Here is a 53,303-nt window from a genome sequence, read left to right on the forward strand (position 1 = left end):
CACCCGCTACGGCGACACCCGCTACGGCGACACCCGCTACGGCGACACCCGCTACGGCGACGCGCGGTATCCGGCGGCCGAGCCCGGTCGGCGCGGCCCGGCCGGCCACTCGACGAGCTCCTTCTCCACCGTTGCGGACTTCTCCACCACCGGACGCTCCACCACTGCGGACTTTGCCGCGACCGGGAACTCGCCCGCTGCCGCGGACCGGCCCACGCATGGCTCCTCTACCACCCGGCACAGCCGCCGTCGCCTGACGTCCACCGCGCTCGACGACGTCTTCGACGACCCCTACCACGGCGAACGCGGCCGGGACCGACTCGGCGTGCACCTCGTCTGGGAACTGATCCTGCTGCTGGCGGTCGGTGGGATCGGCTATCTCCTCTACCAGGTCGACCCGGGCCTCACCAGCGCCGGCACCCGCGATCCGCTGCTGGTCTACGCGACCGGGCTCGGCCTGTTCGCGCTCGCCGCCGGGATCACGCTGCGCGCCGGGGCGCCGAACCTGGCCATCGGACCGGTGGCGGTGGCCGCCGCGCTGCACTTCGCCGAGAACGGCGACAACGGCGTGGTGCCGGTGCTGGTCACCGGCACCATCTGGGCGGTGGTGCTCGGCGCGGGGACGGCGCTGCTGGTCACCGGCCTGCAGGTGTCCGGTTGGGCGGGCAGTCTGGTCGCCGCCTGCGTGGCGGTCGTCTTCATCCAGCAGCGGTCCGGCCCGGTCGACCTGCAGGGTGCCTTCGACCCGACCGGCCAGGCGTTCGTGCTCTTCGGCGGCTTCGTCGTGCTGGCGTTGCTCGGTGGATCCCTCGGCACGATCAAGTCGATCCGGCGGGGGGTCGGGCGGTTCCGCCCGGTTGCCGATCCGGCCGATCGGCGGGGCGGCGTCGCCGCGCTGGTCACCAGCGGTGCGCTGATCCTGTCGATGGTCTTCGCGGTGGTCGGCGGGGTGCTGCTGGCCGCCGTCGGCAACGGCCCGGTCAGCCCGTCGGTGGGGCTGGAGTGGACGGCGGTGGCGATCGGTGCGGCGCTGCTCGGCGGGACCAGCGTATTCGGCCGCCGGGGCGGTGTCTTCGGGTCCGTGTTGGCGGTGATCGGCCTGACCCTCTTCATCAGGTACGCAGAGCTGCGCGACCTCGACATCGCGCTGTACGCCACCGGTGCCGTCGCGGTGGTGGTCGGGCTGGCGGTGACCCGTCTGGTGGAGACGTTCGGCCGGCCACGGTCGACGTCGGTCGACGACGCCGACGAGGCCCAGGAAGCCGAGCAGACCGCAGGCGAGTCGACTGGTGAACCCGAGCCGGTCTACTACGACGGTCAGCTGGCGGACTGGTCGGAGCCGGCCCGGGCCGAGGCCGGGTGGCCATCCGACCCGCCAACCGGCGGCCAGCAGTCCTGGTCGGCCTCCCTGCCCGCCCAGCCGGCGCCGGCCCGGGACCGCTGGGACACCAGCGACAACTGGGACACCAGCGACAACTGGGGCGCCGACGGCCACTGGGGCACCGAGAGTCGCTGACCCACGCCGGCTCGCCTGGCCTGCCGCCGGCCTGCCTGACCCGCCGACAAGCCCGCTAGCTGCCGAGCCAGCGACGGGCCGGCGGGTTAGGCTCGCGGGCATGACCGAATCGCCGGCCGCGAACCACGCCACGCCGACCTTCGAGGAGCTCGATCAGCTCTCCACCGAGCAGTTGCGGGAGCAGGCGTTCGAGCTGGCCCGGCAGCGTAAGGACCTGGGCTTCTTCTGGTCGATAACTCAGCGGCTGTCCCGGGCCGACGACGCCAGTGAGCTGGACGGCGCGCCGAACTCGATCGGCCCGACCGTCGAGGACGCGGTGGCGCTGTGGCGGGAGTTCACCGGCCACGAGTACGGCGAGTCGGAGCCGTTGCTACGGGCAGCGTTCATCGACTACCTGCTAAGGCCCGGGCAGCGGAGCTGACGCAGGTCAGCCGGCATCGGGTCAGCTGGCGTCGAGGATCCGGCGTCGGCTCACCACGCCGATCGGCTGGTCGGCGTCGTCGACCACCCGGGCGTGCTCCGCGCCGGTGACCAGCAACCGGGCCAGCGCGTCGTAGAGCGAGGTACCCAAAGCGAGGGTGGGCAGCCCGGCCGGAACCGGGTCCGCCGGTTCGTCGTCGAGCAGTTCGCGGCTCACCGGGGTGACCGCGAGCCGGCGGATCGCCCGGTCGGCGCCGACGAACTCGGTCACGAACGGGGTCGCCGGCCCGCCGAGTAGTTCGGCCGGTGCCGCGTACTGCTCCAGCCGGCCGCCTTCGGACAGTACGGCGATCCGGTCGCCCAGCCGTACCGCCTCGTCCAGGTCGTGGGTGACCAGCACGATTGTCTTGCGTACCTCGGCCTGCAGCCGGAGGAACTCCTCCTGCAGCCGGCCGCGGGCGATCGGGTCGACCGCGGAGAACGGCTCGTCCATCAGCAGAACGACCGGGTCGGCGGCAAGCGCCCGGGCGACGCCGACCCGCTGGCGTTGTCCGCCGGACAGTTCGTGCGGGTAGCGCTTGCCGTACCGGCCCGGTTCCAGCCCGACCAGGTCGAGTAGTTCGTCGGCGCGGCGCCGGATCCGGTCCCGCTGCCAGCCGAGCAGCCGGGGGACCGTGCCGACGTTGGCCCGGATGGTCTGGTGCGGGAAGAGCCCCACGTGCTGGATCACGTACCCGATCCGGCGGCGCAGCAGTACCGGGTCGACCTGGGTGACGTCCTCGTCGCCGAGCATGATCCGCCCGGTGGTCGGCTCGATCAGCCTGTTGATCATCCGGAGCACGGTGGACTTGCCGCAGCCGGACGGGCCGATCAGCACCACCAACTGGCCGGCGGGGATCTCCAGGGAGAGGCTCTGTACGGCGCGTGTCCCGTCCGGGAACCGCTTGCCGATGTCGGTCAAGGTGATCGCTGCCGCGCCGTCGGCGTCGGTGTCCCGCACGGTACCGTCCACCTGTGTCCTTCCACCTGCTCGCCGGCCGGGCTGACCCGGGTAACCCGTGGTTCTCCGGTCAGTACATCCAGGACAACTGGTCGACGATCGTCGCCGCGTTGACCGAACATGTCGCCCTGACGGTACAGGCGGTGCTGATCGCCGCGCTGCTGGCGGTGCCGCTGGCGGTGGTCGCGTACTGGTTCCGGTCGCTGACCGGGCCGATCCTCGCCCTCACCGGCGTGCTCTACACCATCCCGTCGCTGGCGCTGCTCGCCTTCGTCGCACCCTACGTGGGTGCGACAAATCCCGCGTCGGTGCTGATCGCCCTGGTGCTGTACGCGTTGCTGCTGGTCGTGCGCAACTCGCTGGCCGGGCTGAGTCAGGTGCCGGCGGCGACCATCGAGGCGGCCGACGGGATGGGGTACGGCCGGTTCGGTCGGCTGCTGCGCATCGAACTGCCGTTGGCACTGCCCGGCATCATGACCGGCTTGCGGCTGGCCACGGTCTCCACGGTCGCGCTGGTCACCATCGGCTCGCTGATCGGCTACGGCGGCCTCGGTGATCTGATCTTCAGTGGCTTCCGGAACAACTTCTACAAGGCCCAGATCCTCACCGGTACGCTGCTGAGCGTGGCGCTGGCCCTGCTGCTCGACCTGCTCCTGGCGGGTGCCGGTCGGCTGCTGACGCCCTGGGCCCGGCGGGTCGCCCCGTGAGCCGGCGGACCGTGGCGGCGAACCCGATCGAGCAGGCGGTGACCTGGCTCAACGACCCGCTCAACTGGACCAACCCGGGTGGGGTGCTGGACCGCCTCGGTGAGCACCTGACCATCTCGGCCGCCGCGGTCGCGGTCGGCTGCCTGGTGGCCTGGCCGGTCGGACTGTGGCTCGGGCACATCGGCCGGGGCGGCGGCCTGGTGGTGCTGGTGTCGAACCTGACCCTGGCGGTGCCGACCATCGCCCTGCTGTCCATTCTGCCGTTGACCTTCCTGGGGTTCGGTAAGCCGCCGGTGATCCTGGCGTTGGCGGTGTTCGCCGTACCGCCGCTGCTGGCCAACGCGTTCACCGGGATCCGGCAGGTCGATCCGCAGGTGCGGGAGGCAGCTCGGGGGATGGGGCTGTCCGGCTGGCAGGTGCTGCGCCGGGTCGAGTTGCCGCTCGCGGTGCCGTACCTGGCGGCCGGGTTCCGGACCGCGGCGGTGCAGGTGGTGGCGACGGCGGCGCTGGCGGCGTTCGTCAACGGCGGAGGTCTCGGGCAGATCATCAGCGCGGGCTTCGGGTTGGGCATCTCGATCGGCGGCGGCCAGATCCTCGCCGGCGGTCTGTTGGTGGCGACCCTGGCGCTGATCACCGAAGGGCTGCTGGCGGTGCTCGAACGGGCGTTCACTCCGCGGCCGCTGCGCCGGCCCGGCCGGCGGGCGAACGAGCAGGCCAGCGCGGTCGGTTCGGGTTGAGCGCGTCGCTTTCCGTTTGGGCCGGATGACGATCCGGTGACAACCGATCTTCATCTGTTGTCGGACCCTACGTTGAGGATGTTCGGTAGAGGGAACGGGTGACGGCATGCCGGCACGGGCCGGGGCCCCGTCGCGGCTGCCGTGCTGCCCGCAGCACGCTCGCGCGGGCATGTGCCGCGCCCGTCGGACACGCGGCCGGCCCGATGGGGTCGCGCCGGGACACAGGAGGCGGGCAATCATGCATGCACGGACACGTATCGCCCTGAGCGCGGTCGGCGCGCTCACCGCGGCGGGGTTCCTCGCCGCATGTGGCGAGGCGGGGTCTTCCGGCACCGAGGCGCCGGATGCCGGCGCGTCCGGTGCTGGCTGCGCACCGGTAGCCGGAGACCAGCTAGTGGTGCTGACTGACGACAAAAAGCTGCAGAACACCGACAACATCGTGCCGGCGGTCAACGCCGACGCGGCATCGCCGCAGGTCGTCGCCGCCCTGAACAGGGTGTCGGCCGCGTTGGACACCGAGAAGCTGATCGGGCTCAACCGGGCGGTCGACGTCGACCGGCAGACGCCGCAGGCCGCGGCCGAGGAGTTCGCCGCCGCCGAGGCCCTGACCGACGGTATCGAGACCGGACCGGGCGGTGAGTTGATCGTCGGCGCGGCCAACTTCAGTGAGAGCGAGACCCTGGGCGAGTTGTACCGGATCGTGCTGACGGCGGCGGGTTACGACGTCACCGTGCAGCAGATCGGCAACCGTGAGCTGTACGAGCCGGCGCTGGAGACCGGGGAGATTCAGGTGGTGCCGGAGTACGCGGCCACCATGGCGGACTTCATCAACAACAAGGTCGCGGGGGAGAACGCCCCAGCGATCTCGTCGCCGGACCTGGACGAGACGATGACCGGGCTCCGCGAGGTCGGCGAGCAGGTCGGCATCGTCTTCGGCGAGCCGTCCGCGGCACAGGACCAGAACGCGTTCGCGGTGACCAGTGCCTTCGCCGACGAGTACGGCGTTCGTACGCTTTCCGACCTGGCGGAGAAATGCTCCGGTACGGCGACCGTCCTGGGCGGTCCGCCGGAGTGCCCGCAGCGTCCCAAGTGCCAGGAAGGGCTGGTCGAGGTGTACGACTTCCGGGCCGGCGAGTTCAGCTCCCTCGACGCCGGTGGGCCGCAGACCAAGACCGCGTTGACCACCGGCGAGATCAGTGTGGGTCTGGTGTTCTCGTCGGACGGGGCGTTGGCGACCGGCTGATTTTCCTGGCCGGCGCGGGCTTTCGCCGGCCACCCGGGCTGTGGAGCCTACCTTCTCGGACAGCAGGCGGTACCCGTTCCGTTGATCTGTAGTTGTCGGTAGGCTCCACAGCCATGTCCGCTCCCGAGGCCGAAGAGGAGCCGCGCCGCACGGTTCCGCTCAAGTGGCTTACCTGGGGTGGCCTGGGCCTGGCGCCGCTGGCTGCGCTTTTGCTGTTACTCGGCGACGGCGACGGCTCGTTGCGACTGGCGATGGTGATCGCTATCGCGTCGGTGGTGTTGATCGGATTGTCAATCACCTTGCGTGGCGGTGTGGAAACTATGCGCGCCGACATGGAGGATGCGCTCGTCGAGGAAATGGATGTGCTCCGCGAGGACGTGCGCAACGACATTTCCACCGCCGTCCGGGCGACGCACCGCGCCTTCGGCGAAAAGATGCAGGTGGTTCAGGACGACGTCGAGGCGCTTAGTGGCCAGCTGGACGTGGTCCGTGCCGAGATCGCCCGCAGTGAACCGGCCCGGGAAAAGCCGGGCGGTGACCGCGCCGGCTACGACCGGTTCGATCAGGCTGCTCCGGCGTCCGCCGTACCGGCGGCAGTGCCGGCCTCCGGCCCGACCGGGGCTGCTGGCTACGGCGGCCAGTACGGCTCCGGCAGCCAGTACTCATCCGGCGGCCAGGCCGGTCGCGCCTCGGTCCCGGCGGTCAGCGGCACCGTACTGCCCCGCCAGCAGGGGCCGAACGGCGTCGTTCGGCAGCCGGAGACCGTCCAGGTGAGCACCCGGCACGTTGTCGACCCACGGGCCGACGACGAACCCGCCGGCACGGTGTACGGCGGGACCCGGTACGGCGGCCGGGGCGGCGAGTCCATTGACGGTGAGTGGTCCGCACCGGCGACCCGTGGGCGGCGTTCCGCCGAGCCGGACGAGGAGTCGTGGGCCGAACGTCGGCTGCGCGACCAGCCGGAGGAGCGCTGGTCGTGGAGCGGCGGCCGGGACGACAGCGGCGAGCAACGGTACGGCGACCGACCCGTCGACCGGTGGGACGTCGGGCGGGCCGACGGCTTCAGCACCGGGTCGCCGGCCGAGCGGTGGCAGCCGGCCCGCGACGACGACTACCCGCCGGCCCGGTCCGGAGTCGGTGCCCGTAACGGCCGGTACCCGCAGGACCGGGGTGACCTGCCGGGGCCGGGCGGTGACCGGGTTGCGGACGAGCCGCCGTGGCGGGACGCCCGGTGGGACCAGCGGATGGCCGACCCGCCGCCGGACGGCCCGGGGATCAGCGGGACCGGCCGGCGTGCGGCGCTGCCGGCGTTGCCGGCCGGCAGCGGCGCCGAGTCGCCTCCAGCCTGGTCGTCGCCGGCCCGCGATCCACTCGACGACGAGCCGGTCCGGCGCAGTCGCCGGTACCGGGACGACGAGGACGACGTCGGTCGGCGGTTCCGCGACGAGGAACCGCCCCGCCGGTACCGGGACGACGAACCGGCGGATCCGGGCCGGCGCTACCGCGACGACGCGTCCGGCCGGCGCTACCGCGACGACGAACCGCCCCGCCGGTACGCGGAGGAGGGCACCGCCGGCCGCCGGTACCGCGACTACGACGACGAGCCGGGCCGCCGGTACCGCGACTACGACGACGGTGCCCCGGGCCGGCGCTACCGGGACCCGGACGACGGTGGCCGGCGGTACCGTGACGACGACGGCCGCGGCCGCTACCGTGACGACGTCGACTTCCCCGACGACCGCCGCTGGCGGTAGGCCGGCGTCACTTGTCGATGTCGCCGACCACGAAGAACATCGAACCGAGGATTGCCACCAGATCCGGCACCAGGCTGCCGGGGATCAGCGTCGCCAACGCCTGCACGTTGGCGTAGGAGGCAGTCCGCAGCTTGAGCCGCCACGGGGTCTTCTCCCCCCGGGAGACGAGGTAGTAGCCGTTGACCCCGAGCGGGTTCTCGGTCCACGCGTAGGTGTGGCCCTCGGGTGCCTTGACCACCTTCGGCAACCGTACGTTGACCGGCCCGCTCAGCTGGTCGACCCGGTCCAGACAGCGGCGGGCCAGGTCGAGTGAGGCGTACACCTGGTCGAGCAGCACCTCGAACCGGGCGTGGCAGTCGCCGGCCCGGCGGGTGACCACCGGCACGTCCAGCTCGCCGTAGGCGAGGTACGGCTCGTCGCGACGCAGGTCCAGGTCCAGCCCGCTGGCCCGGGCGACCGGTCCGGAGGCGCCGAACGCCGCGGCCGTCGCCGCGTCGAGCACCCCGACCCCGACCGTACGGGCGAGGAAGATCTCGTTGCGCCGAATCAGCCGGTCCAGGTCGGGCATCCGGGCCTCGACCTGGCCGATCGCCTCCCGGGCCCGGCGGGTCCAGCCGGCCGGCACCTCCTCCTTGAGGCCGCCCACCCGGTTGAACATGTAGTGCATCCGTCCGCCGGAGACCTCCTCCAGCACGGCCTGCAGCGTCTCCCGCTCCCGGAACGAGTAGAACACCGGGGTGAGCGCGCCGATCTCCAGTGGATACGAGCCGAGGAACATCAAGTGGTTGAGCACCCGGTTCAGTTCGGCCAGCGCGGTCCGCAGCCAGGTGGCCCGCTCCGGCACCTCGATGCCCATCATCCGTTCAACGGCGAGCGCCACACCCAGCTCGTTGGCGAACGCGGACAGCCAGTCGTGCCGGTTGGCCAGCATGATGATCTGCCGGTAGTCGCGGACCTCGAACAGTTTCTCGGCGCCACGGTGCATGTAGCCGATCACCGGCTCGCAGGAGACCACCCGCTCGCCGTCGAGGACCAGCTTGAGCCGGAGTACGCCGTGCGTGGACGGGTGCTGCGGGCCGATGTTGAGCACCATGTCGGCGGTGTCCAGCCCGGCGCCGGTGCCGACGGTCAGCTGGCGGAGTCCGTCGGCCGACCCGGCCGGGGGCAGCGAACCGGTGTCGGTGTCCATGCCGGCCATCGTCGCACGCCGGCTCCCCGCCGCGCGGTCAGCGGCGGCGCCGGGCCTGCCCTCCTGCCGGGCCTGCCCTCCCGCCGGGCCTGCCCTCCTGCCGGGCCTGCCCTCCTGCCGGGCCTGCCACCTCAGACGGGACTCGGTTGTCAGGCCAGCAGGGATTCGACATCGACGGCCAGCCCGACGGGTTGGACCAGCCACCAGTGCCCGCCCAGCCCATCCGGGTCGGTGAGTTCAGCGGCGGTGCCGGCGGCGGCCAGCGCGGCCACGTAGCCACGCGGGTCGGTGCCGGCCAGGGCCAGCGGCGGTCGGCGGCCGTGCACCCCGAGTCGGTGCAGCGCGTCCCGTTGCTGGCACAGCAGGTGGCCGGCCCCGCCAGCGGCCGCCGATCCGGCGGCGGCGACCGCGTCGATCGCCACGTGGGCGGTGAGGTCGCAGGAGCCGTCGGGGACCGGGGCCACCGTACGGCCGGCCCGGAAACCGGCCAGGGTGCCGGTGACCGGGCGGTCGGCGTACCGGTGGCCGTAGTCGACCGCCACGGCGACGCCCCGGCGCAGGGTCCGTACCGCCGCGGCCCAGGCCTCGTCGCGGGGTCGACCGATCTCAGCCTGCGCCCCGTCCGGCAGCGGCGGCCACCAGCGGGCCAGCCAGGCGGAGTCGGCGGCTCCGAGTTCCCCGCCGGGGTGCTGCCGGCCGGTTGCCGGGTCGACCAGCAGACAGCGGAGCCGGTCACCGTCGCGAACGGCCAGATCGAGCGGTACGTTGTCCAGCCACTCGGTGGCGACGAGCAGCCCGGTGGTTCGCGTCGGCGGTGCGGCCCGCCATTGGACCGGTTCGGGCAGGCCGGCCGGCCGGGGTGCCGGGTCGACGCCGGTCAACCGGATCCGGTCGGCGAGCGTTCCGGGCGTGTCTGCGAAGGCGCCCGGCAGGTCGGTGAGTAGCCGGTGCACGGCGCCGAGCAGCTCACCGCCGCCGGCTCCGACGTCGACCAGGTCGACCGGGTCCGGGTGGCCGAGCAGGCGGTCGACCTGACCCAGCAGCCGCAGCACCGCCCGGGCGAACGGCGTACCGGTCTGCGCGCTGGTCGAGAAGTGCGCTGCGGGCACCGGGGTGCTGCCGGTCACATAGAAGCCCTCCGGCCCGTACAGCGCGGTGGAGATGGCGTCCCGCCAGGTCAGCACCGGGCCACCCTAGACCAGCGGGTGAAGGTTTTCACACACCGTTGTTTCCGGCCCGTTGCCCCGGCGCATACTGGCATCGACCGGTACCCCCGTTTCGAGGACTGGATCACATCATGAGCGCATCGGCGCGCCCGACGACGGTGGAGGTTCCCGCCGCCCGGGTGACCGGCCCTGCTGTCGGGGTCGTGGGCGCCGGTCGGGTCGGCGCGGTGCTCGCCGCCGCCCTGACCGCCGCCGGCCATCGAATCACCGCGGTCTCCGGCGCCAGCACGGCCAGCCGGGACCGGATCCGTCGGCTGCTGCCCGGCGTCGAGCCCCGGCCGGCGGCCGACGTCGCCGACGCCGCCGAGCTGCTGATCCTCGCGGTGCCCGACGACGTGCTGCCGACCGTGGTGACCGACCTGGTGACGGCCGGCGCGCTGCGGTCCGGCCAGGTCGTGGCACACACCTCGGGGTCGCACGGTCTCGCCGTGCTGGCCCCGGCTGCGGCGACCGGCGCCGCCCCGCTGGCGATGCACCCGGCGATGACCTTCACCGGCGAGCGCGGTGACCTGGACCGGCTGCCGGGGATCAGCTACGGGGTGACCGCCGTCCGGCCGCTGCGGCCGTTGGCCACCCGCCTGGTGGCGGCGCTGGGCGGCACCGTCGAGTGGGTCGCCGAGACGGACCGGGTGCTCTACCACGCCGCCCTGGCACACGGCGCGAACCATCTGGTCACCCTGGTCAACGAGGCCGGCGACCGGCTGCGCGACGCCGGGGTCACCGACCCTGCCCGGGTGCTCGCGCCGCTGCTGCGCGCCGCCCTGGACAACGCCCTGGCGCACGGCGACGCCGCGCTGACCGGGCCGGTGTCGCGCGGCGACGCCGGCACCGTGGCCCGGCACCTGGACCGGCTGGCCGAGACCGCTGCGGAGAGCCTGCCCAGCTATCTGGCGTTGGCCCGGCGTACCGCCGACCGGGCGATCGCCGCCGGCCGGCTGCCGGCCGCCGCCGCGGTGCCGCTGCTCGACGTGCTGGCCGGTCGGGAGCCGGCCGCCACGTCGGGCCGACGTCGGGAGCGGGTCCGATGAGTGCGATGAGCCAGGCCTCGGCCGCGCCGACCACCCCGACCGCGCCGGCCGGGCTGCAGGTCGTCTGGACCCGCGCCGAACTCGCCGCGCTGCGCGCCGGCTGGTCCGGCTCGGTGGCGGTGGTGATGACGATGGGCGCCCTGCACGACGGGCACGCCGCCCTGCTGCGTGCGGCGGCGGCCCGCGCCGACCAGGTGATCGCCACGATCTTCGTCAACCCGCTGCAGTTCGGGCCGACCGAGGACTTCGACCGGTACCCCCGCACCATCGACGACGACCTGGAGGTGTGCCGGCGGGCCGGGGTCCGGGCGGTCTTCGCGCCGGGCCGGGCCGAGGTCTACCCGGACGGTGCGCCGCAGGTTCGGGTCAACCCCGGGCCGGTGGGGGAGATTCTGGAGGGGGCGAGCCGCCCGGGCTTCTTCCACGGCGTGCTCACCGTGGTGCTGAAGCTGCTCCAGATCACCCGACCCGACCTGGCCTTCTTCGGTGAGAAGGACTACCAGCAGCTCACCCTGGTCCGGCGGATGGTGCGCGACCTGGATCTGCCGGTGACCATCGTCGGCGTGCCGACCGTCCGTGAGCCGGACGGGCTGGCCCGGTCCAGCCGCAACCGTTACCTGTCGCCCCGGCAGCGGCAGGTGGCGCTGGGGCTGGCCGGCGCACTGCGGGCCGGCGCGGCGGCGGCCGCCGCGGGCGCTTTGGCCGACGAGGTGCTGGCCGCCGGCCGGGCCGCCTTCGACCGGCACACCGGCGGTGTCGCCGAGCTCGACTACCTGGCGCTGACCGACCCCGAGCTGGGGCCGGCGGTGCCCGGTCCGGCCCGGCTGCTGATCGCCGCCCGGGTCGGTGACACCCGGTTGATCGACAACGCCCCGGTGGAGCTGACCGGCTCCCGATCGGAAGGATCCTGATGCTGCGCACCATGCTCAAGTCCAAGATCCACCGGGCCACGGTGACCCAGGCCGATCTGCACTACGTCGGTTCGGTCACCGTCGACGCCGACCTGCTGGACGCCGCCGACCTGCTGCCCGGAGAGCAGGTGGCGATCGTCGACGTGACAAACGGTGCCCGGCTGGAGACGTACGTCATCGAGGGGGCCCGGGGTAGCGGGGTGATCGGCATCAACGGGGCGGCAGCCCACCTGGTGCATCCCGGCGATCTGGTGATCCTGATCGCGTACGGGCAGTTCACCGACGCCGAGGCCCGCGTATACCAGCCCCGGGTGGTGCACGTCGACGCCGCCAACCGGGTGATCCAGCTCGACGCCGACCCGGCCGGGGCACCCGCCGGGGTGGTCGGCGACCCGGTCCGCGGCGACACCGCCGTCGACTGGCCGGTGGTCGCCGGCAGGCCTTAGCGTGGTGATGGTTGCCGGTAGGCCTTAGCGTGGTAGTGCCGCCACGGCGGGGCGGACCGACGCCCCGGCCGGGTGGGCAGCCGTCGACCGGAAGTCGGGCGGTGACCGTACGGTCACCCGAAGGCGTCGTATGCTCGGCGGTCCGGACCGCCTGCCAGCCAGCCCGTGGGAGGGACTCGATGCGCCGATGGACCGCCGCTGTCGCGGTCGGTGGAGCGCTTGCGCTCGGCCTGACCGGGTGTGGCCTGCCCGCCGGGGTGGACGGTGAGCTGACCAACAGCTGGCAGCCGATTCCCGAACCGAGCCCGTTCGTGCCGCCGGCCGAGGTCTGCCACCCGGGGGACTTCGCCGAGACCGCCTACCTGTCGTCGTACAGCCCGGTCGACTGCGCGGCCCCGCACCGGGTGGAGACGGTCCACGTCGGCACGTTCGGCGCCGAGGCGGCGGAGGCGACCGCGCCGCCGGCGCAGGGTTCGCCCGAAATCCGCGTCGCGTACGCCGAGTGCGACTCCGCGACCAGCGAGTTCGTCGGTGCCGACTGGCGGCTCGGCCGGCTCTGGGTGGGGGTGGCGGTGCCGTCCCCGGCAGCCTGGGAAGGCGGCGCCCGCTGGTTCCGCTGCGACGTCACCGAGGTGACCGACGTCGAGGACAACGGCGGTACGGCGTCGCGCACCGCGAGCCTGCGGGACGCGCTGGCCGAGCCGTCGCCGCTGCACCTGACCTGCTACGCGGTCCGCAACGACGACAACGGCGCGATCGACACCATGCCGGCCGCGGAGTGCGACGAGCCGCACAACGCAGAGTTCGCCGGGGTCTGGCAGGCACCGGACATCGAGTATCCGACCCAGGACCGGGACTGGGCCCAGTTCCACACCGAGTGCCGCAAGGTGATCGGCCGGTACGCGGACGTACCGCTCGACGGCAACCTGCAGTTCCGGACCGGGGTGATCTCGCTGCCGGGCGGTGCCGCCGAGTGGGCGGCCGGCAACCGGGGCGTCCGCTGCTACCTGTGGCTCGACGAACGCAACGTCGAGCGGTCACTCAAGGACGCCGGCACCGAGGGCCTGCCCATCCAGTACGAGTAGTGACCGACCTCATGTCGGCCGCCGCCTGGCGCCCACCCGGGTGCACCGGCACACATCCGTCCGCCCCGGCTGCCCGCCACCGGGGCCGACGCGGTTGACTCTGCCCATGCGACTGCGTATCCCGGACCTGCCCGAGCTGCCCGGCCGGCTCGCCGCGCCGGACCCCGGCTGGGTGGAGACCACTGACGTGGTGGTCGTCGGCTCCGGTATCGCCGGTCTGACTGCCGCGCTCTATCTGCGGGAAGCCGGGCTGCACGTCACCGTCGTGACGAAGGTCAACATCGACGACGGGTCGACCCGGTGGGCGCAGGGCGGGATCGCCGCTGTGCTGGACCCGCTGGACACCCCGGCCGCGCACGCACAGGACACCGAGACGGCCGGCGTGGGGCTCTGCGACCCGGATGCGGTCCGGGTGCTGGTCGAGGAGGGACCGGCCAGGATCCGGGAGCTGATCCGGGTCGGCGCCGAGTTCGACCGGGACGCCGACGGTGTGCTGCTGCTCACCCGGGAGGGCGGTCACCGGGCCAACCGGATCGTGCATGCCGGCGGTGACGCCACCGGCGCCGAGGTGCAGCGGGCGTTGCACGCTGCGGTCCGTCGGGACCCGTGGATCCGGCTGGTCGAGCACGCCCTGGTGGTCGACCTGCTGCGCGCCGCGCCGGCCGCCGACGGGGAGCCGGCCCGGGCCTGCGGGGTCACGCTGCACGTGCTCGGCGAGGGCTCCCCGGACGGGGTGGGCGCGATCGTGGCCCGCGCCGTGGTGCTGGCCACCGGCGGGATGGGGCAGATCTTCGCCACCACCACCAATCCGGCGGTCTCCACCGGCGACGGGGTGGCGCTGGCGCTGCGGGCCGGCGCGGCAGTGGCCGACCTGGAGTTCGTCCAGTTCCATCCGACGGCCCTGGTGGTGCCGGGCGCCGCCGGCGGCAGCGGCCAGCAGCCGCTGGTGTCCGAGGCGCTGCGCGGCGAGGGCGCGCTGCTGCTCGACCCAGACGGCAAGCGGTTCATGCTCGGCCGGCACGAGCTCGCCGAGCTGGCACCGCGCGACGTGGTCGCCAAGGGCATCCACCGGGTGATGTCGGCGGTCGACGTCGACCACGTGCAGCTCGATGCCCGACATCTGGGCGGCGAGTTCCTGGCCCGGCGCTTCCCGACGATCGTGGCCTCCTGCCGGGCCATCGGGATCGACCCCGCCGAGGAGCTGATCCCGGTGGCACCGGCCGCCCACTACGCGTCCGGCGGCGTCCGCACCGATCTGCACGGCCGCACCACCATTCCCGGCCTGTACGCCTGCGGCGAGGTGGCCTGCACCGGGGTGCACGGCGCCAACCGGCTGGCCAGCAACTCGCTGCTGGAGGGCCTGGTCTTCGCCCGGCGGATCGCCCGGGACATCACCCGCGACCCGCCGCCGCAGCTGGAGCCGGCCGGCGCCGGCCGGGTGGCTGACCAGGCCGACGGCTGGTTGCTGCCGGAGCAGGCCCGGCAGCCGCTGCAACGGGCGATGAGCCGGGGCGCCGGGGTGCTACGTTCCGCCGCGACGCTCGACGGCACCGCCGCCGAGCTGCGCCGGCTCGCCGGTGGCCGGGGCACGCCGGGCACCGCCGGATGGGAGGCGACTAACCTGGTCACCGTCGCCACCGCGTTGGTGGCGGCGGCGTACGCCCGGCAGGAGACCCGGGGTTGTCACTGGCGTGACGATTTCCCGTCGGCGGCCGAGAGTTGGCTGGGGCATCTCATCAGCGCGCTCGGCCCGGTCGGGCAGCCCACTCTCACCTGGGAGCCGTCATGCGTAGCGAGGTGACCGTCGCCGCGTCGCGGGCCTGCGGTCTGGACCCGGACGTTGTCCACCGGGTGGTGGCCACCGCGTTGGCCGAGGATCTCGGCCCGGACCGGCTGGACGTGACGTCGGCGGCCATCATCGACCCGGGGCAGTTCGGCACGGCCGAACTGGTGGCCCGCTCCGCCGGGGTGGTGGCCGGTCTGCCGCTGGTCGCCGCCGTGTTCGACGCGGTGCCGTCGGCAGGCACGCCGGTCGAGGTGCGGCTGCACCGCTGCGACGGTGACCGGGTACCGGCCGGTACGGTGCTGGCCACGTTGACCGGCCCGGTCCGTACCCTGCTCACCGGCGAGCGGACCGCGCTCAACCTGATCAGCCGGCTCTCCGGGGTGGCCACCCACACCCGGGCCTGGGCGGACGCCCTCGCCGGGTCGAAGGCGACCGTGCTGGACACCCGCAAGACCACCCCCGGGCTGCGGCTGCTGGAGAAGTACGCGGTCCGGGTCGGCGGTGGTGGCAACAAGCGGATGGGTCTGTACGACGTGGCGATGGTCAAGGACAACCACAAGCTGGCCGCTGGCGGGGTGGGCGCCGCGTACCGCCGGGTGCGCGAGGCCTTTCCCGGCGTACCGGTGGAGGTCGAGGTGACCACATTGGCCGAAGCGGTCGAGGCGGTCGAGGCCGGGGCGTCGTTCCTGCTCTGCGACAACATGTCGCCGGAGCTGCTGTGCGCGGTCGTCGCCGAGGTGGGTGACCGGGTCGAGGTGGAGGCCACCGGCGGGTTGACCCTGGCCAATGCGGTCCGGTACGCGCGAACCGGGGTGGACTACCTGTCGGTCGGGGCGTTGACCCACTCTTCGCCGATCATGGACATCGCGTTGGATCTGCGACCGGCCGGTGCTGGCGCGTCGGCCGGTGCCGGCCGACGCGCCGGTTGACCGTCGAGGGGACGACATGCTGCTGTGCATCGACATCGGTAACACCAATACGGTGCTGGCCACGTTCAACGGGGACAAGCTGGTGCACTCGTGGCGGATCAAGACCGACGCCCGGTCGACCGCCGATGAGCTCGGCCTGATGTTCCGCGGGCTGCTCGCCGGGGACTCGGTGGAGCTCACCGGGGTGGCTGCCTGCTCGACCGTACCGGCGGCGTTGCGTTCGTTGCGGACGATGCTCGGCCGCTACTACGGCGACATTCCCAGCGTGATCGTGGAGCCGGGGGTGCGGACCGGGGTGCAGTTGGCGATCGACAACCCCAAGGAGGTCGGCTCGGACCGGGTGGTCAATACGCTCGCCGCGCACACCTTGTATGGTGGCCCGTCGATTGTCGTCGACTTCGGCACTACCACCAACTTCGACGTGATCAGCGCCCGGGGTGAGTTCCTCGGCGGGGCGTTCGCTCCCGGCATCGAGATATCCTTCGACGCGTTGTCGGCCCGCGCCGCCCAGCTGCGCAAGGTCGAGCCGACCCGGCCCCGGTCGGTGATTGGTAAGAACACCGTAGAGTGCCTGCAGTCCGGCATGTACTTCGGTTTCGCCGGCCAGGTGGACCGCATCGTGGAGCGGATGGCGGCAGAGTTGGGGCAGCTCAGCGCGGTTATCGCGACGGGTGGACTGGCCCCGGTGGTGATCGGTGAGTGTCGCACCATCACCCACCACGAACCGATGATCACCCTTATCGGCCTGCGGATGGTGTACGAGCGGAACACCTGATCCCCGTCGCGGCCTTGTCAGCTGCGTCACAGAACCTTGGTTGAGTACGCTCGTGGCCGGACCGTGACCACGAGGTCGCACCGTTGTCCGTACCCCCTGTGTTGAGGATGCCCACCGTGACCGAGCACGTGACCGTACCCGACAATTCCGCAGCGGATCTGCCCGAGCAGATGCGGGTGCGCCGGGAGAAGCGGGACCGGCTGCTGGCCCAGGGCACGGAGCCCTATCCGGTCGGGTTCCCCCGGACCACCTCGCTGGCGCAGCTGCGGGAGCGCTTCGGCGACCTGCCGACCGACACCGCCACCGGCGAGCAGGCGGCGGTCACCGGCCGGGTGATCTTCGTCCGGAACACCGGCAAGCTCTGTTTTGCCACTCTGCGTGAGGGTGACGGGACCGAGTTGCAGGTAATGCTGTCCCGGGACCGGGTCGGTGCCGAGCGGCTGGAGGACTGGAAGCGGCTGGTCGACATCGGCGACCACGTGGGGGTGGCCGGCGAGGTGATCACCAGCCGCCGGGGTGAGCTCTCGGTGCTCGCCGATTCGTGGCAGATCACCGCCAAGGCGCTGCGTCCGCTGCCGGTGGCGCACCGGCCGTTGAGCGAGGAGGCCCGGGTCCGGCAGCGGTACGTCGACCTGATCGTCCGCCCGGAGGCGCGCCGGACCGTGCGGACCCGGGCGACAGTGCTGCGTACCCTGCGCGACTCGTTCCACCAGCGGGGCTTCACCGAGGTGGAGACGCCGATGCTGCAGGTGCTCCATGGCGGCGCGGCGGCCCGGCCGTTCGTTACGCACAGCAACGCTCTTGATGTTGATCTGTATCTGCGAATCGCTCCTGAGCTATTCCTCAAGCGCTGTGTGGTCGGCGGCATCGACCGGGTGTTCGAAATCAACCGCAACTTCCGCAATGAGGGGGTTGACTCCTCGCACTCGCCCGAGTTCGCCATGTTGGAGACCTACGAGGCGTACGGGGACTACGACACCATGGCGCGGCTGACCCAGGATCTGGTCCAGGAGTGCGCGAGTGCGATCAGTGGGTCACATGTGGTCACCCATGCCGACGGGTCGGAGTTTGACCTTGGCGGCCAGTGGCGTACGGTGACTCTGTACGGAGTGTTGTCGGAAGCTCTCGGTGAGGAAGTCACTGTACGGACCGACCGAGCGCAGTTGCTGCGTTACGCCGAGAAGTTCGATGTAGCTGTGGACCCGAAGTGGGGTCTGGGCAAGCTGGCGGAGGAACTCTTCGAGGAATTGGTCGTGCCGACTCTGCTCCAGCCGACCTTCGTGCGGGACTACCCGGTGGAGACCAGCCCGCTGACCCGGGCGCACCGCGCCGAGCCGGAGCTGGCCGAGAAGTGGGACCTCTACGTGCGCGGGGTCGAGCTGGCGACCGCGTACAGCGAGTTGGTCGACCCGGTGGTGCAGCGGGAGCGGCTGGTGGCTCAGGCGCGGCTGGCCGCCGGCGGTGACCCGGAGGCGATGCGCCTCGACGAGGACTTCCTCCGGGCCATGGAGTACGGAATGCCGCCGGTCGGGGGCATGGGAATGGGAATCGACCGGTTGCTCATGGCCCTGACCGGCCTGGGTATTCGCGAAACCATCCTCTTCCCTCTGGTCCGTCCAGAGTAGTCGGCCAGATTTTTTCGGGGAGTTTGCGCGTCCTATTGACGGCTGGCGCATCTTTCGGGCTATTGTGCTCTTGATTGCGGGAGAACGTGCTCGGAAGGACAACGGCCTGTGGCCAAGCAGATCATTCACAAGCTGGTCGACGATCTGGACGGCGGAGACGCCGACGAGACCGTCAAGTTCGCCCTCGACGGCGTCCAGTACGAGATCGACCTCTCGGAGAAGAACGCGGACAAATTGCGGCAGGTTTTCGCTCCGTACGTGGCTGCTGGTACCAAGATCGGCCGCGGTGGCGTGGTCGTAGGTGGTCGGGCCGCGCGGGGTCGGGGCGGTGCCGCCGCCGACCGTGAGCAGAACCGGGCGATCCGGGCCTGGGCGAAGAAGGAAGGCAAGGAGATCTCCGACCGCGGGCGCATCCCGCAGGAGATCGTGGACGAGTACCACGCCAAAGCCGGGCGCTGATCGTCCCAGGTGTGCCGCTGCCGACCAGCCCTCGTCGGCCGGTCGGAGCCAGTGACACGAGGTACGGATGTCCCATCCGTACCTCGTGTACCTTTTTGAGCGAGTTTGGCGGTTGCGGCACAATCCTGCGGCGATACTGCCCTAGCCAGAGCGTGGCAGGTTGTCCACAGTCTGTGCGCCGGTTGTCCACAAGCCTGTGGACAACCGGTCGGGCGGTGGCGGTACGGACGGCGCGTCCCGGTGAGCCGACGCCGCGCCCGGTCACCGGACCGAGCGGATTTCGCTCACCGCGTAGCGCCGAAGCCTCGGGGAACAGCCAGCGACCCGGCACAGTTGGGGTAAACGTTGCGGATCGCCCCTGCTCCGGCCCGACACGGCAGGAGCGGAGTCGGCCCACGGCGATAGAGTGATGGCACGAGCTTCCGCCTGGAGGCTCGTGCGCTGGCCCGCCAAGACCACTGGCGCACGGCACGTGAGGAGCACGAGGGCATGTTCGAGCGGTTCACCGACCGAGCGCGACGGGTTGTCGTCCTGGCTCAGGAAGAAGCCCGGATGCTCAACCACAACTACATCGGCACGGAGCACATCCTGCTCGGCCTCATCCACGAGGGTGAGGGCGTGGCGGCGAAGGCCCTGGAGAGCCTGGGCATCTCGCTGGAAGGTGTGCGTCAACAGGTCGAGGAGATCATCGGCCAGGGTCAGCAGGCGCCGAGCGGGCACATCCCGTTCACGCCGCGGGCCAAGAAGGTGTTGGAGCTGTCGCTGCGGGAGGCGCTGCAGCTCGGCCACAACTACATCGGCACGGAGCACATCCTGCTCGGCCTGATCCGCGAGGGCGAGGGCGTCGCCGCCCAGGTGCTGGTCAAGCTCGGCGCCGACCTCAACCGGGTCCGCCAGCAGGTCATCCAGCTGCTGTCGGGCTACCAGGGCAAGGAGCCGGCGGCGGCGGGCGCGGCGGCGGGCGAGGCCGCCCCGTCGACCAGCCTGGTGCTGGACCAGTTCGGTCGTAACCTGACCCAGGCGGCCCGGGAGGGCAAGCTCGACCCGGTGATCGGCCGGGAGAAGGAGATCGAGCGGGTGATGCAGGTGCTCTCCCGCCGTACCAAGAACAACCCGGTGCTGATCGGTGAGCCCGGGGTCGGCAAGACGGCTGTGGTGGAGGGCCTGTCTCAAAAGATCATCAAGGGCGAGGTGCCCGAGACGCTGAAGGACAAGCAGCTCTACACCCTCGACCTCGGTGCGCTGGTCGCCGGCTCCCGCTACCGCGGTGACTTCGAGGAGCGTCTGAAGAAGGTGCTCAAGGAGATCCGCACCCGGGGCGACATCATCCTGTTCATCGACGAGATTCACACCCTGGTCGGCGCTGGCGCGGCCGAGGGCGCGATCGACGCGGCGAGTATCCTCAAGCCGATGCTGGCCCGCGGTGAGCTGCAGACCATCGGGGCGACCACCCTCGACGAGTACCGCAAGCACCTGGAGAAGGACGCCGCGCTGGAGCGCCGGTTCCAGCCGATTCAGGTGGGTGAGCCGTCGCTGGCCCACACCATCGAGATCCTCAAGGGCCTGCGGGACCGGTACGAGGCGCACCACCGGGTGAGCATCACCGACGCCGCCCTGGTCGCCGCCGCGACGCTGGCCGACCGGTACATCTCCGACCGGTTCCTGCCGGACAAGGCGATCGACCTGATCGACGAGGCCGGTGCCCGGATGCGGATTCGCCGGATGACCGCGCCGCCGGACCTGCGTGACTTCGACGAGCGGATCGCCCAGGTGCGTCGCGACAAGGAGTCCGCGATCGACGCGCAGGACTTCGAGCGGGCCGCGCAGCTGCGGGACAAGGAGAAGCAGCTGCTCGGCCAGAAGGCGCAGCGGGAGAAGGAGTGGAAGGCCGGCGACCTCGACGTGGTCAGCGAGGTCGACGACGAGCAGATTGCCGAGGTGCTCGGCAACTGGACCGGTATCCCGGTCTACAAGTTGACCGAGGAGGAGACCTCCCGGCTGCTGCGCATGGAGGACGAGCTGCACAAGCGGGTCGTCGGCCAGTCCGACGCGGTCCGGGCGGTGTCGAAGGCGATCCGGCGGACCCGGGCCGGCCTGAAGGACCCGAAGCGGCCGTCCGGCTCGTTCATCTTCGCCGGCCCGTCCGGTGTCGGTAAGACCGAGCTGTCCAAGGCGCTCGCCGAGTTCCTGTTCGGCAGCGAGGACGCGCTGATCCAGCTGGACATGTCCGAGTTCCACGACCGGTACACGGTGTCCCGGCTGGTCGGTGCCCCGCCCGGGTACGTCGGCTACGACGAGGGCGGCCAGCTGACCGAGAAGGTCCGGCGTCGGCCGTTCTCGGTGGTGCTGTTCGACGAGATCGAGAAGGCCCACCCGGACGTGTTCAACACGTTGCTGCAGATCCTGGAGGACGGGCGGCTCACCGACGGCCAGGGTCGGATCGTCGACTTCAAGAACACCGTGATCATCCTGACCACGAACCTGGGCACCCGGGACGTGGCCAAGGCGGTGTCGCTGGGCTTCCAGGCGTCGGAGGACAACGACTCGAACTACGACCGGATGAAGCAGAAGGTCAACGACGAGCTGAAGCAGCACTTCCGGCCGGAGTTCCTCAACCGGATCGACGACACCATCGTGTTCCACCAGCTGAACCCGACCGAGATCCTGTCGATCGTGGACATCATGATCTCCCGGATCGAGACCCAGCTGCGGAACAAGGACATGAGCATGGAGCTCACCGACAACGCCAAGAAGTACCTGGCGAACAAGGGCTTCGACCCGGTGCTGGGGGCCCGGCCGCTGCGCCGGACCATCCAGCGCGACATCGAGGACAACCTGTCGGAGCGGATTCTGTTCAACGAGCTCAAGCCGGGTCAGATCGTGGTCATCGACTGCGAGGGTGATCCGGACGACATCGACAAGTCCAAGCTCGTCTTCCAGGGCGCCGACCGGCCGGTCGCCGTACCGGACGCGGTTCCCGCCGACCTCGGCGGTGCCGCGGCGGCCGGCGCGGACGAGTAAGACCGGCAGCCGATTGAGCAGTGCGGCACCGGCGGCGCGCGCCGCCGGTGCCGCACTGCGTTGGCTGCGCCAGTCGTCAGCCCCGGAAAGCCGTCCAGCCCGGTCGGGCCGCCGTCAGCCCGGAGGCCGTCAGCCCTGACCGGCCAGCGTGTACCCGGTCGGCGGCGCGCCGTCGCGGGCCACCGGCTCCACCAGACCGTCCTCGATCAGGCTGGCCAGGGCCCGACGGCGCTGCAGATCGTCGCCCCACACCACGTCCAGCCGCTGCTGCGGCACCGGCCCAATCGCCTCTCGCAGCACCGCCAGCAGCAGGCCACGGACCTGCCGATCGGTGCCGGCGTACCGCTGTGGTCGGCGGGTCGGCCCGCTCGGTACCGGCCGGCCGGCCGCCCGCCACGCGCAGCGGCCGGCCATCGGGCACACCTCGCAGCGCGGTGTCCGAGCCACGCAGACCACCGCACCCAGCTCCATGAACGCGGCGCTGGCCCGGGCCGCCCGAGCCGGCTCGGCCGGCAGCAACGCGGCGGTGGCAACGAGATCGGCCGGTCGGGTCGCCGGCCCGGCGTCGGCCGCCCCGTCGACCGCCCGCGCCACGAACCGCCGGACATTGGTGTCCACCACCGGGTGCCGCTGACCGTAGGCGAACGCGGCGACCGCTCGGGCGGTGTAGGTGCCGACTCCTGGCAGCGCCAGCAACTCGTCCAGACCGGTCGGCACCTTGCCGTCGTACCGCTCGGTCAGCACCGTGGCGCACTCATGCAGCCGCAACGCGCGACGCGGGTAGCCGAGCCGGTTCCACATCCGGATCGCCTCAGCCGGCGAGTCGGCGGCCAGCGCTGGCGGGTCCGGCCATCGGTCCAGCCAGGTGCGCCACGCCGGCAGCACCCGGACCACCGGAGTCTGCTGCAGCATCACCTCGCTCACCAGGATCGCCCAGGCACCAACCCCCGGCTCCCGCCAGGGCAGGTCACGGGCGTTGTCGTCGAACCACTCGATCGCCGTGTCGGCGAAACTCACGTCACGCATGGCGCCGCCGATCCTGCCATGCCACGTTGCCGGCTCCGCCCCAGGCCGTTCCCGTCCCCGCCCCAGGCCGTTCCTGTTCCCGTCCCCGGACGGGGCCCGGGTACCGGGCCGCCCGGTCGGGCCGGCACCCGGTCGGGCAGACTGCTGGCATGAACGAACTCGCGATCACCGTGATCGGGCGCGACCGGCCCGGCATCGTCGCGGACGTCGCGGAGGTGCTGGCCGGCGTCAGCGCCAACCTGACCGACTCGACGATGACCCGGCTGCGCGGCCACTTCGCGATGACCCTGGTCTGCGCCGGTCCGGCCGAGGCCGCGGTGCAACAGGCACTGCGGCCGCTCACCGCCGACGGCCAACTGCTGGCCACCGTACGGCCGGTTCCGGCGGATGGTCAGCAGCCGGCGGGTGGCGAACCGCATCTGCTCAGCGTGCACGGCGCCGATCGGCTGGGCATCGTCGCGGCGGTGACCCGGGTGGTCGCCGAGGCAGGCGGCAACGTCACCGACCTGACCACCCGGCTCACCGGCCCGCTCTACGTGCTGGTCGCCGAGGTCGAGCTGCCCACCGGTACGGCGGCCGAGGTCGGCCGGCGACTGTCCGAGACGGCTCGGGCGCTCGACGTCGAGGTGACCCTCCGGCCGGTCGATTCGGACGTGCTGTGAGCACGGTCAGCCGTACCCTGGCCGACTGGACCGAGACGGTACTCGGCGTACCGGGGCGGGTGGTTCCGGTGGTCGCCGCGCCCGACCAGGTGCTCAGCCGGGCCGGTGAGGCGGTGGACCCGTGCGCTGCCTGGACGGTCCAGGTCGCCGCCGACCTGGTCGCCACGATGCGGGTCTCGCCCGGCTGTGTCGGCCTGGCCGCACCGCAGATCGGGATCAGCGCGCAGGTTTTCGCCGTCGACGTGACCGGGCACCCGAAGACGGTCACCGGGCACGGCACATTCGTCCTGTGCAATGCCCGGCTACTCGAGGCCACCAGATGGCGGCCGGGCCGGGAGGGCTGCATGTCGGTGCCGGATCTCACCGGTGATGTCAAACGGGCCACCCGGGTCGTGGTGGAGGCGCAACTGCCCGGCACCGGTGAGCCGGTACGCCTGGTCACCGACGGGTTCGAGGCGCGGGCCGCCCAGCACGAGATCGACCACTGTGCCGGTCTGCTGTTCCTGGACCGGGTGGCCGGGGCGCACGCCGTCTTCCCCCGTAAGACATATCTCTGACCGGGTGCCCCGGGCCTCGGCGCGTCGCGGCCGATCGGTCCGGTCTTGCCGATACGGTGTGCCATCATGCGACTGACGGTTGGCCCGCTGCCACCCGCCATCTACTGGCGGCGACGTGCCGTCGTGCTCGGAGCGCTGCTGCTCCTGCTGTTCATCGTGGCCTACTCGTGCATCGGCTCCGACCAGACTGGCCGGTCGCAGGCCGATCCCACCCCGACCCCGTCCGGTGAGCTGCTCACCCCGACCACCTCGTCCCCGCAGCCGGCGGATGGTGACACCAACGACGGCGACGACCCCGACACCGTCGGCAACGGCGACGCTGGCGACGCAGGTGGTGGCAGCACCGGCGGTGGTTCGGGCGACGACGGCACGACCGGCGGCGGGCAGCCCGGCGTCGGCGACCAGAACCTCCCTGGCGGCCCGGCCGGTCCGGCCGCCGGCACCTGCACCGACGACGAGATCCTGCTGACTGCGGCAGCCTCGCAGGCCACCGCCCAGAAGGGCGTCACCCTGGCCTTGCGGTTGCGGGTGCAGAACGTGTCCAGCCGTACCTGCGACCGGGATGTGGGCGCCGACCCGCAGGAGCTGTACCTCAAGCGGGGCGCGGAGCTGATCTGGTCGTCGGACACCTGCGGAGCTGCCCGGGGCACCGACGTGCGCGCCTTCGGGCCCGGCGCCGCCCGCGACTACCAGGTGGCCTGGAACGGTAGGGCGGCGAGCGAGTGCGCCAACAACGTCGCGGCCGGTGAGCATCCGGCTGCCGGCGAGTATCAGCTATTCGCCCGACTCGGCTCGAAGGTCAGCGAGCCGTTTGTGATCACCATCACCGGCTGACGCCCGGGTACGTCCCTCGCGCAGTTACGCCGATTCCGGCACGGCCTGGACGTGGCGCTTCAGACGTGGCGCGTCAGACGTAGCGCTCCAGGATCGACGCTTCGGCCAGCCGGGACAGACCTTCCCGTACGCTGCGTGCCCGGGCGTCGCCGACGCCGTCGACGGCCTGCAGGTCCTCCACTGTCGCCCCGAGCAGCCGTTGCAGACTGCCGAAGTGGTTGACCAGCCGGTCCACCACCGACACCGGCAGCCGGGGCACCTTCGCCAGCAGCCGGAAACCGCGCGGGCTGACCGCCGCGTCGAGCGCCTCGGTGGAGGCGGCGTACCCGATCGCCTTGGCCACGGCGACCAGGTCGATCAGCTCGGTGGCGGTCAGCAGATCCAGCTCGACCAGGGCCTCGTCCAGGGTTCGCGCCTTGCGTACGGTGGGCAGGTAGTCGCGGATCACCAGGGTCCGGTCGGCGTCCACGCCGGCCATCAGCTCGTCGAGCTGCAGCGCCAACAGCCGGCCGTCGGTGCCCAGCTCGACGACGTACCCGGCGATTTCGTCGGCGATCCGTCGGACCATCTCCAGCCGCTGCACCACCGCGACCGCGTCGCGGACGGTGACCAGATCCTCGATCTCCAGGGCGGAGAGTGTGCCGGACACCTCGTCCAGCCGCAGCTTGTACCGCTCCAGGGTGGCCAACGCCTGGTTGGCCCGGGACAGGATGGCGGCCGAGTCGTCCAGCACATGCCGCTGACCGTTGACGTAGAGGCTGATGATCCGCATCGACTGGCTGACCGAGATCACCGGGTAGCCGGTCTGTCGGGCGACCCGTTCTGCGGTGCGGTGCCGGGTGCCCGACTCGTCGGTTGGAATGGACGGGTCCGGCATCAGATGCACGGCGGCCCGGACGATCCGGGTGCCGTCGCTGGACAGCACCACCGCGCCGTCCATCTTGCACAACTCGCGGACGCGGGTGGAGGAGAACTCGACGTCGAGCGGGAAGCCCCCGGTGCACAGCGAATCGACCTGCTTGTCGTGGCCGAGCACGATCAGCGCGCCGGTCCGGCCGCGCAGGATCCGTTCCAGCCCGTCACGCAGGGCGGTACCGGGCGCCATCAGCGCCAGGTTGGCCCGCAGCGGATCTCCGGTGGCCGCCGGGCTGGTCAGCGCCGAGGTGCCGGCGCTGATGGTGCGTGCCGGGGTGCCGACGGCACCGGTGCGCGCCGGCGTACCGACGGCACCGACCCGGCCGGCCGCGCCGGCACCGGGGCCGGCGTTGGCAGTCTTGTTCGCATCGCGGTCGATCGCCACGGGCAACAGTCTACGGACCGCCGTGCGGTGGGTGCTCCCGCGGTTACTGTCGTACCGGATCAGCCGGCTGAGGCGCGCGCTGCGGCCTGCAATGCCGCCCGTACGTCGTTGACCTCGCTGACCTGCATGTTCGGCGGCAGCGGGTCGCTGCCGGAACCGGCCGTACCGGGCGGTACCAGCGCGTACCGGAAGCCGAGCCGGGCAGCCTCGGCCAGCCGCCGGGCGACCGCGCCGACCCGGCGCACCTCACCGGTGAGCCCGACCTCGCCGATCGCCACCAGCTGCGGGGAGACGGCCAGGTTGAGCCCGCCGGAGGCGACCGCCAGCGCCACCGCGAGGTCGGCGGCCGGCTCCACCACCCGGATGCCGCCGACCGTCGCTGCGAACACCTCCCGGTCGTGCAGGGTGAGCCGTTCGGTACGCCGTTGCAGCACCGCCAGCACCATCGCCAGTCGGGCACCGTCGAGCCCGGACACGGTACGCCGGGGCGAGCCGGCGACGGTCGCCCCGATCAGCGCCTGGACCTCGGTGACCAGGGCCCGCCGGCCCTCCATCGCCACCGTGGCGCAGGTGCCGGGGACCGGTTCGGTGTAGCGGGTGAGGAACAGCCCGGACGGGTCGGGCAGGCTGCTGATGCCGCCTTCGTGCATCTCGAAGCAGCCGACCTCGTCGGCCGCACCGAACCGGTTCTTCATGCCGCGTACCATCCGCAGCGACGAGTGCTTGTCGCCTTCGAAGTGCAGCACCACGTCGACCAGGTGCTCCAGCACCCGGGGGCCGGCGACCTGGCCGTCCTTGGTGACGTGGCCGACCAGCACGGTGGCGATGTTGCGTTCCTTGGCCGCCGCGACCAGCGCGGCGGTGACCGCCCGGACCTGGGTGACGCCGCCGGGGATACCGTCCGAGCCGGGCATCGAGATGGTCTGCACCGAGTCGAGCACCAGCAGACCCGGCCGGACCGCGTCGAGGTGACCGAGGACCACCCCGAGGTCGCTCTCCGCCGCCAGGTAGAGCCGTTCGTGCAGTGCGCCGATCCGCTCGGCGCGCAGCCGTACCTGGCTGGTCGACTCCTCGCCGCTGACCACCAGTGACGGACTTCCGGCACCGGCGGCCCACTGTTGGGCGACGTCGAGCAGCAGGGTCGACTTGCCGACCCCGGGCTCACCGGCCAGCAGTACCACCGCGCCGGGCACCAGGCCGCCGCCGAGCACCCGGTCGAGCTCGCCGACGCCGGTCGGCCGGGCCTTGGCGGGTGCGGCGCTGATGGTGGCGATCGGCCGGGCCGGTTCGGTCGGCATCCGGGTGCTGACCACCCGGCCGGAGACCACCGGGCCGCTCACCACCGATTCGATCACCGATCCCCATTCACCGCATTCCGGGCACCGGCCCACCCATTTGGGCGGCTGGTGCCCGCACGCGTCGCATTCGTACGCGGGCCGGGGCTCACGCGACGCGGCCCGGCTGCGCGGCGCGGCGCCACCGCGCCCCGCTCCGGTGCCGCCGGCGCCCCGGGGGATCGACCGCGAGCTCAGTGCTCTTCCTCGTCGTGCTCGGCGGGCGCGCGGGGGGCCGGGGTGAGCGGCATGTCCACCGGCGCGGCGACCACCAGCGGCGCGCCGCCGGTGCTGAACTCGAAGGCCAGATTCACCGAGTACCCGGCGGCGAGTGGGCCGGCCAGCCCGGTCACCCGCAGCGGTTGGGTATCGTCGGTGCTGAACAGCGCCCACCCGTTGGCCGGCAGTTGGACGATCGCGTCCCGGCCCGGGTCCGGCTGCGGCACTTCGACGGTGCCGGGCTCCGGCGACGGGGTCGGCCCGCTGGTCTGTTCGGAGCCGCCGATCACCACCGTCTCGGCCCCGACCACCGTCGCCCAGTCATCGTCGGTGACCGGGGCGGCGCTGATCCGTACCGTGACCGGGTCGTTGGTGTTGTTGAACAGCCCGACCTCGACCGGCGCGCTGCCGCCGGCCGGGTAGCCCTCCACTCCGGGGTAGGGCACCGAGAGGTCGCGTACCGACACCGCGCCGTCCGGCGACTCGAGGTTGACTCCGTTGATCGCCGTCGCCTTGGTCGCGGTCTCCGCGAGCTGGCCGGCACCGCAGCCGCTGAGCAGCAGGCCGCTGGCCACGGCAGCGCCGGCGAACAGCACCGCGACTCGGCGGTGTCCCCTGGTCGAGGGCGTCACGTCGGTCCTCCTTGTCACGGCGCGGCGACGAGCCCCGCGCAGGCCGGCTCCAGGGTAGTTGGCGGTGATCCGCGCCCCGCCACGGACCCGATAATCCGTGACCGGCGGCGCTCACCTGACCGGGCCGGCCCGGCGGCGCTCACCCGACCGGGCCGCTGGCCACCAGCAGCACCACGTCGATCACGGCGACCACCAGCACCGCCCGGAAGACGCCGTCCGACCGGCCGGCCCGCCGGGCGGCCCGCCGGGCCGCGTACCAGCCGGTCGGCAGAATGACTGCGGTGCCGGCGACCGCGGCGAGGCCGGCCCACGACGGCGGCCCGGGCGGGCCGACGACCAGCGTCACGGTGGCGGCGAAGAGCAACCCGGCCGCCGCGACCCCCGAACCGGTGGCCCCGAGCCGGTGCGGCAGGCCCCGCACGCCGGTGCGGGCGTCGTCGGCCAGATCCGGCAGTACGTTGGCGAAGTGCGCGCCGCCGCCGAGCAGCCCGGCGGCGGTGACCAGCCAGGCCGGTGGCGCGGGCGCGCCCGGCAGGGCCAGCACGATGAAGGCAGGCAGCGCCCCGAAGGAGAACGCGTACGGCAGCACCGACACGGCGGTGGACTTCAACGGCCAGTTGTAGGCCAGCGCGCTGAGCAGCGCGGCGGTGATGCACAACGTCGCCGCCGGCCCGGTCGGCGCGGCCAGCAACGGGGTGGCCAGCGCGGCGGCCAGACCGGCGACGCCCACCGTGCGCCGGCTGACCACGCCGGTCGCGATTGGCTTGTCGGCCCGTCCGGCCTGCCGGTCGCGACCGGCGTCCAGCCAGTCGTTGGTCCAGCCGACGGCGAGCTGGGTGGCCGCGACGGTGGCGGCGACCAGCACGATCCCGGCCGGACGGTGACCGACGCCCCAGGCCAGCAGGGCGGTCACGGTGGTGACCGCGACCGCCGGTTCGGGGTGGCTGGCCTTGATCAATGCGGACACGCGGCGCGACATATCCGCCAAGTGTGGCCGTTACCGGCTGGTCATGCCACGCTCAGTCAATGCCGGATCTGCCGCCGAACGATCCCCGCCAGTACGACGTGCTGGCCGACGAGTGGTGGCGGCCGGCGGGCGCGTTCGAGATGCTGCACTGGATCGCCGAGGCGCGGGCCCGGCTGATCCCACCGGCGGCCCGGCCCGGGGCGGTGCTGGTCGACGTCGGTTGCGGGGCCGGTCTGCTCGCCCCCCATCTGCGCGGCAAGGGCTACCGGCACGTCGGGGTCGACCTGGTCGGTTCGGCGCTGCGGCTGGCGGCCCGGCACGGTGTCGACCCGGTACGCGGTGACGCGACCCGGCTGCCGCTGGCCGACCGGGTGGCCGACGTGGTCTCCGCCGGGGAGCTGCTGGAGCACGTACCGGATCTGTCGGCGGCGGTCGCCGAGGCGTGCCGGGTGCTGCGGCCCGGCGGGCTGCTGGTGCTGGACACCCTGAACGCCACATTGGCCAGCCGGCTGATCGCGGTCGAGTTGGGCGAACGCCTGCCGGTCGCGCCCCGCGGTATCCACGACCCCGCGCTGTTCGTCCGTCCGCAGCGGCTGGTCGCCGAGTGCGCCCGGCACGGCGTACGGCTGGCGGTGCGCGGCCTGAGACCGAGCGTTTCCAGCCTGATCGATTGGCTGATGCGCGCGCCGTTGCACCGATCGGCTCCCGACCGGGCACTCTGGAAACCCCGGCGGCGGATGGTGCCGACCTGGTCCACCTCGGTGCTCTACCAAGGCAGGGGGGTCAAGGCGGGCTGAGCGGACGAGCAGGTGAGCAGGTCGACGGCGGAAGGGGCGGCAATGGTTGCGGATGCACTGGCGGCGGCGCGGCGGGTGGTGCCACGGTTGGCGGCGCGGGCGGGTGAACACGACCGGGCCGGCACCTTCCCGGTGGCGGACTTCGCCGACCTGCGGCAGGAGCAGCTGTTCGGGTTGATGGTCCCGCAGCGGCTGGGCGGGCGGGGCGCCGGCTTCGCCGACTACGCCGAGGTGGCGTACGAGCTGGCCCGGGGCAACGGCGCCACCGCGCTGGTGTTCAACATGCACGCCTCGGTGACCGGCGCGCTGGGTGCGGTCGACGACAACCTCGCCGAGGCGATGGGGCTGCCGGACGAGGCGTTGGCGGCCCGGGACCAGTTGCTCGCCGACGCGGCCGCCGGCGCCTGGTACGCGGTGGCGATGAGCGAGCGGGGCGCCGGCTCCCGGCTCTCCCAGTTGTCCACCGTCTACCACCGGGTGGACGGTGGATACCAGATCAAGGGGGCCAAGGCGTTCTGCTCCGGGGCCGGTCACGCCTGCGGGTACCTGGTCGCTGCCCGGCACGCCGACAACCAGTCGGTGGTGTCGCAGTTCCTGGTCCCGGCGGATACGCCCGGCCTGCGGGTGGAGCAGAGCTGGGATTCGCTCGGGATGCGGGCCACCTGCTCGCACGACCTGCACCTGGACGTGACCGTCGGCCCGCGGGCCCTGCTCGGCGGGGTGGAAGGGCTGGCCCTGGTGGTGGCCCAGCTGATGCCGCACTGGATGGTGGCCAGCTACGCGGCGGTCTACGCCGGGGTGGCCCGGGCGGCGGTGGACGCGGCGGTGGAGCATCTCACCGAGCGGGGGTTGACCCACCTGCCGGCGGTCCGGGCCCGGATCGGCCGGGCGGACGCGGCCGCCGCCGCAGCCCTGCTGACGGTACGGGAGGCGGCCCGTCGAGTGGACGCCGAACCGGGCGACCCGGCGACCAACCAGTGGGTGTGGCGGGCCAAACTGGTCGCCGGCGGCACGGCGGCCGAGGTGGCGTCGTCGATGCTGGAGGCGGCCGGGACCTCGGCGACCCGCCGGGGGCATCCGCTGGAACGGCTCTACCGGGACGCCCGCTGCGGTGCGCTGCATCCGCCGACGTCGGACGTCTGCGCCGACTGGCTCGGTGTGGCGACGATCGGCGGAGACCCGGACCGCGACGGATCGGCACCCCGGTGGTGAGCCGGTCGCCGGACCCGGTGGCGGGCCGGTCGTCGGCCGCGGTGGTCGGGCTCGGGCTGGCGTTGCCGCCGTCGGCCAGCCAGGACGAGCTGTGGCGGGACTTCTTCGCGGCTCGGTACGACGGCGGCACCCGGGCGCTCGCGGAGCGGATCTTCGCCAACTCCGGGGTACGTACCCGGCAGGCGGCGGTGAGCCCGTTGCTGGAGGACGTCGCGGACTGGCCGACCGAGCGGCGGATGCGCCGCTACCAGATCGAGGCGTTGCCGCTGGGCAAGGAGGCGGTGGACCGGGCGCTGACCCAGGCCGGGCTGACCGCCGGGGAGATCGGTCTGTTCGTGGTCTGCTCGTGCACCGGGTACGCCACGCCCGGCCTGGACATCATTCTGGCCCGGGACGTCGGCATGGCCGCCGACACCCAGCGGTTGTTCGTCGGGCACATGGGCTGCTACGCGGCGCTGCCCGGGTTGGGCGCGGCCGCCGATTTCGTCACCGCCCGGGGCCGGCCGGCGCTGCTGCTCTGCGCCGAGCTGACCAGCCTGCACATCCAGCCGCCGGCCCGCCGGGTGGACACTCAGCAGATCGTGGCGCACGCGTTGTTCTCCGACGCGGCGGCGGCGGTGGTGCTGACGCCGACCGACGGGCCGGGCGGCCCGCCGCCGCCCGGCGGTTACGCCGTACGGGAGGTCGTGTCGGCCACTGACGCCTCCACCGCCGACCACATGACCTGGGAGGTGACCGACCTCGGTTTCCGGATGGGTCTGTCGCCCCGGGTGCCGCAGGTGTTGTCGGTGCACGTACGGGCGCTGGTCGGTGATCTGCTGGCCCGGCACGGACTGGCCGTGTCGCAGGTGGACGGTTGGGCGGTGCACCCGGGCGGGCCGCGGATCCTCAACGTGGTGCAGCGGGAGCTGGGGTTGTCCGACGCGGCGATGTCGGCGTCCCGGGAGACGTTGGCGGCGTACGGCAACTGCTCGTCGCCGACCGTACTGCTGATCCTGGACCGGTTACGGCGGGCGGGACCGCCGCCGCGTCACGTGGTGATGCTGGCGTTCGGTCCGGGCCTGACGCTCTACGCCGCGCTGCTCAACCGCTGACCCGCCGCGCGCGGCAGCGGGCTGGGTCAGGGGCCGACCAGCAGGGCCAGATCGGCGCGGTACGTCCCGACCGAGTCGGCCTGCGGCACCAGCCGGATGACCTCGCCGGTCTCGGTGACCAGCAGCACGGTGGCGGTGCCGACGGTTGCCGGGATGTCGACGAAGTTTCGGATCCCGGCGGCCGGGTCGGCCAGCAGATGGGTGCCGAGGCTGTCGGCGAGCGCCGGCGGCAGGGTGCCGGGGGAGGTGGCGCCGCTGGTGACGGCGATTACCGAGACCCCGGCCGGGACGGCGGCGGCCGCGGCGGTGATCTGGTCGGCGCACTCACAGCCCTCAACGAGCAGGATCGCCGCCGGCAGTAGCGAGCGGACCGGGACCGATGCGCCGGAGTCGTCGATCAGGTCGAGCGCGGGCAGCGGGCGGTCGGGCAGGGGAGCGGGAGCCGATGGTGTCGGGCTGGCGGTGGGCTGGGGCCGGTCGGACCAGGCGACGGAGAACATGCTGATCATTGCGGCGAGAACGGCCACCAGCATGATGATCAACGGCAGCCGGAGGGCGGCGATCTCGTGTGGCCGGTGCCCGCGGCCGCCGGCCCGGCCGGTGTCGCCGGGGTGGATGCCGAACCGCCGGTGCCAGTGGTCCCGCCGGCGGGTGCGGTGCAGCTCCCGGCGGACCTGCGCCGCTTCTTCGGCGAGCGCCCCGGGATCGTCCGGGATGACGATCGGGCCCCACTCGGGCGGGATCTCGGGCAGGTCGTCGGGCGCCCCGGCGCCGTCCGACCACCCATCACCGTTGTTGCCTGTCCTGCCCACAGCACCCCCAGCCGCTCGCCCACCGGGTCGATCGGGGTCTAGGTATCAGGGTCTCGCAACGAACGCGGTTCCGCCAGTGCCGGGGCGCGGGAAGCGGCCGGACGATATGCTGGAAGTGCCGAAACGCGTCCCATCTGGCACGTCCGACCAGTTAGCTGACTGCTGATCTGGTTGTTACTTAGCGTGTTCAAAATCTACTGGCGGTTGCGTGTCAAGCTCGAGAAAGACCTCTCACAGCCCCTCTGACCTGCGCTTACGGCTCAGACTGTGACGGGACATCGGTGCCTGAGCGTGTTACCCTAGACACAGCGAAAGGGGCTTCGAACCTATGGTTTTCAGTGTCGGCGAGACCGTTGTTTACCCCCACCACGGGGCCGCACTCATCGAGGCAATCGAGACTCGTGTCATCAAGGGCGAGGAGAAGCAGTACCTCGTCCTCAGGGTTGCGCAGGGTGACCTGACGGTGCGAGTTCCCGCCGAGAACGCCGAGATCGTCGGCGTGCGCGAAGTGGTTGGCGAAGAAGGCCTCGGCAAGGTCTTCGATGTCCTCCGCGCCCCGCACACCGAGGAGCCGACCAACTGGTCGCGGCGATACAAGGCCAACCTCGAAAAGCTGGCATCCGGAAACCCGCTCAAGGTCGCCGAGGTCGTTCGTGACCTGTGGCGTCGGGAGCGGGAGCGAGGGCTGTCCGCAGGCGAGAAGCGTATGCTCGCCAAGGCCAGGGACATCCTGGTCGGTGAGGTCGCGCTTGCGGAAAAGAGCACTAAGGACGAGGCAGAGACCTTGCTCGACAAGGTGCTCACCGACGCGTAGGCAACTCTCCACCCATAGATAGTCTGTTGCCACCTGCACCGAGGACCGCGACGTGACCGCGCACTTCCAGCAACGCGGTGACGTCGCGGTCCTCGTTCCTGCGGCGGGTTCCGGGGTACGGCTCGGACCCGGCGCACCCAAAGCACTCCGACCACTCGGCGGCGTACCGCTGCTGGTGCACGCGGTGCGTCGACTGGCCGCCGCCTCCTCGGTCGCAGTGATCGTGGTCGCCGCCCCACCCGACGACGTCGCCGCCGTCCGTGGCCTGCTCGCCCCGGTCGTCGCCGGTCTGCCGCTGATCGTGGTACCGGGCGGCGCACATCGGCAGGCCTCGGTGGCCGCCGCGCTCGCCGCCGTTCCCGCCGGCCCGCAGATCGTCCTGGTGCACGACGCGGCCCGCGCCCTCACCCCACCCGACCTGGTCGACTCGGTCGCCGCCGCGGTCCGGGCCGGCGCCGACGCCGTCATCCCGGTGCTCCCGGTCGTCGACACCATCAAGTCGGTGGACGCCGACGAGACAGTCCTGGCCACCGTCGACCGGTCGACGCTGCGGGCCGTGCAGACCCCGCAGGGGTTCCGGCGTGACGTGCTGGCCGCCGCCCACGCCGACGCCGTCGATCCGCACACCGACGACGCCGGTCTGGTGGAGAAGATCGGCGTACCAGTGCTCTGCGTGCCCGGTTCAGAACGGGCGCTCAAGATCACCCGCCCGTTCGATCTGGTGATCGCCGAGCACCTGCTCGCCACCGAACCGGCGACCCGTACCCTGCCCTCATGATCGCCCTGCAGACCGAGCCAGCGCGATGATCGTTCCCCGGGTGGGTGTCGGCACCGACGTGCACGCCTTCGCCGCCGACCGGCCCTGCTGGGTCGCCGGCTTGCACTGGCCGGGCGAGACCGGGCTGGCCGGGCACTCCGACGGCGACGTCGCCGCGCACGCCGCCTGTGACGCGCTGTTCTCCGCCGCCGGCCTCGGCGACCTCGGCGCCAACTTCGGTGTCGCTGAACCGCAGTGGGCCGGTGCCGCCGGGGTCGACCTGCTGGCCGAGGCGGCCCGCCGGGTGGTCGCCGCCGGCTTCGTGATCGGCAACGTCTCGATCCAGGTGATCGGCGTACGGCCGAAGATCGGTCCCCGGCGGGCCGAGGCGCAGCAGCTGCTCAGCGCCGCCGCCGGCGCGCCGGTGACCGTCTCCGGCACCACCACCGACGGGCTCGGGCTGACCGGCCGGGGCGAGGGCCTCGCCGGCCTGGCGGTCGCGCTCGTCTATCCGTCCGGACCGCCCGGATAGGCTCGACAGGTGTCGAGCGAGTCTTCCCCCGAGCCGCCCACCGACGTCGACGGCTACCTGCAGCGCGCCGGGCTGCTGGCCGACCTGGGCCGCTACGACGAAGCCGCCGGTGAGATCGGGTTCGCGGTGGCCCTCGACCCGGACAGCGTGGCCGCCCGGATCATGCTGGCCCGGGTGCATCTCGCCGCCGACCGCCCGGAGCAGGCCCTCGCCGCGATCGACGCGTGGGCGGACGACGTGCCGAACCCGTGGTCGGCCGAGGCAGCGGCGGCGACCACACCGGCCGACGCCGATGACGCCGGCACCGGCGCCGCTGCCCGACCCGGCCCGCCGGACCGGGTCGCCCTGCTGGTGGTACGCGGGCTGGCGCTGATCGACCTGCTGCGGTACGCCGACGCCGCCCGGCTCGCCACCGACCTGCTGGCGACGTATCCGGACGACGCGTACGCCCAGCGCAGCGGGGCGGCGATCCTGGCCGGCTCGCGCAACGGCCAGCCGGCGCTCAACGCCGCCTGGCGGGGGGTGGAGCTGGCCCCGCAGGACGCCCAGGCACATCTGGTGCTGGGGCTGGTCGGGGCCCGGCTGGAGCTGTTCGACCTGGCACACCGGGCCTACGGGGAGGCGCTGCGGCTGGACCCGCTGATCGGTGAGGCGCAGCACGACGTCGGGGTGATCCACCTGGAACAGCGGCGGTACGCCGCCGAGCTGGCGGTGCTCGCCGAACGGGCCACCGCGATGGCACCGCCCCCACCGCCCGCGCCGGCCCGATCCCCTCGGTGGGCTCCGGCACCGCCCGGGTCGGCACCGATGGATCCCCGGCTCGACCGGCCGCCGACGCCCGAGGAGGAGCTGCGCCGGCTGGTGCTGATCGGTGCCGGCTACAGCATGATCGCGGCGGTGACGGTGGCCTGCCTGGCCGGCAGCGCGGCGTCGCGCGGCTGGGCGGTGGTCGCCGCGCTCGGCGGGTTCGTGCTGATCTGGATCCTGGCCCGGCGGGTGCCGGGTGGCCGGATCCTCGAGGTGGTGTCGCAGCTGGTGGACCGCCGGCTGGCGACGGCGGTGTACGCGGCGGCCGCCGCCCCGGTGCTGATCTTCTGCTACGCGGCGATCGCCACCCCGTGGCTGCTGGTGTCGGCGATCGTGGCGGCCGCCGTCGCCCAGTTCATGGTGCTGCGCCAGGCCAGCGGTCGGCGGTAGGGCCGGTCAGCGGGCGTTGCCGGCCCAGGTCCAGACGTACCCGGTGTCCTCAATGGACAGTGCCGCGTCGCTGAGGTCCAGCGGACGGAAGGTGTCGACCATGACGGCGAGTTCGTCGAAGTGCTCGGCACCGAGCGCCCGCTCGACGGCGCCGGGCTGCGGCCCGTGGGTGAACCCGGCCGGGTGCAGCGAGATCGAGCCCTGTTCGATGCCGGAGCCGCGCCGCGCCTCGTAGTTGCCGCCGGTGTAGAACAGCATCTCGTCGGAGTCGACGTTGTGGTGGTTGTACGGCACCGGGATCGCCTGCGGGTGGTAGTCGACCTTGCGCGGCACGAACGAGCAGATTACGAAGTTGGGGCCGGCGAAGGTCTGGTGCACCGGCGGCGGCTGGTGCAGCCGGCCGGTGATCGGCTCGAAGTCGTAGATGCTGAACGCCCACGGGTAGAGGTGGCCGTCCCAGCCGACCACGTCGAACGGGTGCTGGGCGTACACGTGGCGGGTCCAGCCCTGCCGGTGCCGCACGTAGACCTCGACGTCGGTGCCGTCGACCAGCAGTGGTTTGCCCGGCCCGCGGATGTCCCGTTCGCAGTACGGTGAGTGCTCCAGGAACTGGCCGCGCACCGACAGGTAGCGCTTGGGTGGTCCGATGTGGCCGGTCGCTTCGACGGTGAGCAGCCGCAGCGGTACGTCGTCGACGGGCACGATCCGGTGCACCACCGACGTCGGGATGATCACGTAGTCGCCGGAGGTGACGCCGAGCACCCCGAAGCTGGTTTCCACGCGGGCAGCACCGGATTCGACGTACAGGCACTCGTCGCCGGTGGCGTTGCGGTACAGCGGGGACGGCCGGTCGGCGACGACGTACGAGACGCGCACGTCGTCGTTGGCGAGCAGTGGTTGCCGGCCGAGGACGGCGTCGGTGTGCCCGGTGTCCAGCTTGTGGGTTCGCAGGTGGCGTGGGGTGAGCGGGTGGTTCGGTAGCCGGCGGTGTGCGGCCGGCTGGTACGGCTCGGCGGCGACGATGGCGGTCGGCAGGTGCTGGTGGTAGAGCAGGGACGAGTCGGACGAGAAGCCCTCCTGACCCATCAGCTCCTCGGCGTACAGGCTGCCGTCGGGCTGGCGGAACTGGGTGTGGCGCTTGCGGGGGATCTCGCCAACACTGCGGTAGTAGGGCATGATTACCCTCCGTATCTCCCCGTTGACCGGCCGGTAGTGTCCGATAATCGGACGCTGTTGTCCGTTAATCGTAGAATCCACTAGGTTCAGAGGCGTGTCAATGCAGGTACCCAGGATCTTCACCGGCCTCGTCGACGACGCTGCGGTCTTCCCGCCGGGCAACGCCGACCTGCCCGACGCGATCACCGCGCACCGCGGCCACCGCACCGCCTGGTACACCGACCTGGTCGGCCCGTTCCTGCTGCCCGCGTCCGAGATCGACGCGGCCCGGCGACTGGTCGGGCCGGGCGACGAACTGGAGATCGGCCTGATCGGCGACACCGGTGTGGCCGCGCTGCCGGCCGCTGTCGAAGCGCTGCCGACCGACCGGATCCGGCCCCGGCAGGTCGAGGTCGCCGTCGCCAAACGCGGCGAGGACCCGCAGCCCGGCCTGCGCGCGCTGCTCACCGCCCTGGCCGGCTGGCCCAAGATCAGCGGGTACGCGGAGGTGCCGCTCACCTGGGGGCTGCTCGCCGCCCTGGACAGCCTCGCCGAGGCGCGGGCCGGCGGCGTCGACGTCGCCGCCAAGTTCCGCACCGGCGGGCTGGCCGCCGAACTGTTCCCCACCCCGGTCGAGCTGGCCGCCGTCATCTGCGCCTGCCGCGACCGGGCGCTGCCGTTCAAACTGACCGCCGGGCTGCACCACGCCATCCGCGACACCGACCCGGAGACCGGCTTCACCCACCACGGCTTCCTCAACGTGCTCGCCGCCACGATCACCGCCGCCGAGGGCGCCGAGGTTGCCGAGGTCGCCGAGCTGCTCGCCACCGCCGACGCCGCCCGGCTGATCGAGCCGGCCCGTACGCGCGGCGGTGCCGACCGGCCGCTCTGGGTAGGTTTCGGGTCGTGCAGCATCACCGACCCGCTGACCGACCTGGTCCGGCTGGGGCTGATCAACGGAGGATTCGCGTGACGACCTGCTGGGTGCCCGGTGCCGACGGCTCACCGTACGGGGTGCAGACCCTGCCGTACGGTGCCTTCCGCCGCGGTGGTGGTGAGCGGCGGCTCGGCGTACGGATCGCCGATTTCGTGCTCGACCTGCGCGGCGCGGAGGATGCCGACCTGATCCTCGCCGGCGGCGCCCTGTGCGAGCCGACCCTCAACGCCTTCCTGGCCCTCGGCCGGGCACAGTGGACGACGGTGCGGCGGCGGATCGTCGAGCTGCTCACCGAGACCGAGCACCGGTCGGCCGTCGAGCCGCTGCTGATCCCTCTGTCCGAGGTGGATCTGGTGCTGCCGTTCGCGGTCGGCGACTACGTCGACTTTTACTCCTCCGAGCAGCACGCCAGCAACGTCGGGCAGATCTTCCGCCCCGGGCAGCCGCTGCTCACCCCCAACTGGCGGCACCTGCCGATCGGCTACCACGGCCGGGCCGGCACCGTCGTCGTCTCCGGTACGCCGATCGTGCGCCCCAGCGGCCAGCGGCGCAGCTCCGACGGCCCGGTCTTCGGCGCGTCCCGCCGGCTCGACATCGAAGCCGAGGTCGGCTTCGTCGTCGGGGTGCCGACCGCGCTCGGCGACCCGGTGCCGACCGACCGGTTCGCCGACCACGTGTTCGGGGTGACCCTGGTCAACGACTGGTCGGCCCGCGACATCCAGGCCTGGGAGTACCAGCCGCTCGGCCCGTTCCTGGGCAAGTCGTTCGCCACCTCGGTCGGCCCGTGGGTGGTGCCGCTGGAAGCCCTCGACCACGCCTGGGTGCCGGCCCCGTCGCAGGACCCGCCGGTGCTGGACTATCTGCGCGAGTCGTCACGGCGCGGCCTGGACCTGTCGATCGTCGTCGAGTGGAACGGCACCCGGGTCAGCGAGCCGCCGTTCGCCGGCATGTACTGGACCCCGGCGCAGCAGTTGGCGCACCTGACCGTCAACGGCGCGTCGCTGCGCACCGGCGACCTCTACGCCTCCGGCACCGTCTCGGGTGAACGGCGTGACCAGGTCGGCTCGTTCCTGGAGTTGACCTGGGGCGGCACCGAGCCGATCAAACTGGACGACGGGTCCGAGCGCACCTTCCTCGAAGACGGCGACACCGTCGCCATCTCGGCCACCGCCCCCGGCCCGGCCGGCACGACGATCGGCTTCGGCGAGGTCACCGGCACCGTCGCGCCCGCTGCCTGATCCGGTCGAGCCACCGCCGCCTCTGTCACCATCCCGGCAGACGTCACGATGTGAGGCTGAGATACCTATCCCACTCGCCGATAGGTATCTCAGCCTCACATCGCGACCCACGATCCAGGCTGGCCGCCCGCTGTGGCCGCGTCGTCCAGGTCCGCGACGGGCGGATCACGGAGGACACCGGGGCGCGAGCCAGCGCCGGCGGTGTTCGCCGGGCGTGGCCAGGGCGGTGCTCGGCCAGGGTGGCGCGGGTCAGGGCGGTGCCGGTCAGGGTGGGGTGAGGCCGGCGTACTGCAGGACGGCCCGGATGCGTCGGGCGGCGGCCTGGTCGCGCCGGTCCAGCACCGCGAGCGCCTCCAGGAACAGTTCGCAGTACGTGCCTCCGCAGTGCCGGCAGCCGCCGGTCCGGTCCGGCATGTGCCGCTCGGCCATCCGCTTGGCGATCTGTGCGACGAGCGCCAGGTCGCCGTCCGACTGCGGCCCGTCGCCAGCGTGACCGTGCCCGTCGTCGATCCGGTCGTGACTGCCGTCGCGGGGTGCCGGAGCGACGCCGCGCGCCCCGACCAGGTTGAAGCGCGGGTCGGTGTCGATGTCAGTCTCGCCGGGAACCCGGCTCGGCAGCGGCGGGCGGCCCGCTGTGGGCCGTCGGTTGATCTGTTCCGACGGTTGCGGCCGGCGGGTGAACCGGTCGGGCTTGTCATTGCGGTACGCCATGATTCTCCTCGCGTCAGTATTGCCGTCCGGGAAAGCCGTCCGAGACTACTTTTCTGCGATTTCACTGGTTGCCGTGGAAATTGCACGCAGGTCGGCGGTGCTGCGGCGTTGGGTCTACTCCGGCGGGGGTGGCGGCTGCGGGTAGGTCATCGCTCCGCAGTCCGGACACCAGCGACTCTTCACCTTGAAGCTCAGCAGACCGGCGAGAAATCCGATCATGGCGGAGCTGATCATGGCGATCCCGAAGCTGATTGACGACATCGCTTCACCCTCTCGCGTAAGCGTGGTGAGCTGGGGTTTCTCCGGCGGCGTGGCGGCCGGACGGCTCGGGGGTGCCGTGCCGGCCGCCACGCCTGATTGGGGAGAACGGCGCTGACCGTTCGGATGGTTTGCCGGCCCACCGATCGGTCATGCCGTATTCGTCGACGAAAGGTCAGCGCCGATTTGCGGCGCTTCGATCCCGTTCCCGAACGAAGAAGAGTCTGTCGGTCAATCTGCGCCAACGCAACAGTGTCGGAGCCATGTGGTAGAGATATGGCCAGTCAGTCGAATAGACCTCGGTCGACCGAGAGTTGACCTGCCAGACGTGCATGATCAATCCGCAGGTGATCAATTCCAGGAGGTGGCACCAATGTCCTCGGCCCTGTTGAACTCGTCGGTCCCGCGACGCCAGCTCGGTCGGGAGCTGCGTCGGCTGCGTGAGCGGCTGGCCCGGGTCCCGCAGACCACGGCGGCTCGGGAGCTGGACTGGTCGGCGACCAAGCTGCTGCGGATGGAGCGCGGTGAGGTGCCGATCCGCGCCGAGGACGTGGTGCTGCTCTGCGAGCTGTACGGCGCGGACCTGAAGACCGTCGAGGCGTTGGCCGCGCTGGCCCCGAAGACCAAGGAGAAGGGCTGGTGGCACGACTACGCCAGCATCCCGTCCTGGTTCGAGCTGTTCATCGGCCTGGAGGAGGCCGCCTCCCACCTCCGCGAGTACCACGTCGACCTCATCTCCGGCCCATTGCAGACCCGCGGGTACGCGACCGAGGTGTTCACGCGCAACCCGCTGCGCCTGTCGCCCGAGGTCATCGAGCAGCGGGTGGCGGCACGGCTGCAGCGTGCAAAGCTGCTCACCCGGATGGAGCCGCATCTACCCCGGTTCGACATCCTGCTGGACGAGGCAGCGATCCGTCGCCCGGTCGGCTCCGGGGTGGTGATGGCCGCCCAGCTGCGCCGGCTGATCCAGGTCGACGAACTGCCGAACGTCTCGATCCGACTGATCCCGTTCAGCGCCGGTGTCCACAGCGGATCTCTGACTGGCAGCTTCGTGATGCTCGACTTCCCCGCCGAGCTGGAGCCGACCACCGTCTACGTCGAGGGCCTCACCGGCGCGCTCTATTTGGACCGCCCTAATGAAGCCGATTCTTATACGATGGCCTTCGATGACCTGGCGGCCGCCGCGCTGGGTCAGGCCGCGACACGTGACCTCCTCGCCCGGACCGCAAAGGAGTACGAGTCATGATCGATTTGTCCACCGCCACCTGGCGCAAGAGCACCCGTTCCAATGCCCAGGGCCACTGCGTCGAGGTGGCCGACGCCACCTGGCGCAAGAGCAGCCGCTCCAATGATCAGGGCGACTGTGTCGAGGTGGCCGATGCCACCTGGCGCAAAAGCACCCGTTCCAACGATCAGGGCCAGTGCGTCGAGGTGGCCGACGAGTTGGGCGGGGTGGTCGGCGTGCGGGACTCCAAGGACCCGGCCGGGCCGGTGCTGGTGATATCCCCGGCGAGCTGGTCCGCCTTCATCACCGCCACCAGAACCAGCACCTTCACCGCCTGACCGCTCGCTACCGGCGACGGCCCTCACGATGTGAGGCTGAGATACCTATCGGCAAACGGGATAGGTATCTCAGCCTCACATCGGCGTCAGCGCAGCGCGTTTTTGATCTTGCTAGCGGCCTTGTCCATGCCCTGCATCACCTTCTGCGCCGTACCGCTGCTGAGCTGCAGGAGCATGCTGGCGCTCAACGCCTTCTCGACCTCGGACAGGCCCTCCTGCGCCGACCCGCTGAGCCGGGTGGCAGCCGCCTGCATCACCTGCCTGGCCTGGCTGTCGCCGGCCTTCTCGGCGCAGTTCGTCAGCGACTGCGCGTTGAGTACGTCGAGTGACAGGGTGGCGAACGCGGCGTTGAGCCCGGCCGTCTCGAAGGTCAGCTCGTCACCGGAGCCGTTCAGCAGGAACGACGCGATGATCTTCTCGTCCATGCCGCCGGTCATCCGGGCGGTCGGGCTGACGTACTTGGGCATGCCGCCCAGCTCGCCGATCAGCGCCTCCCAGGTCTGCATCCGCTCGGTCGCCGAGGTCCTGAGCCGGTTGTACAGCCCCGCCAGGATCGGGTTGGGGGTGCGCCGGGCCAGCATGCCGAACAGGCAGACCCCCATCAGGTCGTGGGTCATCCACGCGGAGAGCTGATCGGCCAGGAACGGGCCGTTCAGGCCGCTGCCGGCGGCGAAGGCGGCCAACTGCTCGTCGTCCACCGCCCGCTCCGGCGTGACCGTCGCCATCGGGCCCGGCTTGATCATCGCGCCGGTCTCGGTACGTAAGGCACTGCGCGTCATCGCACGACTTCCTCTCGAACCTTCTCGCGGGCGTACTGCTCGGCCGGGTACGGGCCGTCGGTGATATTGCGGTACTCGCGGCCGTTGCGCTGCGCGTTCTCGTCGATGACCTGCTCACTGGGTGCGCCACCGGCGTTGACCGTCGCCATGTGCTTGATGTAGCGCTCCGGCCACTCGGCGACGAAACCGGTGCCGAACGTGGTGATGTCCACCTGTTCGGCGATCACCTCGCGGATGAAGTCCTTGTTCGGCTGGAACTTCGTCGGCTGGGGCATCTCGGCGGGGAGGATCTGCTCCGGCTCCCGGCCGTCGTAGCGGCGCAGCAGGTCGGCCGCCACCTTGAGCTGCTCGATCTCCATCGCCAGGTTCAGCTCCCAGACCTGTTTGATCCGGCGGTCGTCCTCGTCCTGGGCGAACGACCAGTACATGTAGCACTCGTTGTACTCGTGGTGGACGAGCTGCTCCAGCCAGCTTTCCGCCGGGTCGAGCATCGATTCGTACTGCGTGACGTGCTCCTCCTCCACCATCGCGATCTCCAGGTAGAGGCCGCGGGTGATCGGCTCGACGAACTCCGGCCCTACGTTCATGTAGTAGTTCATCGTCTGCTGCTCGGCGGCGGTGATGGTGATGGCGTGCATCCGCGACAGCGGGTCGACGGTGTGCTTGTCGTAGTGCTTGCGGATGTTGTCCTCGGGGTGGCGGTGGTGGTGCGACGTCGGCCGCCCCGGCATGACCTCGGTCAGGTAGTCGACGATCGCCTCCGCCTTCTTGCCCTGAGTCAGCTCGTAGAGGTTGGAGTAGCGGTAGAGGTGGTCGAAGTCCTCCAGCAGGCCGAACTTGTAGTTCTGCCGCAGGTACGGGTCGGGCTCGTTGCGGGCGACCCAGGCGGTGATGTCGGTCGCCACCTGCTCGTACCCGAGCACGACCTCCAGCACCGACTCCTGGCCGGGGATCAGCCAGTTGACCGCCTTCTGCTGCTGTTGCTCGATGTAGCGCAGGTAGGCGAGCTTCTGCCGTAACTCGAGGTCGTCGACGTGCCGGTTCATCTGGTGGCTGAACATGATCGCCTCCACCTCGATCCCGTTCATCACGATCACCCGGCACCGGGTGTACGGATCGACCCCGTGCGGCTCGTACGGCTCGACGTTGAGTTCCGACCAGCTCCGCAGCTGTTTCTCCAGCGGGATACCGGTTTCTTCGAGCGGGTTGAAACGCATCGCCTCTCCTTCTCGGGGCCGTCCGACACATCGCCGGCTGCCTACTGCGCCGGCGATGGAACGAAGGCTGCCGACCCACACAAATCACACCATTTCCTGCGAGCTGTCTGCAGCGGAACGGCCGGATGGCGGCGGCCGAACCTCAACGGCGGCGGACGGTCAGCTGCCCGGGTTCGCGCCGACCCGGCGGGCGGTGGCGGCGGCAGCGGACAGCGACTCGTCGACCGTGCCGGCCCGTTGCCGTACCGCCGCCAGCGTCTCCTTGACGGTGCCGAGCGCACCGAGCAGCTGGGCCGGGTCGCCGCCGGCCAGCACCCGCGCCACCAGCGCCGCCGCCTCGTCGGCCTTCGCGGCGGCCGCGCCGATCCCGCCGTGGACGGTGCGCAGCTTGTCGCCGGCCAGACCCAGCGTGGTCAGCACCTCCGCCGGTGAGGCTTCCCTCGGCACCGGCACCACGGTGGCCGCCGCCTCGTCGAGCGTGCCGGCGGCCCCGGCCAGCCCGGCCTGCAGCTCCTTCAGCGTGTTGCGTACCTGGATCATGCCAGCCACGATGCCGCTGAAGCCGCCGGTCGCCGCCTGGCCAGCGACCCGCTCGGCCTCCTCCTGCGCCGCCGCGGCGGCCGACCGGGCCCGCTCGACGCCCGCCCGCATCGACTGCAGATCCTTGCCGACGCTGTCCACCGGTGCTGCCACGATCGCTCTCCTCACCCCGTCTGAGCTGCTGTTTCCCATGGTGCGGGGTGGCAGGCGGAAAAGCCGGCAGACTAGCCCTCGGCTGCGGTCGTGTCCGCCGCCTGGCCCTGGTACCAGGCGAGCTTCTCGCCGAGGCGGGCCCGCCAGCGGTGCAGCTGTTCGATCTGCTGCTCGACCGCGTCCGCGTGCTCGCGCAGCAGCGCGATCCGCTCCGGGATGGTCCGCGGGTCACGGCACAGCTCGCCGTAGCGGCGTAGCCGTTCAATCGGCATCCCGGTGTCCCGCAGGCAGCGCAGGAAGTCGAGCATGCCCAGGTCGTCGTCGCTGTAGACGCGGCGCCCGCTGGAGTTGCGGGCGACCGGCGACAGGATGCCCTCCCGTTCGTAGTAGCGCAGGGTGTCAATCGAGAAGCCGGACCGGGCCGCCGCCTCGGCGGGTGAGTAGGCCGTCATACCGCCGACGGTACCGCTTGACCTGGAGCGCGCTCCAGGTCGCAGGGTGGACCCATGACGTACGAAAACAGCACGCCGGCACCGGCCTCGCCGCTGGTCCTGGGCGCGATGATGTTCGGCACCCGGATCGACGAGGAGACCTCCTTCGCCCTGCTCGACCGGTTCGTCGAGCGGGGCGGCGAGTGGATCGACACCGCCGACTGTTACGCGTTCTGGGCAAGCAAGGACGGCCGGGGCGGCGACAGCGAACGGGTCATCGGGCGGTGGCTCGCCGCCCGCCCCGGCGTACGGCAGCGGGTGCGCATCGCGACGAAGGTCGGGGCCGAGCCGCTGTGGGCCGGATCGTGGCCGCGGGTGCGGGCCGGGCTGAGCCGCCGCGCCGTCGCCGACGCCGTCGCCGGCAGCCTGGACCGGCTTGGCGTGGACAGCGTCGACCTGCTCTGGCTGCACCAGGAGGACCGGGCCACCCCGATCGAGGAGACCGTCGACACGGTCGCCGGGCTGGTCGCGTCCGGTGCCGTACGCCGGGTCGGCGCGTCCAACCACCCAGCCTGGCGCATCGAGCGGGCCCGCTCCCACGCCGCCGCCACCGGCACCCGGCCGATCGACGCCCTGCAACTCAACGCCACCTACCTACGGGCCCGCCCCGGCACGCTGCCCGAGGGGGTGGTCCATCCGTTCGGCCTGCTCAGCGACGAGCAGCGGGACATCGCGCAGGCGTACCGGATGGAGGTGTGGGCGTACACGCCGCTGCTGACCGGTGCCTACGACGACCCGGCCAAGCCGATCCCGCCGGTGTACGACCATCCCGGCAGTACGCGGCGGCTCGCGGCGCTCGACGACGTCGCCCGGGACACCGGCGCGACCCGCGGCCAGGTGGTGCTGGCCTGGCTGGTGGCGCAGGGCATCCGCCCGATCCTCGGCGGCAGCAAGCCGTACCAGTTGGAGGCGGCGCTCGACGGCGTCACCCTCGCCCTCACCGACGAGCACCTCGCCCGCCTGGCCGTCGCCGGCTGACGATGCTGACAGGTTCCTGACGGTTGGCCGGGATTCTGGCTCGCATGAGCAGATATCGACAGATGCGTCCGATGAGCCGGCTGGCCGAACCGTTGCTGGCCGCGCTCGCCGTGACGGCGATCGGGCTGTCGGCCGCGTGCGGCGGCGGTGACGGGAGCGCGGGTGCCACCGGTGCCCAAGGGGCGGCCGGTGACACCGGCGACAGTGGCGTCGCCTCAATCGCGGGCAGCGCTGGGCCGGACGCGTCACCATCGCCGCAGGCCGAGCGTCCGTTGATCCGCCCCGACACGTCCGCCGAGGAACAGGAGCGGCTCACGAACCTCTGGCTGCAGTGCTTCGAGGACAACGGGGTATCGGACACGGAGCGGAAGACGAGAGCGGACACCCCGGAGGTGCGGCAGGTCGCCGAGGACTGCGCACCGCTGGAACCCGAACGGCTGTGGCAGCGTTCCCTGCGCCTGGACCCCGAGTATCCGGACAAGCTGCTGGCCTGGGCGGAATGTCTGCAGGACCGGGGCATCGACGCGTTCGTCGACGGAGACTTCCTGTCACTCGCCGATGGACTGCCGGCCGGCACCGAGGTCGAGGACTGCGAAGCGGAGGCGTTCAGCGGGAGCTGACCGGCGACCGGGCCGGGAGGCGTACGGTGACGTGCGTGCCCCGGCCCGGCTCGCTGGCCACGGTGATGTCACCGCCGTGTGCGCGGGCCAGCTGCCGGGCGATCGGCAGACCCAGCCCGCTGCCGCCGGTACGCCGGCTGCGCGAGGCGTCGGCCCGCCAGAACCGGTCGAACAACTTCGGCAGGTCGGTGGCGGCGATCCCGATCCCGGTGTCGACCACCTCGATGGTCAGCCAGTCGTCGCGTACCGCGCACTCGACGGTGACCGAACCCCCGGCCGGGGTGTGCCGCACGGCGTTGCCCACCAGGTTGCCGACGAGTTGCCGCAGCCGTACCGCGTCGAGGACGACCTGCGGATCGCCGTGCACCGTCCCGGTCAGGGTGACCCCGACGGTGGCAGCGGTCCCGCGGTTGGCCTCGACGACCTGGCTGAGTACGTCGCCGACGAAGGTCGGCTCCGGATGCACCGCGAAGGTGCCGTCGTCAGCCGCGGCCAGGTCCCGCAGGTCGTCGATGACATGCTGCAACAGGGTCGCCTCCTCGGTGAGCAGTTCGAGGGTGTGGGTGTCGGCCGGTGCCAGCCCGTCCTGGGCGGCCTCCAGCCAGGCCCGGATGTTGGTCAGCGGCGACCGCAGCTCGTGGGCGACGTCGCTGACCATCGCCCGGCGTTGCCGCTCCAGCTGGTCCCGCCGGCGTGCCAGGTCGTTGAAGGCGGTGGCGAGACTGCCGATCTCGTCCCGGGTGGTGACCGGGACCGGGCGTTGCCTGTCCACCGGCGCACGGGCCGCTGCGGCCAGTGCCCGCAACGGCCGGACCAGCCGCATTCCGACTCCGACGGTGACCGCCACGGTGAGCAGCAGGACCAGCCCGGCGATACCGGCGATTCGCAGCAGGTTCCCGGTGGACAGGTCGGCCGTCGGTAACCCGGGGTCGGTGGCCGTCGCATCGGTGACGAACAACAGCACCGGCGGTGCCACGTACGCCCGGAGCTGGTCGTGCAGACTCGTCCCGACGCAGGCGCGGGCGGCGGCTTCGGTCGGCGCACCCGGCAGGGTACGCAGCACCTCGACCTCCAGGCTCGGAGTGATCGCCAGATCGATGCTCGCCGCGGCCGGGCCGAGGCAGGTCTCGGTCCGATCGAGAAGCTCGGCCAGCGGGGCGACCTCGCTGGGGAACGGTTCGCGCAGCAGCGCCGGCTCCGGGCAGACCAGCGACCGGCCACGGTCGGCGTCGGCGTCGGCGTCGAGGATCGCAACCGTCGACCGGCCGCCCGGCAGCTCGACGATCTCGGCAGTGAGTCCCGCCCTGTTGACCAGACAGCCCCGATGGTCCTCGGCTGTCTTGCGGATGCCGGCGCGTTGGTCGTCGCCCAGCTGGTACGGCCCGACGACCCGGCTGTCGATGCTGGACCCCTGACGGCTGGCGGCGAGCGCCGGGTCGAGGTCGAGCGGGTCGACGATGGCCGACGGGCGGGCGTCGCGCAGTGCCGGCCCGGGTGCCGACTCGGCGACCGGGTCGCGGGTCACCGGGTCGAGCAGCACGATCCGCCGGCCGGTACGCGACGCGAGGTCGTCGACGACCGGCGTGACCGCCGACCAGTCGCGGTGGTCGATCGCGTACGTGATCATCTCGTCGTAGACGCTGACGTCGTCGGCGAGGGACTGGCCCTGCTCCTTCTCGATCGCCCGGGTGGTCGTCGCCACCGTCAGCCAGGCGGTGGCGACGACCGCGCAGACCGTCAATAGCACCGACGTGCCGAGTAGCCGCAGCATCAGGCTGTGCCGCAGCGGCACCCGCGCGGCCGGGGTCGGCTCACCCACCGGCGGGGTCGCGCAGCTTGTAGCCGACGCCGTACACCGTCACCAGGTACGCCGGTCGGCGTACGTCCGGTTCGATCTTGCGGCGTAGGTTGACCATGTGGGTGTCGATGGCCCGCTCGGTCGAGTCCCGGTCCACGCCCCGGGTGTGCTCCAGCAGCTGGGCCCGGGTGAAGGCCCGTTCCGGCTGTTCGACCAGGGCGGCCAGGATCGCGAACTCGCCCGGCGTGCAATTGACCGGTCGTCCGTCGACGGTGACCTCCCGGCGGACCGGGTCGACGGCGAGTGCACCGACCCGTCGTACCCCGTCGATGGTGCGCGGCACCCGGTCGACCCGGCGCAGCAGCGTCCGGACCCGGGCCATCAGCTCCCGCGGCGAGTACGGCTTCGTCAGGTAGTCGTCCGCACCCAGGTCGAGCCCGCGCAGCAGGTCGTCCTCGTCTGCACGGGCGGTGAGCATCAGCACCAGCAGGTCCGATTCGCGCCGCAGGATCCGGCACACGTTCAGCCCGTCCAGGCCGGGCATCATCACGTCGAGCACCAGCAGTTGCGGCCGGTGCCGGCGGGCCTGGTCGAGCGCGTCGCGCCCGTCGTGGACCACTGTGGTCCGGTGTCCGTCGGACTCGACGTAGCGGCGCAGCACCTCGGCCTGCCGCCGGTCGTCCTCGGCGATCAGCACATGGGCAACCACGGGGCGAACCATACTGCGTGTCAGCGTCGGCGCGGCGGTGGGAAATCGCACCAGACCGGCCTGACAGGTTCCTCACAATTGCCGGCGACGCTGGCCGGCATGGTGTTCTTCCTGCGAAGGGTCGCCGGTCGCCGGTGGCGTCGGCCGCTGGTGTACGGCCTGCCGGTCGTGGTCGTGGTGGCCGGATTGGTGGTGACCGGGACGATGGCCCGCTGGGGCTGGCCGGGTCGGGGCGCGACGGCCGAGGCGGACGCCGCGACGGCGGAGCCGGTCTGGGTGGCGACGACCGAGGTGGTTCGGATGGACATCTCCGACGCCCGGGAGCTGGTCGGCACCCTCGGCTACGGTGCCGCCCGACCGGTGCGGGGCTCCAGCGACGGGGTGCTGACCTGGCTGCCTGAGCAGGGATCCGTGATCGAACGCGGTGAGCAGCTGTACCGGGTGGACGATCAGCCGGTGCTGCTGTTCTACGGCGGTACGCCGTTGTTCCGTTCCCTCGATCAGCCGAATCTGGTCGGTCGCGACGTGCGGGTGGTCGCTGACAACCTGAAAGCGTTGGGCTACCAGATCGGCTGGCAGCCGCCGGTCGGCAGCGCCGTCGCGGTGCCGGCGGCGCCGCCGTCGGACCAGGACGGTGCGGCGGAGCCGACCGGCGAGAGCGATGCGGCGGCGTCGCCGGACGAGGGGGATGTGGCGCCGACCCCGAGCGGCGGCACGGCCATCGTCCGGTCCGGAGACGCCGTTCTCACCCCGGAGCTGATCTCGGCCATCGAGAGCTGGCAGCGGGACCGTGACGCGCCGGCCACCGGGGTCGTTCAGGCCGGGGACGTCGCCGTACTGCGGGGCGAGGTCCGGGTCGGCTCGGTCGCCGCGCTGCCCGGCGACAGCGCCGCGACGGACATCATGTCGGTCACCCCTACCGACAAGGTGATCACGGTACGGGTGGAAGCTGGCGAGGCGACCGGGATGGCGCCCGACGCGTCGGTGACGATCACCCTGCCCGACGGCGCGGCCGCCCCCGGCACGGTGACCGCGGTCGGCACCGTCGCCGAGGAGTCAGAAGGTCCGCCGGGGCAGGGTCCGACGGTGGACGTCACCGTCGTGCCCGACGATCCGGCGGTGCTCGGCGGGCTGGAGTCCGCGCCGGTCCGGGTGCAGTTCCGCACTGAGCTGCGGGAGCAGGTTCTCGCAGTGCCGGTCGGCGCGCTGCTCGCGCTCGCCGAGGGCGGGTACGCGGTGCAGCTGACCGACGGCGCACTGATCGCCGTCGAGACCGGGCTGTTCACCAAGGGCATGGTCGAGGTCACCGGCGCCGGTCTCGACGAGGGACTGACGGTGGTGACCACGTCGTGAGCGTTCCGGTGCTGTCGGTCGTCCGGGCCGGGATGCGCTACCCCGGCGGTGTCGCCGCGTTGACCGACGTTGACCTCGACATCCACGCCGGTGAGCTGGTCGCCATCGTCGGCCCGTCCGGCTCCGGCAAGTCCACTCTGCTCAACATCATGGGCACCCTGGACCGTCCGACCAGCGGTACGGTCCGGCTCGGCGGGCACGACGTGACCACCTTGTCCGACCGGCAGCTGTCGGCGCTGCGTGGGCGCTGGCTCGGCTTCGTCTTCCAGCAGTTCCACCTCACCGACGGGTTGACCGCGGCGGAGAACGTCGCCACCGGGCTGCTGTACGCGGGCGTACCGCGCCGTCGCCGTCGGCCGTTGGCCGCCGAGGCGCTGGCCCGGGTCGGTCTCGCGCACCGGGTCGGGCACCTGCCCCGGCAGCTGTCCGGCGGGGAACGGCAGCGGGTCGCGATCGCCCGTGCACTCGTCAACGGGCCGGCGTTGGTGCTGGCCGACGAGCCGACCGGTGCGTTGGACACCGCCACCGGTCGTGCCGTGCTCGATCTGCTCATCACGCTCAACGCCGACGGCACCACCATCGCGGTAATCACCCATGACCGGGACGTCGCGGCGCGGTTGCCGCGCCGGGTGGAGATTCGCGACGGCCGGCTGGTCGGCGACGTCCGTCAGCAGCCGGTGGCCGTGCCGTGAGCCGGATGGAATCCCCCCAACTGGTCGGAGCTGCGCCGGTGCAGCTGCCGCGCCCGGTGCGGATCACCCCGCTGGACCTGCTCCGACTCGGGCTGGTCGGGATCCGGACCCGCCGATTGCGGGCGGCGCTGTCGGCGCTGGGTATCTCGATCGGTATCGCCACGATGATCGTGGTCACCGGCATCCCGGCGGCCAGTGAGCGGGCGTTGCTGGCCGAGCTGTCCGCCCTCGGGGTGAACCTGCTACAGGCGACGGCCCAGCCTGACGAGGACGGGGTCACCCGGCTGCCGGTGGAGGCCCCGGCGATGGTGGCCCGGATCGGTCCGGTGACCGCGACCAGCGCGGTCGCCAACACCAACACGGTGATCCGCCGTTCCGACTGGATCGACCCACGCGACGGCTCCGGGTTGACGGTGCTGGCCAGCGAGAAGAGTTTGCCGGTGACGCTCGACGCGCGGCTGCGGACCGGCCGCTACCTTGACGCCGCCACCGAACGGCTGCCGACGGTGGTGCTCGGCGCGGTCGCCGCGACCCGGCTGGGCATCGTCGACCTGGGCCCGGCGGACTCCCCGACACAGGTCCGCGTCGGCGACGAGTGGTTCACCGTGATCGGCATTCTGGAGCCGCTGCCGTTGGCCCCGGAAATCGACCGGTCGGCGCTGGTCGGCTGGCCGGCTGCCGAGGAGAGGCTGGGCTTCGGCGGGCATCCGACGGTGATTTACCTGCGGGCGCACGAGCCGGCGATCGAGGCGGTGCGGGCGGTGCTGCCGGCGACGATCGACCCGCAGCGGCCGAGCAAGGTGCAGGTGACCAGGCCGTCGGACGCGTTGGCGGCCAAGCGCGCCACCGAGAGCAGTTTCGCGTCGTTGTTCCTGGCGCTGGCCGGGGTCGCGCTGCTGGTTGGCGGGATCGGGGTGGCGAACACGATGGTGATCTCGGTGCTGGAACGCCGGTCGGAGATCGGGCTGCGTCGGGCGCTGGGTGCGAGCCGGGGCCAGATCCGGGCGCAGTTCCTCACTGAGTCGGTGGCGTTGTCGCTGCTCGGCGGCCTCGCCGGTATGGTGCTCGGCCTGGCCGCCACCGCCGGCTACGCGATCGCCAACGGCTGGCCGGTGGTGGTGCCGCCCGGGGCGACCCTCGCCGGGCTGGGTGGGGCGCTGCTGGTCGGCGTCGTCGCCGGCGGCTATCCGGCGTTGCAGGCCGCCCGGCTGCCACCGACCCGGGCCCTGGCCACCGCCTGACCGCCCGTAGCGTCTGACCCTTGCCGAGCGGGCGGTCGCCGAGCCCACGGTCAGTTTGTGCGACGTCCAGCAGATCTTCACCCAACTGGCCCCGGAACCAGCGCAGGTACGGCGTACGACATGGCCGCCGGTGGCTCGGTCGACGCGACGCTACTGGTCCGGCGCTGGTAGTCCTCCTCCGCGAGGTGTTCACCCTTCAACCACGGGTAAGAGCGACCGGCAATAGGGTCCAAGATCCGGACATGCGGGTACCTGGAAGTAGTAGGC

Annotated in this window: 53 protein-coding genes and 1 pseudogene; 37 read left to right on the forward strand and 17 right to left on the reverse strand. The window is 71.9% G+C overall.

Features of this window, described 5'->3' with window-relative positions:
- Nucleotides 1–1,516: hypothetical protein (locus ACFHW1_RS25095; RefSeq protein WP_416616263.1), on the forward strand; the 1,516-nt coding region annotated here is incomplete at its 5' end.
- A gap of 100 nt (nucleotides 1,517–1,616) precedes the next feature.
- Nucleotides 1,617–1,937: a hypothetical protein gene (locus tag ACFHW1_RS25100; protein ID WP_416552038.1), complete on the forward strand. Its 321-nt coding sequence runs from the start codon at nucleotides 1,617–1,619 to the stop codon at nucleotides 1,935–1,937.
- A 21-nt stretch (nucleotides 1,938–1,958) separates the two neighbouring features.
- On the opposite strand, the gene ACFHW1_RS25105 is transcribed toward ACFHW1_RS25100, so the two are convergent.
- Complete coding sequence (locus ACFHW1_RS25105) at nucleotides 1,959–2,948, reverse strand: ABC transporter ATP-binding protein (RefSeq protein ID WP_416552037.1); 990 nt, start codon at nucleotides 2,946–2,948, stop codon at nucleotides 1,959–1,961.
- A 2-nt stretch (nucleotides 2,949–2,950) separates the two neighbouring features.
- Here ACFHW1_RS25105 and ACFHW1_RS25110 point away from each other — a divergent pair, with 2 nt between their 5' ends.
- The 4 genes from ACFHW1_RS25110 to ACFHW1_RS25125 all read left to right on the forward strand — a co-directional run bounded on the left by ACFHW1_RS25110 (nucleotide 2,951) and on the right by ACFHW1_RS25125 (nucleotide 7,377).
- Nucleotides 2,951–3,643, forward strand: coding sequence for an ABC transporter permease (locus ACFHW1_RS25110; RefSeq protein WP_416552036.1), 693 nt, complete (start codon nucleotides 2,951–2,953; stop codon nucleotides 3,641–3,643).
- Nucleotides 3,640–4,380: an ABC transporter permease gene (locus tag ACFHW1_RS25115; protein ID WP_416552035.1), complete on the forward strand. Its 741-nt coding sequence runs from the start codon at nucleotides 3,640–3,642 to the stop codon at nucleotides 4,378–4,380. Before ACFHW1_RS25110 ends, ACFHW1_RS25115 begins: the two co-directional genes overlap by 4 nt.
- A gap of 238 nt (nucleotides 4,381–4,618) precedes the next feature.
- Nucleotides 4,619–5,623 (forward strand): glycine betaine ABC transporter substrate-binding protein, encoded by a 1,005-nt coding sequence (locus tag ACFHW1_RS25120; protein ID WP_416552034.1) that lies wholly within the window; start codon nucleotides 4,619–4,621, stop codon nucleotides 5,621–5,623.
- Nucleotides 5,624–5,736: 113 nt separating this feature from the next.
- On the forward strand, nucleotides 5,737–7,377 hold the full coding sequence (locus ACFHW1_RS25125) for a hypothetical protein (protein ID WP_416567933.1): 1,641 nt from the start codon (nucleotides 5,737–5,739) through the stop codon (nucleotides 7,375–7,377).
- Between the two features lie 7 nt (nucleotides 7,378–7,384).
- Here the strand turns inward: ACFHW1_RS25125 and ACFHW1_RS25130 are convergent, their stop codons facing one another.
- Together ACFHW1_RS25130 and ACFHW1_RS25135 are read right to left on the reverse strand one after the other, a co-directional pair.
- Nucleotides 7,385–8,575: an NADH-quinone oxidoreductase subunit D gene (locus ACFHW1_RS25130; RefSeq protein ID WP_416552032.1), complete on the reverse strand. Its 1,191-nt coding sequence runs from the start codon at nucleotides 8,573–8,575 to the stop codon at nucleotides 7,385–7,387.
- A 140-nt stretch (nucleotides 8,576–8,715) separates the two neighbouring features.
- Nucleotides 8,716–9,747: an SAM-dependent methyltransferase gene (locus ACFHW1_RS25135; RefSeq protein ID WP_416552096.1), complete on the reverse strand. Its 1,032-nt coding sequence runs from the start codon at nucleotides 9,745–9,747 to the stop codon at nucleotides 8,716–8,718.
- 116 nt (nucleotides 9,748–9,863) lie between these two features.
- Here ACFHW1_RS25135 and ACFHW1_RS25140 point away from each other — a divergent pair, with 116 nt between their 5' ends.
- From ACFHW1_RS25140 to ACFHW1_RS25185, 10 genes are all read left to right on the forward strand, one after another.
- Nucleotides 9,864–10,820 carry a Rossmann-like and DUF2520 domain-containing protein gene (locus tag ACFHW1_RS25140; protein ID WP_416552031.1) on the forward strand — a complete coding sequence of 319 codons (957 nt, stop codon included), beginning with the start codon at nucleotides 9,864–9,866 and terminating at the stop codon, nucleotides 10,818–10,820.
- Between the two features lie 5 nt (nucleotides 10,821–10,825).
- Nucleotides 10,826–11,731 carry a pantoate--beta-alanine ligase gene (gene panC, locus ACFHW1_RS25145; RefSeq protein WP_416552030.1) on the forward strand — a complete coding sequence of 302 codons (906 nt, stop codon included), beginning with the start codon at nucleotides 10,826–10,828 and terminating at the stop codon, nucleotides 11,729–11,731.
- Nucleotides 11,731–12,177, forward strand: coding sequence for an aspartate 1-decarboxylase (gene panD, locus ACFHW1_RS25150; RefSeq protein WP_416552029.1), 447 nt, complete (start codon nucleotides 11,731–11,733; stop codon nucleotides 12,175–12,177). The genes panC and panD overlap by 1 nt, the downstream gene beginning before the upstream one ends.
- A gap of 179 nt (nucleotides 12,178–12,356) precedes the next feature.
- The gene (locus ACFHW1_RS25155) at nucleotides 12,357–13,262 is read left to right on the forward strand and encodes a septum formation family protein (RefSeq protein ID WP_416567935.1); all 906 of its coding nucleotides are present in this window, start codon (nucleotides 12,357–12,359) and stop codon (nucleotides 13,260–13,262) included.
- Between the two features lie 106 nt (nucleotides 13,263–13,368).
- Nucleotides 13,369–15,063, forward strand: coding sequence for an L-aspartate oxidase (locus ACFHW1_RS25160; protein WP_416552027.1), 1,695 nt, complete (start codon nucleotides 13,369–13,371; stop codon nucleotides 15,061–15,063).
- Nucleotides 15,048–15,977, forward strand: a complete 930-nt coding sequence (gene nadC, locus ACFHW1_RS25165) for a carboxylating nicotinate-nucleotide diphosphorylase (protein ID WP_416616265.1) — start codon at nucleotides 15,048–15,050, stop codon at nucleotides 15,975–15,977. Before ACFHW1_RS25160 ends, nadC begins: the two co-directional genes overlap by 16 nt.
- 16 nt (nucleotides 15,978–15,993) lie before the next feature.
- Nucleotides 15,994–16,752, forward strand: coding sequence for a type III pantothenate kinase (locus tag ACFHW1_RS25170; RefSeq protein WP_278172014.1), 759 nt, complete (start codon nucleotides 15,994–15,996; stop codon nucleotides 16,750–16,752).
- A 107-nt stretch (nucleotides 16,753–16,859) separates the two neighbouring features.
- Nucleotides 16,860–18,377, forward strand: coding sequence for a lysine--tRNA ligase (gene lysS / locus ACFHW1_RS25175; protein WP_416616266.1), 1,518 nt, complete (start codon nucleotides 16,860–16,862; stop codon nucleotides 18,375–18,377).
- Nucleotides 18,378–18,485: 108 nt separating this feature from the next.
- Nucleotides 18,486–18,836 (forward strand): histone-like nucleoid-structuring protein Lsr2, encoded by a 351-nt coding sequence (locus ACFHW1_RS25180; protein ID WP_123603817.1) that lies wholly within the window; start codon nucleotides 18,486–18,488, stop codon nucleotides 18,834–18,836.
- A 489-nt stretch (nucleotides 18,837–19,325) separates the two neighbouring features.
- On the forward strand, nucleotides 19,326–21,857 hold the full coding sequence (locus tag ACFHW1_RS25185; RefSeq protein ID WP_416552024.1) for an ATP-dependent Clp protease ATP-binding subunit: 2,532 nt from the start codon (nucleotides 19,326–19,328) through the stop codon (nucleotides 21,855–21,857).
- A gap of 129 nt (nucleotides 21,858–21,986) precedes the next feature.
- Here the strand turns inward: ACFHW1_RS25185 and ACFHW1_RS25190 are convergent, their stop codons facing one another.
- Nucleotides 21,987–22,883, reverse strand: coding sequence for an A/G-specific adenine glycosylase (locus tag ACFHW1_RS25190; protein ID WP_416552023.1), 897 nt, complete (start codon nucleotides 22,881–22,883; stop codon nucleotides 21,987–21,989).
- Between the two features lie 149 nt (nucleotides 22,884–23,032).
- Between ACFHW1_RS25190 and ACFHW1_RS25195 the strand changes: the two genes are divergently transcribed.
- The 3 genes from ACFHW1_RS25195 to ACFHW1_RS25205 all read left to right on the forward strand — a co-directional run bounded on the left by ACFHW1_RS25195 (nucleotide 23,033) and on the right by ACFHW1_RS25205 (nucleotide 24,936).
- Nucleotides 23,033–23,545, forward strand: a complete 513-nt coding sequence (locus ACFHW1_RS25195) for a glycine cleavage system protein R (protein WP_416552022.1) — start codon at nucleotides 23,033–23,035, stop codon at nucleotides 23,543–23,545.
- The gene (locus ACFHW1_RS25200) at nucleotides 23,542–24,102 is read left to right on the forward strand and encodes a peptide deformylase (RefSeq protein WP_416552021.1); all 561 of its coding nucleotides are present in this window, start codon (nucleotides 23,542–23,544) and stop codon (nucleotides 24,100–24,102) included. The genes ACFHW1_RS25195 and ACFHW1_RS25200 overlap by 4 nt, the downstream gene beginning before the upstream one ends.
- 66 nt (nucleotides 24,103–24,168) lie before the next feature.
- On the forward strand, nucleotides 24,169–24,936 hold the full coding sequence (locus tag ACFHW1_RS25205) for a hypothetical protein (RefSeq protein WP_416552020.1): 768 nt from the start codon (nucleotides 24,169–24,171) through the stop codon (nucleotides 24,934–24,936).
- A gap of 73 nt (nucleotides 24,937–25,009) precedes the next feature.
- Here ACFHW1_RS25205 and disA read toward each other — a convergent pair whose 3' ends face one another.
- The 4 genes from disA to ACFHW1_RS25225 form a co-directional block, all read right to left on the reverse strand.
- Nucleotides 25,010–26,236: a DNA integrity scanning diadenylate cyclase DisA gene (gene disA, locus ACFHW1_RS25210; RefSeq protein ID WP_416552019.1), complete on the reverse strand. Its 1,227-nt coding sequence runs from the start codon at nucleotides 26,234–26,236 to the stop codon at nucleotides 25,010–25,012.
- A 59-nt stretch (nucleotides 26,237–26,295) separates the two neighbouring features.
- Complete coding sequence (gene radA / locus ACFHW1_RS25215) at nucleotides 26,296–27,753, reverse strand: DNA repair protein RadA (protein WP_416552095.1); 1,458 nt, start codon at nucleotides 27,751–27,753, stop codon at nucleotides 26,296–26,298.
- 11 nt (nucleotides 27,754–27,764) lie between these two features.
- Nucleotides 27,765–28,421, reverse strand: a complete 657-nt coding sequence (locus ACFHW1_RS25220) for a hypothetical protein (RefSeq protein ID WP_416552018.1) — start codon at nucleotides 28,419–28,421, stop codon at nucleotides 27,765–27,767.
- A 139-nt stretch (nucleotides 28,422–28,560) separates the two neighbouring features.
- Nucleotides 28,561–29,400 (reverse strand): UbiA family prenyltransferase, encoded by an 840-nt coding sequence (locus ACFHW1_RS25225; RefSeq protein WP_416552017.1) that lies wholly within the window; start codon nucleotides 29,398–29,400, stop codon nucleotides 28,561–28,563.
- A 47-nt stretch (nucleotides 29,401–29,447) separates the two neighbouring features.
- Here ACFHW1_RS25225 and ACFHW1_RS25230 point away from each other — a divergent pair, with 47 nt between their 5' ends.
- From ACFHW1_RS25230 to ACFHW1_RS25240, 3 genes are read left to right on the forward strand one after another with little or no spacing between them, the layout of a single operon-like run.
- Entirely contained in the window at nucleotides 29,448–30,185 is a 738-nt protein-coding gene (locus ACFHW1_RS25230) for a methyltransferase domain-containing protein (protein WP_416552016.1), read from the forward strand.
- Between the two features lie 42 nt (nucleotides 30,186–30,227).
- The gene (locus ACFHW1_RS25235; RefSeq protein ID WP_416616268.1) at nucleotides 30,228–31,397 is read left to right on the forward strand and encodes an acyl-CoA dehydrogenase family protein; all 1,170 of its coding nucleotides are present in this window, start codon (nucleotides 30,228–30,230) and stop codon (nucleotides 31,395–31,397) included.
- Nucleotides 31,394–32,491, forward strand: coding sequence for a type III polyketide synthase (locus ACFHW1_RS25240; protein WP_416567937.1), 1,098 nt, complete (start codon nucleotides 31,394–31,396; stop codon nucleotides 32,489–32,491). The genes ACFHW1_RS25235 and ACFHW1_RS25240 overlap by 4 nt, the downstream gene beginning before the upstream one ends.
- A gap of 26 nt (nucleotides 32,492–32,517) precedes the next feature.
- Here the strand turns inward: ACFHW1_RS25240 and ACFHW1_RS25245 are convergent, their stop codons facing one another.
- On the reverse strand, nucleotides 32,518–33,303 hold the full coding sequence (locus ACFHW1_RS25245) for a hypothetical protein (RefSeq protein ID WP_416616270.1): 786 nt from the start codon (nucleotides 33,301–33,303) through the stop codon (nucleotides 32,518–32,520).
- 328 nt (nucleotides 33,304–33,631) lie between these two features.
- Between ACFHW1_RS25245 and ACFHW1_RS25250 the strand changes: the two genes are divergently transcribed.
- From ACFHW1_RS25250 to ACFHW1_RS25265, 4 genes are read left to right on the forward strand one after another with little or no spacing between them, the layout of a single operon-like run.
- Complete coding sequence (locus ACFHW1_RS25250) at nucleotides 33,632–34,117, forward strand: CarD family transcriptional regulator (protein WP_123603804.1); 486 nt, start codon at nucleotides 33,632–33,634, stop codon at nucleotides 34,115–34,117.
- Nucleotides 34,118–34,169: 52 nt separating this feature from the next.
- Nucleotides 34,170–34,895 carry a 2-C-methyl-D-erythritol 4-phosphate cytidylyltransferase gene (gene ispD / locus ACFHW1_RS25255; protein ID WP_416616272.1) on the forward strand — a complete coding sequence of 242 codons (726 nt, stop codon included), beginning with the start codon at nucleotides 34,170–34,172 and terminating at the stop codon, nucleotides 34,893–34,895.
- A 25-nt stretch (nucleotides 34,896–34,920) separates the two neighbouring features.
- Complete coding sequence (gene ispF, locus ACFHW1_RS25260) at nucleotides 34,921–35,406, forward strand: 2-C-methyl-D-erythritol 2,4-cyclodiphosphate synthase (RefSeq protein WP_123603802.1); 486 nt, start codon at nucleotides 34,921–34,923, stop codon at nucleotides 35,404–35,406.
- Between the two features lie 9 nt (nucleotides 35,407–35,415).
- Nucleotides 35,416–36,603, forward strand: a complete 1,188-nt coding sequence (locus tag ACFHW1_RS25265; protein ID WP_416552012.1) for a tetratricopeptide repeat protein — start codon at nucleotides 35,416–35,418, stop codon at nucleotides 36,601–36,603.
- Nucleotides 36,604–36,609: 6 nt separating this feature from the next.
- Here ACFHW1_RS25265 and ACFHW1_RS25270 read toward each other — a convergent pair whose 3' ends face one another.
- A complete protein-coding gene (locus ACFHW1_RS25270; RefSeq protein WP_416567939.1) occupies nucleotides 36,610–37,779 on the reverse strand; it encodes a homogentisate 1,2-dioxygenase in 1,170 nt (389 codons plus the stop codon).
- 94 nt (nucleotides 37,780–37,873) lie between these two features.
- Here ACFHW1_RS25270 and ACFHW1_RS25275 point away from each other — a divergent pair, with 94 nt between their 5' ends.
- A complete protein-coding gene (locus ACFHW1_RS25275; RefSeq protein WP_416552010.1) occupies nucleotides 37,874–38,731 on the forward strand; it encodes a hypothetical protein in 858 nt (285 codons plus the stop codon).
- On the forward strand, nucleotides 38,728–39,933 hold the full coding sequence (fahA, locus tag ACFHW1_RS25280) for a fumarylacetoacetase (protein ID WP_416552009.1): 1,206 nt from the start codon (nucleotides 38,728–38,730) through the stop codon (nucleotides 39,931–39,933). Before ACFHW1_RS25275 ends, fahA begins: the two co-directional genes overlap by 4 nt.
- Nucleotides 39,934–40,197: 264 nt before the next feature.
- On the opposite strand, the gene ACFHW1_RS25285 is transcribed toward fahA, so the two are convergent.
- Nucleotides 40,198–40,644: a hypothetical protein gene (locus ACFHW1_RS25285; RefSeq protein WP_416552008.1), complete on the reverse strand. Its 447-nt coding sequence runs from the start codon at nucleotides 40,642–40,644 to the stop codon at nucleotides 40,198–40,200.
- Nucleotides 40,645–40,861: 217 nt separating this feature from the next.
- Here ACFHW1_RS25285 and ACFHW1_RS25290 point away from each other — a divergent pair, with 217 nt between their 5' ends.
- The 4 genes and pseudogenes from ACFHW1_RS25290 to ACFHW1_RS25305 all read left to right on the forward strand — a co-directional run bounded on the left by ACFHW1_RS25290 (nucleotide 40,862) and on the right by ACFHW1_RS25305 (nucleotide 42,465).
- Nucleotides 40,862–41,020 (forward strand): hypothetical protein, encoded by a 159-nt coding sequence (locus ACFHW1_RS25290; RefSeq protein ID WP_416552007.1) that lies wholly within the window; start codon nucleotides 40,862–40,864, stop codon nucleotides 41,018–41,020.
- Nucleotides 41,021–41,275: 255 nt separating this feature from the next.
- On the forward strand, nucleotides 41,276–42,148 hold the full coding sequence (locus tag ACFHW1_RS25295; RefSeq protein ID WP_416616274.1) for a helix-turn-helix domain-containing protein: 873 nt from the start codon (nucleotides 41,276–41,278) through the stop codon (nucleotides 42,146–42,148).
- Nucleotides 42,145–42,219: pseudogene (locus tag ACFHW1_RS25300) on the forward strand (DUF397 domain-containing protein); the annotation flags it as partial. The gene ACFHW1_RS25295 and the pseudogene ACFHW1_RS25300, both read left to right, overlap by 4 nt.
- Nucleotides 42,214–42,465 carry a DUF397 domain-containing protein gene (locus ACFHW1_RS25305; protein ID WP_416567962.1) on the forward strand — a complete coding sequence of 84 codons (252 nt, stop codon included), beginning with the start codon at nucleotides 42,214–42,216 and terminating at the stop codon, nucleotides 42,463–42,465. The pseudogene ACFHW1_RS25300 and the gene ACFHW1_RS25305, both read left to right, overlap by 6 nt.
- 86 nt (nucleotides 42,466–42,551) lie before the next feature.
- Here the strand turns inward: ACFHW1_RS25305 and ACFHW1_RS25310 are convergent, their stop codons facing one another.
- The 4 genes from ACFHW1_RS25310 to ACFHW1_RS25325 all read right to left on the reverse strand — a co-directional run bounded on the left by ACFHW1_RS25310 (nucleotide 42,552) and on the right by ACFHW1_RS25325 (nucleotide 45,606).
- The gene (locus ACFHW1_RS25310; RefSeq protein ID WP_416616276.1) at nucleotides 42,552–43,244 is read right to left on the reverse strand and encodes a hypothetical protein; all 693 of its coding nucleotides are present in this window, start codon (nucleotides 43,242–43,244) and stop codon (nucleotides 42,552–42,554) included.
- Complete coding sequence (locus ACFHW1_RS25315) at nucleotides 43,241–44,461, reverse strand: hypothetical protein (RefSeq protein WP_416616277.1); 1,221 nt, start codon at nucleotides 44,459–44,461, stop codon at nucleotides 43,241–43,243. The genes ACFHW1_RS25310 and ACFHW1_RS25315 overlap by 4 nt, the downstream gene beginning before the upstream one ends.
- A 159-nt stretch (nucleotides 44,462–44,620) precedes the next feature.
- A complete protein-coding gene (locus ACFHW1_RS25320; RefSeq protein WP_416616279.1) occupies nucleotides 44,621–45,154 on the reverse strand; it encodes a DUF6244 family protein in 534 nt (177 codons plus the stop codon).
- 71 nt (nucleotides 45,155–45,225) lie between these two features.
- Nucleotides 45,226–45,606 (reverse strand): MerR family transcriptional regulator, encoded by a 381-nt coding sequence (locus ACFHW1_RS25325; RefSeq protein WP_416552001.1) that lies wholly within the window; start codon nucleotides 45,604–45,606, stop codon nucleotides 45,226–45,228.
- A gap of 54 nt (nucleotides 45,607–45,660) precedes the next feature.
- Here ACFHW1_RS25325 and ACFHW1_RS25330 point away from each other — a divergent pair, with 54 nt between their 5' ends.
- Both ACFHW1_RS25330 and ACFHW1_RS25335 read left to right on the forward strand, forming a co-directional pair.
- The gene (locus ACFHW1_RS25330) at nucleotides 45,661–46,623 is read left to right on the forward strand and encodes an aldo/keto reductase (RefSeq protein WP_416567945.1); all 963 of its coding nucleotides are present in this window, start codon (nucleotides 45,661–45,663) and stop codon (nucleotides 46,621–46,623) included.
- Between the two features lie 44 nt (nucleotides 46,624–46,667).
- Nucleotides 46,668–47,243, forward strand: a complete 576-nt coding sequence (locus tag ACFHW1_RS25335; protein WP_416551999.1) for a hypothetical protein — start codon at nucleotides 46,668–46,670, stop codon at nucleotides 47,241–47,243.
- Here ACFHW1_RS25335 and ACFHW1_RS25340 read toward each other — a convergent pair.
- Together ACFHW1_RS25340 and ACFHW1_RS25345 are read right to left on the reverse strand one after the other, a co-directional pair.
- Nucleotides 47,230–49,062, reverse strand: coding sequence for a sensor histidine kinase (locus tag ACFHW1_RS25340; protein ID WP_416616281.1), 1,833 nt, complete (start codon nucleotides 49,060–49,062; stop codon nucleotides 47,230–47,232). The genes ACFHW1_RS25335 and ACFHW1_RS25340 overlap by 14 nt on opposite strands.
- Nucleotides 49,055–49,750: a response regulator transcription factor gene (locus tag ACFHW1_RS25345; protein ID WP_416551997.1), complete on the reverse strand. Its 696-nt coding sequence runs from the start codon at nucleotides 49,748–49,750 to the stop codon at nucleotides 49,055–49,057. Before ACFHW1_RS25345 ends, ACFHW1_RS25340 begins: the two co-directional genes overlap by 8 nt.
- A 99-nt stretch (nucleotides 49,751–49,849) precedes the next feature.
- Between ACFHW1_RS25345 and ACFHW1_RS25350 the strand changes: the two genes are divergently transcribed.
- Genes ACFHW1_RS25350 through ACFHW1_RS25360 form a run of 3 tightly spaced genes read left to right on the forward strand, consistent with a single transcriptional unit; the run spans nucleotide 49,850 to nucleotide 53,036 of the window.
- Entirely contained in the window at nucleotides 49,850–51,103 is a 1,254-nt protein-coding gene (locus tag ACFHW1_RS25350; RefSeq protein ID WP_416551996.1) for an efflux RND transporter periplasmic adaptor subunit, read from the forward strand.
- Between the two features lie 32 nt (nucleotides 51,104–51,135).
- A complete protein-coding gene (locus ACFHW1_RS25355; RefSeq protein WP_416552092.1) occupies nucleotides 51,136–51,795 on the forward strand; it encodes an ABC transporter ATP-binding protein in 660 nt (219 codons plus the stop codon).
- A 5-nt stretch (nucleotides 51,796–51,800) separates the two neighbouring features.
- Nucleotides 51,801–53,036 carry an ABC transporter permease gene (locus tag ACFHW1_RS25360; protein WP_416551995.1) on the forward strand — a complete coding sequence of 412 codons (1,236 nt, stop codon included), beginning with the start codon at nucleotides 51,801–51,803 and terminating at the stop codon, nucleotides 53,034–53,036.
- Nucleotides 53,037–53,303 lie beyond the last annotated feature (267 nt).

The sequence above is a fragment of the Micromonospora sp. LOL_014 genome, from assembly GCF_048060245.1.
Classification (GTDB): Bacteria; Actinomycetota; Actinomycetes; order Mycobacteriales; family Micromonosporaceae; genus Micromonospora_E.

What these genes read in the sequence shown, in the direction of transcription:
- ACFHW1_RS25100 (WP_416552038.1), top strand. Translation starts at nt 1,617, where the DNA reads ATGACCGAATCGCCGGCCGCGAACCACGCCACGCCGACCTTCGAGGAG.
- ACFHW1_RS25120 (WP_416552034.1), top strand. Translation starts at nt 4,619, where the DNA reads ATGCATGCACGGACACGTATCGCCCTGAGCGCGGTCGGCGCGCTCACC.
- ACFHW1_RS25125 (WP_416567933.1), top strand. Translation starts at nt 5,737, where the DNA reads ATGTCCGCTCCCGAGGCCGAAGAGGAGCCGCGCCGCACGGTTCCGCTC.
- ACFHW1_RS25130 (WP_416552032.1), bottom strand. Translation starts at nt 8,575, where the DNA reads ATGGCCGGCATGGACACCGACACCGGTTCGCTGCCCCCGGCCGGGTCG.
- ACFHW1_RS25140 (WP_416552031.1), top strand. Translation starts at nt 9,864, where the DNA reads ATGAGCGCATCGGCGCGCCCGACGACGGTGGAGGTTCCCGCCGCCCGG.
- panC (WP_416552030.1), top strand. Translation starts at nt 10,826, where the DNA reads ATGAGCCAGGCCTCGGCCGCGCCGACCACCCCGACCGCGCCGGCCGGG.
- panD (WP_416552029.1), top strand. Translation starts at nt 11,731, where the DNA reads ATGCTGCGCACCATGCTCAAGTCCAAGATCCACCGGGCCACGGTGACC.
- ACFHW1_RS25155 (WP_416567935.1), top strand. Translation starts at nt 12,357, where the DNA reads ATGCGCCGATGGACCGCCGCTGTCGCGGTCGGTGGAGCGCTTGCGCTC.
- ACFHW1_RS25160 (WP_416552027.1), top strand. Translation starts at nt 13,369, where the DNA reads ATGCGACTGCGTATCCCGGACCTGCCCGAGCTGCCCGGCCGGCTCGCC.
- nadC (WP_416616265.1), top strand. Translation starts at nt 15,048, where the DNA reads ATGCGTAGCGAGGTGACCGTCGCCGCGTCGCGGGCCTGCGGTCTGGAC.
- ACFHW1_RS25170 (WP_278172014.1), top strand. Translation starts at nt 15,994, where the DNA reads ATGCTGCTGTGCATCGACATCGGTAACACCAATACGGTGCTGGCCACG.
- lysS (WP_416616266.1), top strand. Translation starts at nt 16,860, where the DNA reads ATGCCCACCGTGACCGAGCACGTGACCGTACCCGACAATTCCGCAGCG.
- ACFHW1_RS25185 (WP_416552024.1), top strand. Translation starts at nt 19,326, where the DNA reads ATGTTCGAGCGGTTCACCGACCGAGCGCGACGGGTTGTCGTCCTGGCT.
- ACFHW1_RS25190 (WP_416552023.1), bottom strand. Translation starts at nt 22,883, where the DNA reads ATGCGTGACGTGAGTTTCGCCGACACGGCGATCGAGTGGTTCGACGAC.
- ACFHW1_RS25195 (WP_416552022.1), top strand. Translation starts at nt 23,033, where the DNA reads ATGAACGAACTCGCGATCACCGTGATCGGGCGCGACCGGCCCGGCATC.
- ACFHW1_RS25205 (WP_416552020.1), top strand. Translation starts at nt 24,169, where the DNA reads ATGCGACTGACGGTTGGCCCGCTGCCACCCGCCATCTACTGGCGGCGA.
- ACFHW1_RS25225 (WP_416552017.1), bottom strand. Translation starts at nt 29,400, where the DNA reads ATGTCGCGCCGCGTGTCCGCATTGATCAAGGCCAGCCACCCCGAACCG.
- ACFHW1_RS25230 (WP_416552016.1), top strand. Translation starts at nt 29,448, where the DNA reads ATGCCGGATCTGCCGCCGAACGATCCCCGCCAGTACGACGTGCTGGCC.
- ACFHW1_RS25235 (WP_416616268.1), top strand. Translation starts at nt 30,228, where the DNA reads ATGGTTGCGGATGCACTGGCGGCGGCGCGGCGGGTGGTGCCACGGTTG.
- ACFHW1_RS25250 (WP_123603804.1), top strand. Translation starts at nt 33,632, where the DNA reads ATGGTTTTCAGTGTCGGCGAGACCGTTGTTTACCCCCACCACGGGGCC.
- ispF (WP_123603802.1), top strand. Translation starts at nt 34,921, where the DNA reads ATGATCGTTCCCCGGGTGGGTGTCGGCACCGACGTGCACGCCTTCGCC.
- ACFHW1_RS25270 (WP_416567939.1), bottom strand. Translation starts at nt 37,779, where the DNA reads ATGCCCTACTACCGCAGTGTTGGCGAGATCCCCCGCAAGCGCCACACC.
- ACFHW1_RS25285 (WP_416552008.1), bottom strand. Translation starts at nt 40,644, where the DNA reads ATGGCGTACCGCAATGACAAGCCCGACCGGTTCACCCGCCGGCCGCAA.
- ACFHW1_RS25290 (WP_416552007.1), top strand. Translation starts at nt 40,862, where the DNA reads ATGGCGGAGCTGATCATGGCGATCCCGAAGCTGATTGACGACATCGCT.
- ACFHW1_RS25295 (WP_416616274.1), top strand. Translation starts at nt 41,276, where the DNA reads ATGTCCTCGGCCCTGTTGAACTCGTCGGTCCCGCGACGCCAGCTCGGT.
- ACFHW1_RS25310 (WP_416616276.1), bottom strand. Translation starts at nt 43,244, where the DNA reads ATGACGCGCAGTGCCTTACGTACCGAGACCGGCGCGATGATCAAGCCG.
- ACFHW1_RS25315 (WP_416616277.1), bottom strand. Translation starts at nt 44,461, where the DNA reads ATGCGTTTCAACCCGCTCGAAGAAACCGGTATCCCGCTGGAGAAACAG.
- ACFHW1_RS25325 (WP_416552001.1), bottom strand. Translation starts at nt 45,606, where the DNA reads ATGACGGCCTACTCACCCGCCGAGGCGGCGGCCCGGTCCGGCTTCTCG.
- ACFHW1_RS25330 (WP_416567945.1), top strand. Translation starts at nt 45,661, where the DNA reads ATGACGTACGAAAACAGCACGCCGGCACCGGCCTCGCCGCTGGTCCTG.
- ACFHW1_RS25335 (WP_416551999.1), top strand. Translation starts at nt 46,668, where the DNA reads ATGAGCAGATATCGACAGATGCGTCCGATGAGCCGGCTGGCCGAACCG.
- ACFHW1_RS25350 (WP_416551996.1), top strand. Translation starts at nt 49,850, where the DNA reads ATGGTGTTCTTCCTGCGAAGGGTCGCCGGTCGCCGGTGGCGTCGGCCG.
- ACFHW1_RS25355 (WP_416552092.1), top strand. Translation starts at nt 51,136, where the DNA reads ATGCGCTACCCCGGCGGTGTCGCCGCGTTGACCGACGTTGACCTCGAC.
- ACFHW1_RS25360 (WP_416551995.1), top strand. Translation starts at nt 51,801, where the DNA reads ATGGAATCCCCCCAACTGGTCGGAGCTGCGCCGGTGCAGCTGCCGCGC.